At 71.2% G+C, this 56,356-nt stretch carries 53 protein-coding genes and 1 pseudogene (2 of these 54 running past the window's edge); 29 read left to right on the forward strand and 25 right to left on the reverse strand.

The features are described 5' to 3' along the window. Positions 1 to 67 carry the beginning of an RNA polymerase sigma factor gene (locus EJK16_RS05135; RefSeq protein WP_127127022.1) on the reverse strand. 1,232 nt of this gene lie to the left of the window's left edge, so only the first 67 of its 1,299 coding nucleotides appear in the window; the start codon lies at positions 65 to 67; its stop codon lies off the left edge, out of view. Positions 68 to 164: 97 nt separating this feature from the next. Here EJK16_RS05135 and lpdA point away from each other — a divergent pair, with 97 nt between their 5' ends. Then, a complete protein-coding gene (gene lpdA, locus EJK16_RS05140) occupies positions 165 to 1,565 on the forward strand; it encodes a dihydrolipoyl dehydrogenase (RefSeq protein ID WP_127127024.1) in 1,401 nt (466 codons plus the stop codon). Positions 1,566 to 1,838: 273 nt separating this feature from the next. Here the strand turns inward: lpdA and EJK16_RS05145 are convergent, their stop codons facing one another. The 3 genes from EJK16_RS05145 to EJK16_RS05155 form a co-directional block, all read right to left on the reverse strand. After that, entirely contained in the window at positions 1,839 to 2,420 is a 582-nt protein-coding gene (locus EJK16_RS05145; protein ID WP_127127026.1) for a dihydrofolate reductase family protein, read from the reverse strand. A 214-nt stretch (positions 2,421 to 2,634) separates the two neighbouring features. Further along, positions 2,635 to 2,862, reverse strand: a complete 228-nt coding sequence (locus EJK16_RS19800) for a hypothetical protein (protein ID WP_205739605.1) — start codon at positions 2,860 to 2,862, stop codon at positions 2,635 to 2,637. A 53-nt stretch (positions 2,863 to 2,915) separates the two neighbouring features. Next, the gene (locus tag EJK16_RS05155) at positions 2,916 to 3,272 is read right to left on the reverse strand and encodes an iron chaperone (RefSeq protein ID WP_127127028.1); all 357 of its coding nucleotides are present in this window, start codon (positions 3,270 to 3,272) and stop codon (positions 2,916 to 2,918) included. Between the two features lie 490 nt (positions 3,273 to 3,762). Here EJK16_RS05155 and EJK16_RS05160 point away from each other — a divergent pair, with 490 nt between their 5' ends. From EJK16_RS05160 to EJK16_RS05170, 3 genes are all read left to right on the forward strand, one after another. Continuing rightward, positions 3,763 to 4,299 carry a GrpB family protein gene (locus EJK16_RS05160; RefSeq protein ID WP_240645787.1) on the forward strand — a complete coding sequence of 179 codons (537 nt, stop codon included), beginning with the start codon at positions 3,763 to 3,765 and terminating at the stop codon, positions 4,297 to 4,299. Positions 4,300 to 4,752: 453 nt separating this feature from the next. After that, complete coding sequence (locus EJK16_RS05165; RefSeq protein WP_127127032.1) at positions 4,753 to 4,989, forward strand: hypothetical protein; 237 nt, start codon at positions 4,753 to 4,755, stop codon at positions 4,987 to 4,989. After that, positions 4,986 to 5,384 (forward strand): type II toxin-antitoxin system VapC family toxin, encoded by a 399-nt coding sequence (locus tag EJK16_RS05170; RefSeq protein ID WP_127127034.1) that lies wholly within the window; start codon positions 4,986 to 4,988, stop codon positions 5,382 to 5,384. Before EJK16_RS05165 ends, EJK16_RS05170 begins: the two co-directional genes overlap by 4 nt. Before the next feature lie 65 nt (positions 5,385 to 5,449). On the opposite strand, the gene EJK16_RS05175 is transcribed toward EJK16_RS05170, so the two are convergent. Beyond that, entirely contained in the window at positions 5,450 to 6,013 is a 564-nt protein-coding gene (locus EJK16_RS05175) for a dihydrofolate reductase family protein (protein ID WP_127127036.1), read from the reverse strand. Between the two features lie 419 nt (positions 6,014 to 6,432). Here EJK16_RS05175 and EJK16_RS05180 point away from each other — a divergent pair, with 419 nt between their 5' ends. After that, complete coding sequence (locus tag EJK16_RS05180) at positions 6,433 to 6,900, forward strand: hypothetical protein (RefSeq protein WP_127127038.1); 468 nt, start codon at positions 6,433 to 6,435, stop codon at positions 6,898 to 6,900. 445 nt (positions 6,901 to 7,345) lie between these two features. After that, a pseudogene (locus EJK16_RS05185) lies at positions 7,346 to 7,504 on the forward strand (IS481 family transposase); the annotation flags it as partial. 1 nt (position 7,505) lies between these two features. Here EJK16_RS05185 and EJK16_RS05190 read toward each other — a convergent pair. Then, complete coding sequence (locus EJK16_RS05190; RefSeq protein ID WP_127127040.1) at positions 7,506 to 8,315, reverse strand: IclR family transcriptional regulator; 810 nt, start codon at positions 8,313 to 8,315, stop codon at positions 7,506 to 7,508. 124 nt (positions 8,316 to 8,439) lie between these two features. On the opposite strand from EJK16_RS05190, the gene EJK16_RS05195 reads away from it, so the two are divergent. Both EJK16_RS05195 and EJK16_RS05200 read left to right on the forward strand, forming a co-directional pair. Further along, positions 8,440 to 9,888 carry an aldehyde dehydrogenase family protein gene (locus EJK16_RS05195; RefSeq protein WP_255411469.1) on the forward strand — a complete coding sequence of 483 codons (1,449 nt, stop codon included), beginning with the start codon at positions 8,440 to 8,442 and terminating at the stop codon, positions 9,886 to 9,888. A 66-nt stretch (positions 9,889 to 9,954) separates the two neighbouring features. Continuing rightward, positions 9,955 to 10,944, forward strand: coding sequence for an ABC transporter substrate-binding protein (locus EJK16_RS05200; protein WP_127127045.1), 990 nt, complete (start codon positions 9,955 to 9,957; stop codon positions 10,942 to 10,944). 115 nt (positions 10,945 to 11,059) lie between these two features. Here the strand turns inward: EJK16_RS05200 and EJK16_RS05205 are convergent, their stop codons facing one another. Genes EJK16_RS05205 through EJK16_RS05225 form a run of 5 tightly spaced genes read right to left on the reverse strand, consistent with a single transcriptional unit; the run spans position 11,060 to position 15,801 of the window. After that, complete coding sequence (locus EJK16_RS05205) at positions 11,060 to 12,010, reverse strand: VOC family protein (RefSeq protein ID WP_240645789.1); 951 nt, start codon at positions 12,008 to 12,010, stop codon at positions 11,060 to 11,062. Next, complete coding sequence (locus EJK16_RS05210) at positions 12,007 to 12,744, reverse strand: NADPH-dependent FMN reductase (RefSeq protein ID WP_205739606.1); 738 nt, start codon at positions 12,742 to 12,744, stop codon at positions 12,007 to 12,009. Before EJK16_RS05210 ends, EJK16_RS05205 begins: the two co-directional genes overlap by 4 nt. After that, positions 12,741 to 13,649 (reverse strand): fumarylacetoacetate hydrolase family protein, encoded by a 909-nt coding sequence (locus tag EJK16_RS05215; RefSeq protein ID WP_127127047.1) that lies wholly within the window; start codon positions 13,647 to 13,649, stop codon positions 12,741 to 12,743. Before EJK16_RS05215 ends, EJK16_RS05210 begins: the two co-directional genes overlap by 4 nt. Then, positions 13,646 to 14,653, reverse strand: a complete 1,008-nt coding sequence (locus EJK16_RS05220; RefSeq protein WP_127127049.1) for a dihydrodipicolinate synthase family protein — start codon at positions 14,651 to 14,653, stop codon at positions 13,646 to 13,648. Before EJK16_RS05220 ends, EJK16_RS05215 begins: the two co-directional genes overlap by 4 nt. Further along, positions 14,650 to 15,801 carry a cupin domain-containing protein gene (locus EJK16_RS05225; RefSeq protein WP_127127051.1) on the reverse strand — a complete coding sequence of 384 codons (1,152 nt, stop codon included), beginning with the start codon at positions 15,799 to 15,801 and terminating at the stop codon, positions 14,650 to 14,652. The genes EJK16_RS05220 and EJK16_RS05225 overlap by 4 nt, the downstream gene beginning before the upstream one ends. Before the next feature lie 549 nt (positions 15,802 to 16,350). On the opposite strand from EJK16_RS05225, the gene EJK16_RS05230 reads away from it, so the two are divergent. The 6 genes from EJK16_RS05230 (at position 16,351) to EJK16_RS05255 (ending at position 24,348) form a co-directional block, all read left to right on the forward strand. Then, complete coding sequence (locus EJK16_RS05230; protein ID WP_164737201.1) at positions 16,351 to 17,361, forward strand: ABC transporter substrate-binding protein; 1,011 nt, start codon at positions 16,351 to 16,353, stop codon at positions 17,359 to 17,361. 209 nt (positions 17,362 to 17,570) lie between these two features. Beyond that, positions 17,571 to 18,161 (forward strand): flavin reductase family protein, encoded by a 591-nt coding sequence (locus EJK16_RS05235; RefSeq protein WP_127127055.1) that lies wholly within the window; start codon positions 17,571 to 17,573, stop codon positions 18,159 to 18,161. A 179-nt stretch (positions 18,162 to 18,340) separates the two neighbouring features. Further along, a complete protein-coding gene (locus EJK16_RS05240) occupies positions 18,341 to 19,516 on the forward strand; it encodes an acyl-CoA dehydrogenase family protein (protein WP_127127057.1) in 1,176 nt (391 codons plus the stop codon). Positions 19,517 to 19,609: 93 nt separating this feature from the next. Then, the gene (locus EJK16_RS05245; RefSeq protein ID WP_127127059.1) at positions 19,610 to 20,782 is read left to right on the forward strand and encodes an acyl-CoA dehydrogenase family protein; all 1,173 of its coding nucleotides are present in this window, start codon (positions 19,610 to 19,612) and stop codon (positions 20,780 to 20,782) included. A 374-nt stretch (positions 20,783 to 21,156) separates the two neighbouring features. Further along, a complete protein-coding gene (locus tag EJK16_RS05250) occupies positions 21,157 to 22,389 on the forward strand; it encodes an MFS transporter (RefSeq protein ID WP_127127061.1) in 1,233 nt (410 codons plus the stop codon). Between the two features lie 639 nt (positions 22,390 to 23,028). Then, positions 23,029 to 24,348, forward strand: a complete 1,320-nt coding sequence (locus EJK16_RS05255; protein ID WP_127127063.1) for a transaldolase family protein — start codon at positions 23,029 to 23,031, stop codon at positions 24,346 to 24,348. A 157-nt stretch (positions 24,349 to 24,505) separates the two neighbouring features. On the opposite strand, the gene dhaK is transcribed toward EJK16_RS05255, so the two are convergent. The 5 genes from dhaK to EJK16_RS05280 form a co-directional block, all read right to left on the reverse strand. After that, positions 24,506 to 25,501, reverse strand: a complete 996-nt coding sequence (gene dhaK / locus EJK16_RS05260; protein ID WP_127127065.1) for a dihydroxyacetone kinase subunit DhaK — start codon at positions 25,499 to 25,501, stop codon at positions 24,506 to 24,508. An 87-nt stretch (positions 25,502 to 25,588) separates the two neighbouring features. Next, positions 25,589 to 26,236 (reverse strand): dihydroxyacetone kinase subunit DhaL, encoded by a 648-nt coding sequence (dhaL, locus tag EJK16_RS05265; protein ID WP_127127067.1) that lies wholly within the window; start codon positions 26,234 to 26,236, stop codon positions 25,589 to 25,591. Beyond that, entirely contained in the window at positions 26,233 to 27,021 is a 789-nt protein-coding gene (locus tag EJK16_RS05270; protein ID WP_127127069.1) for an HAD-IA family hydrolase, read from the reverse strand. Before EJK16_RS05270 ends, dhaL begins: the two co-directional genes overlap by 4 nt. Next, complete coding sequence (locus EJK16_RS05275; protein ID WP_127127071.1) at positions 27,021 to 27,893, reverse strand: class II fructose-bisphosphate aldolase; 873 nt, start codon at positions 27,891 to 27,893, stop codon at positions 27,021 to 27,023. The genes EJK16_RS05270 and EJK16_RS05275 overlap by 1 nt, the downstream gene beginning before the upstream one ends. A gap of 278 nt (positions 27,894 to 28,171) precedes the next feature. Then, complete coding sequence (locus tag EJK16_RS05280) at positions 28,172 to 28,963, reverse strand: alpha/beta fold hydrolase (protein WP_127127073.1); 792 nt, start codon at positions 28,961 to 28,963, stop codon at positions 28,172 to 28,174. A 303-nt stretch (positions 28,964 to 29,266) separates the two neighbouring features. Between EJK16_RS05280 and EJK16_RS05285 the strand changes: the two genes are divergently transcribed. From EJK16_RS05285 to EJK16_RS05300, 4 genes are all read left to right on the forward strand, one after another. Then, positions 29,267 to 29,740 carry an RNA polymerase sigma factor gene (locus EJK16_RS05285; RefSeq protein ID WP_240645847.1) on the forward strand — a complete coding sequence of 158 codons (474 nt, stop codon included), beginning with the start codon at positions 29,267 to 29,269 and terminating at the stop codon, positions 29,738 to 29,740. Next, positions 29,737 to 30,339 (forward strand): methylated-DNA--[protein]-cysteine S-methyltransferase, encoded by a 603-nt coding sequence (locus EJK16_RS05290; RefSeq protein ID WP_127127075.1) that lies wholly within the window; start codon positions 29,737 to 29,739, stop codon positions 30,337 to 30,339. The genes EJK16_RS05285 and EJK16_RS05290 overlap by 4 nt, the downstream gene beginning before the upstream one ends. 204 nt (positions 30,340 to 30,543) lie before the next feature. Beyond that, complete coding sequence (locus tag EJK16_RS05295; protein ID WP_127127077.1) at positions 30,544 to 31,197, forward strand: DNA-3-methyladenine glycosylase I; 654 nt, start codon at positions 30,544 to 30,546, stop codon at positions 31,195 to 31,197. 128 nt (positions 31,198 to 31,325) lie between these two features. Continuing rightward, positions 31,326 to 32,171 (forward strand): DNA-3-methyladenine glycosylase, encoded by an 846-nt coding sequence (locus EJK16_RS05300; protein WP_127127079.1) that lies wholly within the window; start codon positions 31,326 to 31,328, stop codon positions 32,169 to 32,171. Between the two features lie 17 nt (positions 32,172 to 32,188). On the opposite strand, the gene EJK16_RS05305 is transcribed toward EJK16_RS05300, so the two are convergent. The 5 genes from EJK16_RS05305 to EJK16_RS05325 all read right to left on the reverse strand — a co-directional run bounded on the left by EJK16_RS05305 (position 32,189) and on the right by EJK16_RS05325 (position 36,864). Then, complete coding sequence (locus EJK16_RS05305; RefSeq protein ID WP_164737202.1) at positions 32,189 to 32,854, reverse strand: TetR/AcrR family transcriptional regulator; 666 nt, start codon at positions 32,852 to 32,854, stop codon at positions 32,189 to 32,191. Positions 32,855 to 33,348: 494 nt separating this feature from the next. Further along, a complete protein-coding gene (locus tag EJK16_RS05310) occupies positions 33,349 to 34,032 on the reverse strand; it encodes a hypothetical protein (protein ID WP_240645790.1) in 684 nt (227 codons plus the stop codon). A 283-nt stretch (positions 34,033 to 34,315) separates the two neighbouring features. Continuing rightward, positions 34,316 to 35,023 (reverse strand): purine-nucleoside phosphorylase, encoded by a 708-nt coding sequence (gene deoD / locus EJK16_RS05315; protein ID WP_127127085.1) that lies wholly within the window; start codon positions 35,021 to 35,023, stop codon positions 34,316 to 34,318. A 228-nt stretch (positions 35,024 to 35,251) separates the two neighbouring features. Beyond that, the gene (locus tag EJK16_RS05320) at positions 35,252 to 35,863 is read right to left on the reverse strand and encodes a hypothetical protein (protein ID WP_240645791.1); all 612 of its coding nucleotides are present in this window, start codon (positions 35,861 to 35,863) and stop codon (positions 35,252 to 35,254) included. Positions 35,864 to 36,096: 233 nt separating this feature from the next. Continuing rightward, a complete protein-coding gene (locus tag EJK16_RS05325; RefSeq protein ID WP_127127089.1) occupies positions 36,097 to 36,864 on the reverse strand; it encodes an IclR family transcriptional regulator in 768 nt (255 codons plus the stop codon). Positions 36,865 to 37,115: 251 nt separating this feature from the next. Between EJK16_RS05325 and dapA the strand changes: the two genes are divergently transcribed. The 8 genes from dapA (at position 37,116) to EJK16_RS05365 (ending at position 48,140) form a co-directional block, all read left to right on the forward strand. Continuing rightward, entirely contained in the window at positions 37,116 to 38,048 is a 933-nt protein-coding gene (gene dapA / locus EJK16_RS05330; protein ID WP_127127091.1) for a 4-hydroxy-tetrahydrodipicolinate synthase, read from the forward strand. A 5-nt stretch (positions 38,049 to 38,053) separates the two neighbouring features. Next, positions 38,054 to 39,379, forward strand: a complete 1,326-nt coding sequence (locus EJK16_RS05335; RefSeq protein WP_127127093.1) for a gluconate:H+ symporter — start codon at positions 38,054 to 38,056, stop codon at positions 39,377 to 39,379. A gap of 83 nt (positions 39,380 to 39,462) precedes the next feature. Continuing rightward, positions 39,463 to 40,362 carry a 2-hydroxy-3-oxopropionate reductase gene (garR, locus tag EJK16_RS05340; protein WP_127127095.1) on the forward strand — a complete coding sequence of 300 codons (900 nt, stop codon included), beginning with the start codon at positions 39,463 to 39,465 and terminating at the stop codon, positions 40,360 to 40,362. A gap of 32 nt (positions 40,363 to 40,394) precedes the next feature. After that, positions 40,395 to 41,723: an enolase C-terminal domain-like protein gene (locus EJK16_RS05345; RefSeq protein WP_127127097.1), complete on the forward strand. Its 1,329-nt coding sequence runs from the start codon at positions 40,395 to 40,397 to the stop codon at positions 41,721 to 41,723. A 171-nt stretch (positions 41,724 to 41,894) separates the two neighbouring features. After that, the gene (locus EJK16_RS05350) at positions 41,895 to 43,028 is read left to right on the forward strand and encodes a glycerate kinase (protein WP_127127099.1); all 1,134 of its coding nucleotides are present in this window, start codon (positions 41,895 to 41,897) and stop codon (positions 43,026 to 43,028) included. Between the two features lie 273 nt (positions 43,029 to 43,301). Next, on the forward strand, positions 43,302 to 44,333 hold the full coding sequence (locus EJK16_RS05355; protein WP_127127101.1) for a 3-oxoacyl-ACP synthase III: 1,032 nt from the start codon (positions 43,302 to 43,304) through the stop codon (positions 44,331 to 44,333). Next, positions 44,330 to 47,122, forward strand: coding sequence for an alpha/beta fold hydrolase (locus tag EJK16_RS05360; RefSeq protein ID WP_370275984.1), 2,793 nt, complete (start codon positions 44,330 to 44,332; stop codon positions 47,120 to 47,122). The genes EJK16_RS05355 and EJK16_RS05360 overlap by 4 nt, the downstream gene beginning before the upstream one ends. A 46-nt stretch (positions 47,123 to 47,168) precedes the next feature. Further along, positions 47,169 to 48,140: an NAD(P)-dependent oxidoreductase gene (locus EJK16_RS05365; RefSeq protein WP_127127103.1), complete on the forward strand. Its 972-nt coding sequence runs from the start codon at positions 47,169 to 47,171 to the stop codon at positions 48,138 to 48,140. Between the two features lie 144 nt (positions 48,141 to 48,284). Here the strand turns inward: EJK16_RS05365 and EJK16_RS05370 are convergent, their stop codons facing one another. Further along, positions 48,285 to 49,109 (reverse strand): aldo/keto reductase, encoded by an 825-nt coding sequence (locus EJK16_RS05370; protein ID WP_205739607.1) that lies wholly within the window; start codon positions 49,107 to 49,109, stop codon positions 48,285 to 48,287. A 210-nt stretch (positions 49,110 to 49,319) separates the two neighbouring features. On the opposite strand from EJK16_RS05370, the gene EJK16_RS05375 reads away from it, so the two are divergent. Further along, entirely contained in the window at positions 49,320 to 50,090 is a 771-nt protein-coding gene (locus EJK16_RS05375; protein ID WP_205739608.1) for an HAD-IIB family hydrolase, read from the forward strand. Between the two features lie 38 nt (positions 50,091 to 50,128). Here EJK16_RS05375 and EJK16_RS20025 read toward each other — a convergent pair whose 3' ends face one another. Together EJK16_RS20025 and EJK16_RS05385 are read right to left on the reverse strand one after the other, a co-directional pair. Beyond that, complete coding sequence (locus tag EJK16_RS20025) at positions 50,129 to 50,377, reverse strand: thioredoxin family protein (RefSeq protein WP_240645793.1); 249 nt, start codon at positions 50,375 to 50,377, stop codon at positions 50,129 to 50,131. Positions 50,378 to 50,538: 161 nt separating this feature from the next. Then, positions 50,539 to 51,465: an LLM class flavin-dependent oxidoreductase gene (locus EJK16_RS05385; RefSeq protein WP_127127109.1), complete on the reverse strand. Its 927-nt coding sequence runs from the start codon at positions 51,463 to 51,465 to the stop codon at positions 50,539 to 50,541. Positions 51,466 to 51,650: 185 nt separating this feature from the next. Here EJK16_RS05385 and EJK16_RS05390 point away from each other — a divergent pair, with 185 nt between their 5' ends. Both EJK16_RS05390 and EJK16_RS05395 read left to right on the forward strand, forming a co-directional pair. After that, positions 51,651 to 53,324, forward strand: a complete 1,674-nt coding sequence (locus tag EJK16_RS05390; RefSeq protein WP_127127111.1) for an FUSC family protein — start codon at positions 51,651 to 51,653, stop codon at positions 53,322 to 53,324. Positions 53,325 to 53,421: 97 nt separating this feature from the next. Further along, positions 53,422 to 55,158: a hypothetical protein gene (locus EJK16_RS05395; protein WP_127127113.1), complete on the forward strand. Its 1,737-nt coding sequence runs from the start codon at positions 53,422 to 53,424 to the stop codon at positions 55,156 to 55,158. A 339-nt stretch (positions 55,159 to 55,497) separates the two neighbouring features. On the opposite strand, the gene EJK16_RS05400 is transcribed toward EJK16_RS05395, so the two are convergent. After that, positions 55,498 to 56,356 carry the 3' portion of a glutathione S-transferase family protein gene (locus EJK16_RS05400; RefSeq protein ID WP_240645794.1) on the reverse strand. The gene runs 269 nt beyond the window's last position, so 859 of the gene's 1,128 nt are visible here — the last part of the coding sequence; the start codon falls outside the window, past its right edge — the gene reads right to left on this strand; the stop codon is at positions 55,498 to 55,500.

The raw sequence follows: 56,356 nt of genomic DNA on the forward strand, positions 1-56,356 counted from the left end.
CGATGCGCCACACGGCCTCGACCGTGCGACGGGCCTCGGCGGCTGCGGCGGCGCCGGTCTCGGTCACACCCCGACCCAAGCACGTCCGCGCACCGCTGCCTAGCGTTCCGGCGTCGGGCCCCGGAAGGGGTGCGCCGTGCGGGCCCGGCCCCTAGGGTCGTCACGTGAGCGCACACCATGATGTCGTCGTCCTCGGAGCCGGGCCTGGTGGCTATGTCGCCGCCATCCGTGCCGCGCAGCTGGGCCTGAACGTGGCGGTCGTGGAGGAGAAGTACTGGGGCGGGGTCTGCCTCAACGTCGGGTGCATCCCCTCCAAGGCGCTGCTGCGCAACGCCGAGCTTGCCCACCTGTTCAACCACGACGCGAAGCTGTTCGGCATCTCGGGGGAGGTGCAGTTCGACTACGCCGCAGCCTTCGAGCGCAGCCGCACGGTGGCCGACGGCCGCGTCAAGGGCGTCCACTTCCTCATGAAGAAGAATGCCATCACGGAGTACGACGGGCGGGGCTCGTTCGTCGACGACCACACGCTGTCCGTGGCGCTGACCAGCGGCGAGACGGAGACGCTGACGTTCGACCACGCCATCATCGCCACCGGCGCGACGACGCGGATGCTGCCGGGCGTCGAGCTGAGCCAGAACATCGTGACCTACGAGGAGCAGATCCTCGACCGTGGACTGCCGAAGTCGATGGTCATCGTCGGCGCCGGGGCGATCGGCATGGAGTTCGCCTACGTCTTCAAGAACTATGGCGTGGACGTCACCATCGTGGAGTTCCTCGACCGTGCCCTGCCGAACGAGGACGTCGACGTCTCCAAGGAGATCACGAAGCAGTACAAGAAGCTCGGCGTCCCCATCCTGACCTCGACCAAGGTCGAGACCGTCACCGACAACGGCTCAAACGTCACCGTGACCTACACCGGCAAGGACGGCAGCCCGGGTGAGCTGACCGCTGACCGCGTCATGATCTCCATCGGGTGGTCCCCGCGCGTCGAGGGCTACGGCCTCGAGAACGCCCGCGTGAGCGTGACCGAGCGGGGCGCCATCGCCATCGACGACGTCATGCGCACCTCGGTGGAGCACATCTACGCGATCGGTGACGTCACGGCAAAGCTCCAGCTCGCGCACGTGGCCGAGGCCCAGGGGGTCGTCGCGGCCGAGACGATCGCCGGCGCGGAGACCATGGAGCTCGGCGACTACCGGATGATGCCCCGCGCGACCTTCTGCCAGCCCCAGGTGGCGAGCTTCGGCCTCACCGAGCAGCAGGCCCGCGACGAGGGGTACGACGTCAAGGTCGCGAAGTTCCCGTTCACGGCCAACGGCAAGGCGCAGGGTTACGGCGACCCCACGGGCTTCGTCAAGCTCGTCGCGGACGCCCGCCACGGCGAGCTGCTGGGCGGGCACCTCATCGGGCCGGACGTCTCCGAGCTCCTGCCCGAGCTCACCCTCGCGCAGAAGTGGGACCTGACCGCCGCGGAGCTGGCCCGCAACGTCCACACCCACCCGACGCTGAGCGAGGCTTTGCAGGAGGCCTTCCACGGGCTGATGGGGCACATGATCAACTTTTAGTCGGTCGCCCGGCCGTAATCGGCCGTTAAGCCTGGTCAGAGGCCCGGATTCGCGGAATCTAGCGGATCCGGGCCTCTTCATGTCTCGGGGAGTTGTGGACACCTAGCGATGGCGGCGGCACGTACCCCTTCCTGTCCCCCCTGGCCGCGTCCTCCCAGCGTCCCCCGAGGGGAGACACGGCAACAGCACAGGTCACGGCGCGTCCCCCTTCACGACCGTCAGAAATTGGTCGATCTATGTATGGGATCTGCTTTGTGCCTCGGCGACTGTCGGTCAACGGCGCACCCGATAGCGCAGGTGAAGCACCCGGCTGCCCTTAATCACCACGTCAGGATCCTCCAACAGGTGCTGCGCGTGGACCGCCCCGAAGTAGCGCTTGCCGGACCCGAACACGACGGGTACGACGTCCATGCGCACCTCGTCGACCAGGCCCGCGGCAAGCACCTGGCCACCGACGTCGCCAGCGGCGACCTCGACGATGCGGTCACCCGCAAGCTCTTGCGCCTTGGCCATGGCTGCCTCGACGCCGTCGACGAAGTGAAACGGCGCCTCGGGGTCCCAGCCCTCGGGCTGCGGCCGGTGCGTCACGACGACCACCTGGTCGATCCCGCTCGGAGGCTTCCCGTCCCAGCCGTCCGTCAGGTCGAAGACGTGGCGGCCAACGAGTGTCGCCCCGATCTGGGCCCAGTACGGCCGGGTGTAGTCGTAGGACGTCTGCGACACCTTAACCTCGCCGCTCTCGTCCAACGGGACGTCACCGCTGGACAGCCAGTCGAACAGCGGCCCGGGCTGGTCGTTCTCGTCCGCGACGAAGCCGTCCACCGACACCGAGCCGTACATGACCACCTTGCCCACGGGGCTCTCTCCTCTGCTTTGAGGTGCCCTCAGTTTAGGGTGTCGTGAGCTGTCGATCTCGTAAGAAATCAATCGGCCGGCAGCGGCCAGCCGTCCAGCGCGTGGCCGGGATGTTCGCGCAGGAACCGCCGCCGGACTTCGACGTATCAGGTCGGCGTGCGCCCGGTGTCTCGCACCTCAGCAATGGCGGGCCGGCCCCAAACCTGCTCTACCGTCACCGGCCCGTCACACAGCTCGGCCGCGGGCATCGGCAGGAACGGCGCCAGCCCCACGGCTTGAAGTGCACGCCGACGGACAGGGGCCGGAGTGGGTGGCTGAACTCCAACGCGCGGGTGGGCATGGTGACCACGCAGCCGTCGGCGTACTTGGCCGTCTCGATGTCGGTGCCGGCGCGGATGCGGAACGGCGCCCCGAGGTTGACGATGAGCAGCGCCGACGGCATCGGCGGCAGCGTCAGCCGGCATTGTGAAGAGCCTGATAAGACAGGCTGAGCCGTCAGGCCCCGGCGTCCTTTCGCGACGCCCGCGCTAGCCGTTCGACGAGGTCGTCCGGGATCGGTTTGCGCGGCGAGAAGGTGATGCCGGTCTTGGTCGCCTTTAGGCCGGCGGCCGCGATTTCTTCGGCGTGCTCGGAGATGGCGCCTGGAAGGAGATACAGCCCGCACTGTTTGCTGAACGCCGCATAGCCCGCGACGACCGAGCCGCCGATCCTGAACCCCGGCATGTTGTAAGCAACGATCTCCTCCGCTTCCGGCAGGGCGCGGGCCAGTATGGCGCGCAACCGTTTCAGCGAGGGCTGGAAGGGCTCGGGCGCCGCGGCAATGTAGGTGTCGTGGTCAGCTATCGCCGTCATGGCCGCGTCTCCCTTCTGATTGTTTTCAAGGTTTTCGTTCCATCCTGCCGAATATCGGCTTACATTGTCCGGGCGGTGCCCGCATCGCGGAGCCAGTGTCTCCCACCGTGTGCATGTCCGAGACCTAGTCTAGGGCGCGGCGCGTACCTCGCTGAGATCCACCAAGAGCAGCAGATGATGGCCAGCCAGAGCGAGTTTCGCTCGTAAAGGGGCTAGTGCACCTCATAGGTCGTGGCGAAGTGGGCAACAAAGCATTCCGCGCATTTCTCGCTAGGGGCAATGGATGACTTCTCGGAAGAACCATGACAACCAATCTGCAGCTGCGCAAGGAGATGCGGGCCGCTTGTGCGGTCAAGTGACTTGCGCGTCCAACGCGAGCCTGCCTTCGTCGGTAAGTTGGCAATGACGGGAGTTCGTGAGCAGGAGTTGGCTGAGTAGCCTCATGCCGGTGGGCGAACCTCGTAGGATCCGCGTTCGACGTCGGGACGACGTGACCGCAACTGAACTCGTTGGCGGCGTGGAGAAGCGCGAGCTGTTCCTTGCCGCATACGACCCAGCGTGGGCGAGCCAGTACGCCGTGCATGAGGCTCATGTGCGAGCTGCGGTGGGGAGCATCGCGGTCGCGGTCGAGCACATCGGATCCACGTCGGTCCCTGGTCTCGCCGCCAAGCCGATCATCGACATCTTGGTCACGGTGGCCGACATCACCGCGGAAGAGGATTACCTCGAACCGTTGGTCGCATCGGGCTATGTGATGCGCGTTCGCGAGCCGGGTCATCGAATGGTTCGTACCGAGCAGCGCGATGTGCACATTCACATCCTCGAGCTCGGCGACCCCGCAGCTGGTGACTATCTCCTTCTGCGGGACCACCTGCGGATCGACCAGGCGGACCGCCAGCTCTACGAGGCCACCAAGCGCGATCTGACGAAACGTGATTGGCCCGACATGAACGCATACGCCGATGCGAAGTCTGCGGTCATCGAGGAGATAAAGGGACGCGCCCGTTCTCGACTCGCCACGAGCTAGTTCGCTCGGGCTTCAGGACGCTCATCGGCTTGGCCGCTGACGGCGAACCGCAGCGGATCCTTGTCGACGTGTTCGAGGACCGCTGAACGAATCGCTGAGCGACGTCAGCGGACGCCGCGTTGTGATCCACTCGCCGAGTTCGTCAAGGATGCTGCCGGCTTCGGCAGTGAAGTTGATCCGGCCGGTCATAAACGGGCGGCCCGCTTCTCTTCGAAGCGAGCCCGGACATCCCGGCCGGAACTGCTCGGGACGGATTGGCCTGGAGTGCGTCGTACGCGGCAGCAGCGACGGTGCGTAGCCACGACTAGGACCCCAGGTCGAAGGGCTCATCCGGGTGACGATTCGGGCACCCTAGAGCCACGTGCTTGCGCACGTCGGGAGGCAGGGACACGCCGATTATCGGCCGGAGACTGCGTGCCTGCATAGCACTGACGATGCTGTTAAAGTGACTGCATGGGTGTCGCTATCACGGTGCGGGACGTGCCGGACAAGGTGAGAGACGAGCTGGCCGCGCGTGCTGCCCGCGCCGGGATGTCCCTGCAGGCGTACCTGCGTAGCATGCTCATCCAGAGCGCCAGTCGGCCCGCCGTCGACGACCTCATCGCTCGTGCTCGCTCCCGCGTCGAGGCCACCGGCGTCCGGGTCGACGCCGAATCGATCATCGCCGCTCGCGACGCCGACCGGCGATGAGGCAACGCGTCGTTTGCGACGCCTCCGCGGTGGTCGCGGTCCTGCTGGACGCAGGTCAAGATGGACGGTGGGCCACCGACGCCCTTACTGGCGCGGACCTTGCCGCTCCCACTGTGCTCCCGTTCGAAGCGGCCAACATCATCCGCCGTCACGAGCTCGCCGGGCTCATCACCGCTGACCAGGCTGCTCAGGCGCATTCCGATCTTCTGGACCTGGCCATCGAGCAGTGGCCGTACGAACTCCTGGCGCCCAGAGCTTGGCAGCTTCGTCAGAACCTGACCGCCTACGACGCCAGCTACGTCGCCCTTGCCGAACTTCTTAGCACCGCGATCGTCACCCTTGACAGCCGCATCAGCCGCGTACCCGGCCTGCGCTGCACAGTCGCTACACCGTAAGACGATCCCCTAACGGCCACGAGATCCTTGGGTGCCCCGAGCCCGCGCCGTCCAAGGTCGGGTATTCAGCGCCTGGTCTCGTACCTGGTCAGGAGTACGCCGTCGGGGAACGTCCGGGTCTCCACCAGGTTCAGGTTCACCCAGTTGTCCAGGGCGGTGAAGAACGGCGTGCCGCCGCCCACCAGGACCGGGTGGGTGACGATCGCGTACTCGTCGATCAGGCCGGCCCGCATGGCCGCCGCGGCGAGGGTGGCGCCGCCGACGTCCATGGGACCGCCGTCCTCAGTCTTGAGCCGGGTGATCTCGGTGACAGCGTCGCCGGTGACCAGGCGGGCGTTCCAGTCGACCGCGCTGGTCGTCGAGGAGAACACCACCTTCGGCATGTCCCGCCAGCGGCGGGCGAACTCGATCTGCGCCGGTGTGGCGCCAGGCTGCTGGTCGGCGGTCGGCCAGTGGGAGCTCATCGTCTCCCACAGCTTGCGCCCGTACAGCGCCAGGCCCGTCGCCCCCACCCGGTCGGACCACCACTGGAACAGCTCGTCGCTCGGCACGCTCCAGCCGAGGTCGTCGCCGGGCGCGGCGATGTAGCCGTCCAGGCTCACGTTCATGCCAAACGCCAGTTTCCGCATGGCGTCAGCCTCCCGTGAGTCGGTATTCGCCGTACAGACCAACGCGGCGCGGAAAATTCATCGAGCGCGGTCCCTCAACTCCTCGCTGTACTTCCGCAGTGCCGCCATGACTCTGATCCTTCCGTGGAACGAGAGCCTCCACCCCCCGGATCATCGACGACTGGGGGCAAAGAGCCATACCGGAACCGACAGGCCAGCACCTCCCGATCCACACGACCCCGAGGGCTGCGAAGAAGGTAACGTGCCCATCCGGACACTTCCGCCGCAAAGAGGCGCGGGGCGGACGTTTGACAGGACAGGCCTGTCAGCTGCCGGTACGGGTGGCACCTGCCAGATGCGGTTGTTCGAGGGGCGGGACCGCGAAGGCGGTCGGTGCGTGAGCGACAGCGATCCAGGAATGAGGACCGAGGAACGTGTGGATGAGTGACGGACGCAAGCTGACCGGCTGCTATGGCACCTGGCGCGGCCGCGACGTGGAACTGAAGAGTCGGACGCCGCTGAACGGCGAGCACCGCTTGATAAAGGACGGAGGTGAGAGGCCCGGACCGAATTGGCGGGAAGTGTTCTACCCCAACCGGTTCGCCCGCACTCCCTACCACTACTGGCTCGACGTGCCCGAGGCGGAGGTCTCCGAGGCACACTGCATCGTCGCGACCGGCTACGTGCCGATGACCAACGACCGCGATTATGACTTCCAGGTCCATGTGCGGATCATCGCCCAAGACGGAGCGGGCCGGCTGGCCGTCGAAACCGAGACTAATGAGCCCCGGATCTATTGGGGTCCGCTGGCGCGTGAGTTTGGTTTTGAGGAATACGAACGCTCCTTCATGTTCGGCTGGGTCCCTGGCGACAGGGTCACCGACATCCGGATGGAACGCCAGCACTAGATGTACTGCCCCGGCTGGTGGTGCTCGTTAGACGATGCGTGCCCACCCGCGTGGGGAGAGAGAGGGCGACGGCCCAACGGCAGAGCCTGCGGTGAGACGTCTCGTGGACTGCCGGCGAGCCGTTGCCGCGCAACGAAGTCGTGCCGTTCGTTGTGCGCTCCCTCTGGTTTCTTGCCCGAAGCCCACGACACGCCAGCCGAGGACTCCGCCGGGCGCCGTCCGACCACCAGGAGTGCACTGGTCTCATGACTGACATCGTCGACAACTTGTTCGTGATCACGCCCGAGGGTGCAGCAGGGACTGAAGCGCGTGCGCGCATTCAGCTCAGGGGAGCTCGTTCGTGTGCTCCCGGGCACAGCTGCTGGTGTGGGAGGCCCCGTACGTTCCCGAATACTTCTTCCCCGAGGCGGACCTGGAAGTGGACCTGCGGCCGGCCGGCGAGGGACCGCGGTACGACTACCTCCACCACGCCCAGGGCGACCACTCGCGCATGGTCTACTCCGAGATCCTCACCGACGAGACCAAGGAGACCGCGGCGGCGTTCACGACCCGCGCCCTGGACCACTTCGCCGCCCGCGGCATCAGGGTCGAGCGGGTCAGTACAGCTAGTCGACGCCTTCGGTCGTCGTCGGCGTGATGTCCGCGAGGTTCGCCTGGATGTCGTCCCGTGCGGCCCGGAGCTCGGTAAGGACGTCGTCCTGGACGAGTTCCGCGTACCGCACGGACGGGGCGGCGATCGCGAGGGCTGCGATCACCCGGCCTGCCGGGTTGTGGATCGCCACCGCGACCGCGGCTACGCCGGACTCTGTCTCGCCGTTCGACACCGCATACCCTTGCTGGCGGTAGACGCGGAGCTGAGAGATCAGCCGGTCCAGCTGACGATCGCTCAGTCCGTCACCCTGGGCCTGGACCATGGGGCTCTGGTACATGGTCCTTACCCTGTCCTCCGGGATATGAGCGAGAAGTACCCGTCCGCCGGCCGCCGTTGCTGCCGGCACGACGGCCCCTGGGCGGGCGACGATCCGAAGCATCTTGTCGCCCTCGAAGCTGTCGAGGAACCGCAGCTTGGTGCCGACGCGGATCTGAAGGTTGACCGTCTCGCCGGTGAGTTGTGATAGCTCCTCGAGGGGAGTGGCTGCCGCGGTGCGCAGCAACTCTGTCCCCGGCATCCTGACCGGCACTGCTCCCACAGTGGGACCGGGCACGTAAACCCGCCTGTCGTCCTGCACCGCGAGGCCGTGGAAGACGAGCATCGACATCAGCCGGTGCACTGTCGACTCAGCAACCCCGAGCTCGATCGCCGCAGTCTTCAGTCGAACCTCGCCGCGGTCCCTCAGCATGTGCACCAGTCGTATGGCGTTGTCGACCGAGGCGATTGCGTACGCGGGGCGCTTGGGCGCCGGCAACTTCTGCATGGCACAAGAGTATTGCCCGCCGACGTACCGCCCTCGAATATGAGAGCGCTACCGACGGAAGACTGAGCCCCGCAGGCGGAGGAACGATCCAGTGAACGAGCGCGTACGACGCGAAGACGAGCTAGTGGCGGTACGAGAGCGGGACTGGACGTTCCTCATCGGCGGCGCCTTGCGCAGTGCAGAAGATGGCCGGACGTTCCCTGTGATCGATCCGTATACCGTCGGCCTGCTCGCCGACGTCCCTGACGCCTCGCCCTCCGACGCCGATGCAGCGGTCGATGCGGCGCGTGCGGCACTGCCTGCCTGGCGGAAGGTGCCGGTGCTCGAGCGTGCCAAGCACCTCTATCGGCTCGCCGACATCGTCGAGGCCAACGCTGAGGAGCTCGCCTTCCTCGAGATGGTCGACACGGGGTCACCGATCTCGAACGCTCGGGCGGACGTGACGCTCGCGGTCCAGCAGATCCGCATGTACGCCAACCTCGCGCTGGAACTTAAGGGCCAGACGATCCCAGCGAGCAGCGGTCTGCATTACTCCATCCGGCAGCCAGAGGGCGTGGTCGTCAAGATCAGCGCGTTCAACCACCCGCTGATGTTCGGCTGCCGCTTCGCTGCCCCCGTCCTCGCGGGCAACACGGTCGTCGTCAAGCCGTCAGAGCTGGCACCGCTGTCGATGCTGCGCCTCGGTGAGCTCATCGTGGACGAGTTCCCGCCCGGCGTCGTCAACATCGTCGTGGGGGCAGGCGCATCGGTCCCCGATCGCCTCGTACGCCATCCGGCGGTCCGGCGCATCTCGTTCATCGGCTCCGAGTCGACCGGACGAGCGATTCAGCGGGCTGCCGCCGAGTCGGGCGTCAAGCACGTCACCCTCGAGCTCGGCGGGAAGAATGCGATGGTCGTCTTCGAGGACGTCGACGTCGATGAGGCCGCGCTGGGGGCCGTTAAGGGAATGAACTTCACCTGGTCCGGCCAGTCGTGCGGGTCGAACTCGAGGGTCCTCGCGCACAGCAGCATCGTCGAGGAGCTGACCGACAAGATCGTCGACCTGGTTCGGGCACGGAAGATCGGTGACCCGATGGACGAGGCCACCGAGCAGGGCACGATGATCGACCGCGGCCAGTACGAGAAGTCTCTGGAGTACATCGAGATCGCCAAGCAGGAGGGCGCACGGGTCGTCGTCGGGGGAGGACGCCCGGAGGGTCCGGGGTTCGACGACAGGTTTTTCGTCGAGGCGACTGTGCTGACCGACGTGCGGCCCGAGTTCCGCATCGCGCAGGAAGAGGTGTTCGGACCGATCATGAGCGTCATCCCCTTCGACACCGAGGACGAAGCCATCCGCATCGCGAACGGCGTGGACTACGGGCTGACCGCGAGTGTGTGGACCAAGGACCTCAACCGGGCGCTGCGGGTGGTCGAGGAGTTCGAGGCCGGATACATCTGGGTTAACCACTCGTCCACCCACTTCCCCGGCACCCCGTACGGAGGGGTCAAGCGCTCCGGCGTCGGGGCCAAGGAAGAGTGCCTCGAGGAGCTCTTGTCCTACACCGAGGAAAAAGTCGTCAACGTCGTCTACTAGCCCCGGTCACCGGCCGGGGCTGATCCCGGTCGCGCCGCCGATCGATCCGCAACAGGAGCCAACAGCATGAGCCTTCTTCCCCTGACCATGGCCGCCGTCGACTACGACCGCTTCCACGCCCTGAGTGGCGGGACGGTCCGCCCCGAGGGGATCGACCTCGAACTGGTCCCGCTCGAGGTCGAGGAGGTGTTCTACCGACAGGTGAAGTACGCCGAGTTCGACGTGAGTGAGATGAGCCTGTCGACCTATGTGCTCAACCTCGGCCGCGACGACTTCCCCTACGTCGCCCTTCCTGTCTTCCCGTCCCGGTACTTCCGGCACCAGTCCATCTTCGTCAACGAACGGAGCGGCATCACCTCCCCGCAGGACCTGCGTGGGAAGAAGGTTGGCGTGCCCGAGTACCAGATCACCGCCAGCGTCTGGCAGCGCGGCATCCTCCGTGACGACTTCGGGGTCAGGCCCGAAGACATCGAGTGGTACACGGGCGGCGTCGACGAGCCCGGCCGCGAGGAGAAGTCCAGGATCTCGCTTCCTGACGACGTCCGGGTCCAGGCCATCGGACCGCGGGACACGCTCTCCCAGATGCTGGCCGGCGGCGAGCTTGACGCACTCTTCACCGCGCACGAACCGTCCGCCTTCCGGGCGCACGAGCACGTCGTCCGCCTGTTTCCTGACTACAAGGCGATCGAGAAGGACTACTTCGCCCGCACCGGGATCTTCCCGATCATGCACTGTGTCGTCGTCCGCCGGAGCGTTCTCGACGCACACCCCTGGGTCGCCCGCTCACTCGTCAAGGCGTTCGACGCCTCGCTGCAAGTCGCGATGCGCGGCCTGCTGTACCGCAGCTCGCTCAAGGTGGCCCTGCCGTGGCTCGCCGACCACGTCGAGGAGACGGTGGAGGCCCTCGGCCCGGACTACTGGACGTACGGCATCGAGGCGAACCGCACGGTTCTCGAGACCTTCCTGCGCTACTCCCACGAGCAGGGCCTCGCGGCCCGGCGCTATGCGCCGGAGGAGATCTTCGCGCCGAGCACGGCGAGCGCGTTCACCATCTGATCGTCCCAGATTCGAGCTCACGACAAACCAGCGCCCCCTCCTGGTGACCAGGAGGGGGCGCGGTGTCGTGCCACCAGGACCGCTGCGCTGGCACCTGCGAGCGCGACGTCCTGTGTCAGCGGGGAAACTCGCCGAGCGACGGTCCCCACTTGTTGAGCATGCCGAGGTCGACCTCCCAGGTCTGGGGATACATCGGGTGCTGCTCGTGCCAGGGCCGCTCGTCGAAGTACCCGAGCTCCTCGTTCGTCATGACGTCCATCTGTGTGTACAGCTCGATGGTGTGGCCGTCGGGGTCGGTGTGGTAGGTGAAGACGTTGTGACCGGCGGTGTGGCGACCAGGCCCCCAGAACAGTGAGTAGTCGTCGCGAGCCAGCGTGTCGAGCATCGTCTGGAGGTGGTTCATGTCCCGGGCCTCGTAGGCGATGTGGTGCATCCCCGAGAAGTTGTCGCTCTGGATGAAGTTGGCCGAGTGGTGCATGGAGTTGCAGCGGAGGAAGACGAAGAAGTCGCCCACGGTGTCGGACCACCGGAAGCCCAGGGCCTCCTGGTAGAAGGCACGCATGTTGTCGGTCGAGGTCGTGTACGCCGCCACGTGACCCAGCTTGGTCGGACGCTGGTCGAACGTCGCGCCCACTCCGCTCGGAGTCTGCGACTCGTACAGGTGAACCGGCGTCCCGGTCTCGGCTTCGTCGAGGACGAGCACCTGGGGCGTGCCCGGACCGATGTCGCTGCGCAGCTCCGACTCCAGGCCGATCGCGGACAGACGACGCCGTGCGTCGCTCAGTGAGCCGGCGATCTCGTAACCGATGGATTGGCGGCCGGACGCGACGTCCGCCTTCTCGATCACCACGCAGTGGTGGTCGGACCCAGTCGTGAGGAACACCAGGTCGGGCGACTCCTCCACCAGGGCGAACCCGAGCGTCTTCGTGTAGTACTCCTTGAGCCGGTCGACGTCCGGCGTCGTGAAGGAGACGTAGCCCAGCCGACCGACCTGGACGGCCGGGTCCTCAGCCTTCCCAGGCATCTGTGTGGTGGACGTGGCTGCTGTGTTCGTGGCGTCACTCATCGATCGGTTCCTCCTGTTGACGATGTGGGGCCGGCGTGCGCCGGCACCGGTTCCTGGCGCGGCCTGCTGCCGCCGTAGCGTGTGGCGCGCAGAGCGTGGGACGCGATCTGCACTCGGGACAGCTCGTCGAGCATCGCGACCGCGGCCGCGTCGAAGGCGTCGGTGCTCCGGAACGCGCCCGCGTCCAGGTGACGGTGCACGAACGGGATGTTCACCGACTCGTGCAGCACGAGCGCCTTGACGGCCACGAGGACTGCCCCGAAGGACTCGGCGGCGCGCGCCCCGGCGCCGACGTTGCTGCCGTAGCTGACCATCCCGGCCGGCTTGTCGGACCACTCGTGGAACAGGTAGTCGACGGCGTTCTTCAGGGCGGCGCTGTATCCGTGGTTGTACTCCGGCATGACGAACACGAAGGCGTCAGCCCGCTGCACGCGCTCGCTCCATCGCCTGGAGTGTGCGTGCTCGTACCGGCCCATCTTTGCGCCGACCGGTTCGTCGAGCAGCGGGAGGTCGATCTCGGCGAGGTCGACCAGGTCGACGTCGAACCCGCCGTGCCCGGCTGCGATCCTGTGCACCCAGTGCGCGACCTCGGCGCCGACCCGACCGGGCCTGGTGGCTCCGATGATGATCTGGAGGGTCGGCCGGGCCGCGCCCTCGCCGTCGACGTGGGTCGGGACGAATGGCGCCGCGGGGTCGTCGTTCCGGGTGTGGACGCCGGTGCCGCTCATGCTCATGCGCCCCTCGGTGGGGCGATGGTGGTGGTGAGCCGGCCGAGGAGCTCGATGTCGACCGTGACCGTGTCGCCCGGGCGCAGGAACTCACCACGCGGCATGCCGACGCCGGCGGGGGTGCCGGTGAGGATGACGTCGCCCGGCTCGAGGGTCACGTCGCGGCTCGCCGCCGCGACGAGCTCCGCCACGCCCGCGATGAGACGGGAGGTGTTCGATCGCTGCTTCGTCACGCCGTTGACACGGCTCTCGATGGAGAGCGCCTCGGGGTCCGGGACGAGCCACGCGGGCACCACCCCGGGACCGAGCGGGCAGAGGCCGTCGAGCGCCTTGTGGGCGTACCAGTCCGAGGCGAACGGGGGTGCGATGGCGTCGTCCCGGAAGAAGAGCCCGCGCGCCGACAGGTCGTTCGCCGCGACGTAACCCGCGACGTGGTCGAGTGCTGAGTCGACGGAGACGTTGACGCACCGGTCGGCGATCACGACTCCCATCTCGGCCTCCCAGTCGAGGTTCGGGTCGGGCGCGCCCGGGAGCGGGACGTGGGCGTCGGGGCCGACGATCGTCGTTGTCGGAGGCTTGAGGAAGAACCAGGGCGCGGGACGGCCGACCACCTTGCCGTCGCTCATCTCCGCCAGGTGGTCGGAGTAGTTCGCGCCGGCGCAGATGAGCTTGCGCGGATACGTGATCGGGGCTGCCAGCGTGGCACCGGGGACGACCACCAGGTCGGAGGGGTCGAGGTCGACGAGGGCGCCGCGCCACTCACCCCATCGGTCGAACAGCTCCGCCGATGTCGCGGGCCAGCCGGATGGCACCGCGTGCATCACGTCCCCGGCGAGGATTCCCAGGTGAGTTCCGTCGTCGTCGACGTACTGCGCGATCGACCACGGTGCGGGCGAGGGAGAGGTCTTCATACGAGGGTCGCCCCCTCCGTCGCAGCACCGGCCACGTAGCGCGCCCGAATCGTGGCCCAGCGTCGGCCCGCCTCGGTGCCACCGGCGATGTACTCCTCGGGTGCGGTCGTGTACGGGTGACGGGTCGGCCCGGGGTTGCTGTATCCCGACCCGATGAACTTGGCGCGGTCGATCTGGATGCTGTAGGCCATGAACTTGGCGAGGTCGCCGTCCGGGAAGAGGGGCTCGAGGGCCCACTCCAGCTCTTCGTCGATCCGCTCGGCGACGTCCCAGTTCCTGGTGCGCAGCGCCTCGGAGAGCGCGACGAGCGGCTCGGGTCCGCAGGCCGCGTCGCCGGTCCAGGCTGCGTGGACCTGCCCCGGGAACGCCTTCACCATGCTCACCCAGTTCTCCACCAGGGGCAGGAGGGCGAACCGGCCGTCCAGGGCGGCGAGGTCGGCCCCGAATGTCTCGGTCGACTTTCCGCCCGTGTACTTCGCCGCCACGATCTGGGGGATCGTCGCCAGGCCCGCGTACGCCGTCGTGGAGATTTTTCCCTTGAAGACGCCAGGGTTGTCGTAGGCCACCAACGCGGCGTCGGGCAGAGCGTCGGCCACCGCACGGTAGTAGTCGACGATCTGGTGGTCGTCCAGGGGCAGCCAGCTCGGTCGTCCCACGAACAGGCCGTCGGCGCCGAGAGCCATCAGTGCCGCGCCGCGGCGGATGGTGTCGCGTGTGTTGGGTGCCGTGGGGCCCACCATCACCGGGATGCGCCCGTCGACGACCTTGACGACGGTGTCGGCGAACGCGAGGAGCTCGTCCTCGGTAAGAGTGGCCACCTCGCCGAAGGTGCCCGTCGTCATGAGGACATTGACCCCCGCGGTGACGACGTTCTCCACGAGCCGGGCGGTCTCCTCCAGATCGACCGTCGACACTGCGGTGGGCGAGTCGGCACCGGGCAGCGCCGGCGTCGGGATGATGCCGACGACGCCCCGGATGTCGTCGGCGGTGACCCGCCGGCTCACCGCTCGTCCTTGCCGTAGAACGCGCCCTGCGCGTACAGGGGCTTCAGCGGCGGCGTGGGGTTCGCCGGAGCCGGCGTCGCACCGATGATGGCCTCCGGCTCCTCGTAGAGCAGGCCGAGCCTCTGGTAGGCGGGGATGTCGTGCACCGAGAACAGCAGGACCTCGTCGCTGGCCGAGGCGTTGGTCCACCGGAAGTTCGTCCAGTTCGGCAGCGAGATGACGTCGCCGGCCTGGAAGGTGATCGTGCCGTTGTCGGTCTCGAGCGTGCCGTTGCCGGCTATCACGTAGACGACGGCGCTGGAGGTCCGGCGGTGGGTCTTGCCGGAGAAGCCGGGGACAAGCCGCTGGACCCAGCAGTCGATCGTGTCCATCGTCGGCCCGCCGGTGACCGGGTTCGCATACCGCAGCGCCAGCCCGTCGTAGGGCGATCCGACCTCGTTCCCGTACAGGGCGAGGCGCTCGCGGACGTCGCTCCATGCGTAGCGCAGGGGGAGTCGCGTGGTCCGCTCCTCCTCCCACGTCGGCCGCAGCCAGTGGCTGCGCGTGCCCACCCACTCGGACGTGCTTGGGCGGAGCTTCTGGCTGTCCTCGCCGTACGGCTCGTAGAACAGCGCCCCGAGCTTCTGGAGCAGGCCGACGTCGAGCGCGTCCAGCCAGTAGACGTCCTTGTCGGAGGGGTTGTGGTGGTCGTGCCAGGAGAAACGGGGAGTGAGGAGGAGGTCGAAGTCCTCCATCACGAGCTTCTCGCCGTCGACAGCGGTGTACGCCTCGGGGTGTCCCTGGGTCACGAAGCGGAGCGCGCCGGGCGAGTGGCGGTGGGACCAGCAGATCTCACCCGACTTCACGAGCTGGAACCCGGCTGCGAGGTTGTGGGTCGTGATGGCGCCGCGGTCCTTCAGACCCGGGTTCACGCAGGTCAGGTGCCGACGGGCGGTGTCGACCGTGCCCAGGACGTCCGTTGCCTCGTCGAGCGCCTCCTTGGTCTCCGCCCAGCCCCAGCGGTGCGGGACGCCGGCGGGCTGAGGGCCGCCGATGGAGGCCATCAGGTACTTCTCCGCTTCCCACTGGCCGCTCCAGTTCTTCCCGGCGAGCTTCTCGTTGAACGCCTCGAGCCTCGCGTTGCTGGTGTGGTTCTCCGTGGTGGTCATGAAGACTCCTTCCTCACTTTTCGAGCGCCCGGCACTCTCTGTAAGCGCCCGGCATCCGGGCGAGCTGCCCTGGGTTGCTGGTGATGCTTGACGTGGTCTCGGGGGCTCAACGCCGAACCCTCGGTGGGACCGTGGCGCGGTCGGCGCCGGTCGTCACCTCGAAGGTCTCGATCGTCCTTCCGGGCGCTTGTCGCGACGGCACCAGGAGACAGGTGCTGTCAGTGGTGCTGATCACGTTTGCATCGTGACACAGGCCGATGGTGAATCCCTTTGGGATTCTGACTGTCAGAAGTGAGCGCGCGGGCGTGTGGAGGTGGGTGCTGCATCGCCCTCCCGACGACCCGAAACAGTCGGTGTGAGCCCCGCCGCGAGTGCCGGTCGACCTCCACCGAGGCAGTGACTTCTGGGACGCAGAATCTCGTGGAGGTGCCATGGGCGCGCGCATAGCGTCGCCAGGGAGGAAGCGTTCCTCACCGTCGGTGACGAACGCACGAGCCGGCCGGCTCGAGGACGATGCCCGGTCCGTCGTCACCAAGAACAAGGAGTCCCATGTCGAACATCCGCCGTGCACGGCCTCTTACGGGGCTGCTGCTCGCCGTACCCCTGGCGCTCGCCGCGTGCTCGTCGAGCGCGGGCGGCGACTCCGCCGGCGCGGCCGAGGCGCAGACCGCCGCCGCAGCCGGGGGCTCCGAAGAGCTGATTCCCGTCACCGTCGGCGCGCTCCCGATCGTGCCGACGGCAGCACTTCTGTACGGGGTCGACAACGGGATCTTCGAGGAGCACGGACTGGACGTCACCCTCGAGACCGGCGCCGGCGCGGAGAACTTCGTCGCCGCCCTCGTCGCCGGTGAGTTCGACTTCGCCTCGGTCAACACCGTCTCGGTGATGGTGGCGCTCGACAAGGACGTCCCGATCACCGTGACCTCGGGCTACTCGCAGGCGTGGAGCGATGCCGACGGTGAGGACATCTCCGCCGTCCTCGCCAAGCCCGCCTCGGGCATCACGAGGCCCGCTGACCTCGAGGGGCGCACGGTCGCGCTCAACCAGGTGAACTCCGCAGGGATGTTGAGCATCCGGGAAGCCGTGCGTCTGGACGGCGGTGACCCGGACGCCGTCAAGTTTGTCGAAATCAAGTTCCCGAACGCGATCGCGGCACTCGAGAGCGGGGACGTCGACGCGATCTGGGAGGTCGAGCCGTTCATCACCATCGCGCAGCGCGGTGGCGCGGAGGTGGTCTCGTGGAACTTCCTCGAGGCGTCGCCCGGCGTGAGCACCCAGATCATGGTGGCGGAAGCCGGCGTCGACCCTGCGCTCGTCGAGCAGTTCACCACGGCGCTCACCGACGTTCTCGAGCAGGCCGAGGGGGACGCCGAAGGCACGCGGCAGTCGCTGGTCAACCTGCTCGAGATGGATACCGCGCTGGCGAAGAGCGCACGGATGGAGCACTTCACCACGGCCATCAACGTCGACGCGGTCGCGCGCTTCGCGGAGCTCGCGCTCGAGGAGAAGTTCATCGACGAAGCGGTCGACATGTCCGCGTTTCCTGCCGCCCCCGAGTGATATCGAAACGCTCGAGAACGCTGTGCTCATTGAAACCGCGCCGACCGCGCGAGCGCGCGGGGCTCGCATTTCTCGACGTTTCTTCAGATCAGAAGTTTATGGATCGCTCGGCGCGGATCGGGCAGGGTGAATCAATACCCGGCCAATGGCGAGATCGATCGCCGAACCGAAATCGGCCGAAAGCATACGAAACAGAGAGGTTTCGGGTAATGACACCCAGAACGTTTGCCTCGCCGTCGGGCGCCGGCGTCAGCCAGAACCTGACGCCTCGCAACGGCGACGGGCTGTCGCCCGACGAGTTCAAGGCCGCTTTCCGCAATCACCCCGCAGGCGTCGCGCTGATCACCGCCGACGACGGCGAGAGGCCGGTCGCCCTCACCGCGACGTCCGTGATCTCTGTGAGCGCGGTCCCGCCGATGCTGGTCTTCTCGGTGACGGAGTTCTCGTCGAGCGCGCCGGTCCTGCGCGCAGCCGACACGGTCGTCGTGCACCTGCTCGGGGCCGAGCAGCTCGACCTGGCGAAGCTGGGTGCCACCAGCGGGATCGACAGGTTCGCCGACACCACCCTCTGGTCGCGACTGCCGACCGGTGAGCCGTTCTTCCCGTCGGCGTCCGTCTGGATCCGCGGTCGCGTCGTCGAGAAGGTCATCGTCGGCAACTCCATCGTCTTCGTCGTCCAGGGCCTCGAGGCGAAGATCGGCGACTCGGATGTCGACGCGGCGGAGCGCGAGTCCTCGGTTCCGCTCGTGTACCACAACCGGACGTGGCACCACCTGGGCCAGGGCTCGAGGGTCGAGTAGGGCGGGTGCACCGGCAGGCGCTGAGCCGTCCCGCCGGCACATCACGGCCGTGATCGGCTGGTCACTTCTAGGCACCGGAAGAAATCGAAAGAACGGAACGGCCCTCTCACTCTGGTTCCGTCGAGAAGGCAAACACCCATCGCCGTGCCGGCATTGGTGCCGAAAACAAGGAGGTTCTCATGAACGTTGACACTGCGACGATCCCGTCCACCGCCGGTCAGATCAAGCAGCGGGTCGCCGAGCTGGTCCCGGTTTTCCGCGCGCGGATCGAGGCGAGCAACCGCGATCGCAGCATCCCGCGAGAGTCGATCGACGACCTGGTCGACGCCGGGCTCGCACGGATGCTCGTCCCTGCCCGGTTCGGGGGCTCCGCCCTCACGACGCGGGACGCCGTCGAGGTGACCACCGCCGTCGCCCACGGGTGCCCGTCCACCGCGTGGCTGTCGTGGCTGATGATCCACGACCCGCAGCTCGTCTCGATGTTCCCGCTCGAGGCGCAGGAGGCGGTGTGGGCCGACGGTCCCGACGTCGTGGTCGCGGGCTCTCACATGGGCATGACCATCACTCCCGTCGAGGGCGGCTACCGCCTCTCCGGCCGCGGGGCGTTCACCAGCGGCTCCAACAACGCGGGGTGGGTCTACGTCGGCGGCATGCTCCCGCAGCCGGCCGGCCCGCCCCAGATCCGGTACTTCCTCCTGCGCGCAGGGCAGTACACGGTCGAGGACACGTGGGACACCGTCGGCATGCGTGGAACGGGGAGCAACACGGTCGTCGTCGACGACGTGTTCGTCCCGGAGAGCTTCAGCATGCTCCACGACGACGCCCGGGACGGCACCAGTCCCGGATCGAAGATCCACGACACCCCCGCTCTGCGGCAGCCATGGGTGGCCATCGGGAGCCTCGGCTTCATCTCGACGATCGTCGGGGCGAGCCAGGCTGCCTACCAGGAGGTCGCAGCTGCGCTCGCCCAGAAGAGGACTCCCGCAGGGGCTCGCGTCGCCGAGAGCGAAGGCCTGCAGGTCGACGTCGGCCTGATCGCGGCCAAGCTCGACGCAGCCCTCGAGCTCCTCAACGGGCAGGCCGACCGAGCGGACGCCGGGGGTGACCTCACACTGGAGGAGCGCGCTGCACGCAGCCGGACCCAGACGTTCGCGGCGCAGCTGGCGCTGGAGGCCATCGACAAGCTGATGGAGATCGGCGGGACATCGATGTTCGCCTCGGGGGCGTTCGCGCAGCAGGTCTGGCGCGACGTCCACTTCGCCGCAGCCCACATCTCGATCAGCAAGCGCGCCACCTATGCGCGCCATGCCCGGGCCGTCCTGGGCGTCGAGCCGCCCTTCGAGCTCTTCTACTGACCACAGCCGCCTGTCTCAACGGAGTGACGGGCCATCAAGGGAGTACCGGTGTGGCAGTGTGCTTCCCGGAGATCAAGAAAGGACGGCACCACGGTGACCGCAACGAACATCACCACCGGTCTCACCAAACAGGAGGCCATCAGGCGCGCCGAGGCGCTCGTCACGGTGCTCGCCGAGCGGGCGGCCGCGACGGAGCAGCTGCGACGGGTCCCGGACGAGTCGATATCCGACCTCAAGCAGGCCGGGCTCGTCTCGATCGCACGCCCTGAGCGGTTCGGCGGTCCGGGTCTGGACTACGACGCCGCATTCGAGGTCGGCTACACCCTCGCGCAAGGCTGCGCCTCGACCGCGTGGATCACCGGGCTCACCCATATTCACGACTACGCCGCCGGTCGCGCGTCGGTGCAGGCGCAGGAGGCGTACTTCAGCGCGCCGGACACCATGAGCGCGTCGGCTTTCGCCCCCATGGGGAAGGTGACGCCCGTCGACGGAGGGTGGATGTTCGAGGGGGCGTGGGCCACCTCGAGCGGTTGCGACCACGCCACATGGGTCCTGCTGGGTGGTGCGGTGGTCGAGGGTGACATGGTCCTCGCGATGGTGCCGCGCGACGCGGTGGAGATCGTCGATGACTGGCACGTCGCCGGGCTGCGCGGCACGGGGTCGAAGACGGTGAGGATCAGCGAGCCGGTCTTCGTGCCCGAGTGGCGGTGGATCCCGCGCTTCGGTGGCGATGCCAACCTCGAGATGCGTGACGAGTACGAGCGGCCTTCATACGGGGCGCCCGTCGCGGGCATGCTGCCCTTCCCCCAGATCTCGGTGCTGCTCGGCACGGCCCGCGCCGCGGTGGACACGTTCGCGAAGCAGGCGATGGAGCGCCGGATCCCCGGCGGCGCGCGGATCGCCGACCAGGTACCGATCCAGGTGCGTCTGGCCGAGTCCGAGGCCGAGGTTGATGCGGCACTGCTCCTCGCACGGTCGACCATCGCGGAGCTCATGAAGCGCGGTGCGGCGGGCGACACCTTCTCGGTCGAAGACCGTGTGACCTGGCGCCGGAACCACGCCTACGTCGCGAAACTCTGCGTCCAGGCAGTCAACAGGGTCTATGACGCAGCCGGCGGCGGCGCGATCTACGACCGCAACCCCATGCAGCGCTTCCACCGCGATGTCCACGCAGGCTCGCACCACATCGGCCTCAACTGGGACGACAACTCGGTTCTCTACGGGCGGGTCCGCTTGGGCCTGGAGCCCCAGGGGCTCTTCTGGTAGTCACCAGAAGAGAGAGGGGGCCGGGCACTGGTAGCCAAGCGGCTCGTCGACAACCGAGTGCTCACGCGATCAGCCAGGCGGGCTCGATAAGACGGCTGGAGCTGGCGCGGGAGCACTCGCGTGTCGGGATGGGAGCCCGGTGAATCCGTGGATGCCCAACCGATTCCGCCTCTGACGTGTGTGGTGCTCGACTCGGCGCGCGACATCGAATCCCGGAGTCCAGGACTCCTGACATGTTCGCTGGCGCCGTGCTGCACCCCAGGCAACTCGGGAATGGGGATGCTTCTTCTGGCTGACGGAAGCTGATAACCGGATTCTGCGGTCGCCCCTACCTTGAAAATCGATGAAGCCGTGACCCGAGGCAAAGGAGCCCCATGACCGACCTGACGCTTTCACCAGCTGCCCTACCCAGCAATCCCGCAGGCGTGGAGGAATCCGTGGCGCGTCCGCGTGTCGGCGTGCTTCCTGTGGTGATCCTGATCGCCGCAGCCTGCATGCCTATACTCGGTTCCACGTCGATCGCGCCGCTGCAACCGTCGATGATCGCAGCGTTCCCTGATCAGCCAGGAGCCGAAGTGCTTGTGGCCATGTCGCTGACCGTGCCAGCGCTGGTCATGGGGCTCACTGCGTTCACGATCGGCCGTTTCATGGACGCGATCGGACGGAAGCGCGTGCTTGTGGCTGCGCTATTCCTGTACGCGTTCTTCGGGACGATGCCCCTGTATCTGCACGACTTACCCCTGATTCTCGGCAGCCGAGTCGTCGTGGGCATCACCGAAGCGGCGATCTTCGCAGGAGTCACCACGATCCTCGCCGACTACTTCACTGGCGGCCGACGAGCGCGGTACTTCGGCATTCAAAACATCGCCACCTGCCTGTCTGCAGTGGTGTTCATCGCCCTGGCCGGCGTGCTCGGCAGCGGTAACTGGCGCATCCCCTTCTGGATGTACACCATCGCCGTCGTGCTCGGAGTGCTCGCGTGGGCTTTCCTCCCCGTGACCGGCGGCGAGCGCGTGAAGCGCGTGAAGCTTTCCCCGGTGGATTGGAAGCTCTTGCGCAACCCGGTGCTGTTCACGATCGCAGCAGGCATCGCGTTCTACATCCCGGTCGGGCTGCTGTCCTTCAAGCTGGACACGATCGGTGTCGTCTCGACAGCCGTTATCGGCGGCTTGAGCGCGATCGCTGCGTTCGCAACCGCGATCGGCGCTGGCTCGTACGCGTCCATCCTGAAGCGGCGACCTAACGTGCTGCTGCTCGCGGGCTTCGGGCTCTTGGGCATCGGGCTCCCGTTGCTCGGGCTCGGAGAGAGCATTCCGGTGGTGGCAACCGGCGCAGTCATCGCCAACATCGGTGGGGGCCTGCTCATTCCCACCCTGCAGAACTGGTCGGTTCAGAGCGTCCCGTTCGAGCAGCGCGGTCGCGCCGCAGGCTGGTTCACATCGAGCTTCTTCGCCGGGCACTTCATCGGCCCGGTGCTGATCGTGGGCCTGTCGACCACGATTCCGATCGGTGTACCGATTGCGATCTTTGGCGCTGCGGCACTCGTCATCGCCGTCATCGGTCGCCTGACTGTGCGACTCCGCCCGAACGAAGAGGTTGCCGCGTAGCATCCGCGTTCACTGTGAGGCGAGGGCGCGAGCAACATCCCTCACCTCACCGGCGGCACCGCCTTCGCGGTCGGTGCCGCCCACCAGCAACAGCTTCTCGAAGACAGAAGAACGTGGCAAACAGGTACCGGTCAGCGATGGTCGAGGGCAGCTTCAGTCGCCGCCGGTCCGTCTCCGGCCAGGGGACGAGTCTCGCGTCGTGCCAGGTTGGTCGCTACCTACGGTTGAGCTTTGACTCTCTCGGGTTTCGCGACTGCTTTTTCTGGACCGGCGTCGCGCATGTTGACGCCCATGATGCCGACCCGCAGGGTGCGGTGCCCTGAATCGATGACCCCGTCGTGCACGGTGGCTTCGAGTTGGAGGAAAGCCTGTACGTCGCGCAGCCGAGTCTCACAATGGGCGGACACACAGCCGGTGTGCGGCCGTCGCGCTGCGGTCGGCGGAATCGGGATTCGCCGTACCGACTCCCGGCCGGAGGCAGCTTGAGCTGCGCCAGCGGCGGCGTCCCCCGAGGCGTCGGCGTCATCCCGTAGTGCCATGCCACCGACCACGGCTCCTTGTACAGTTGTGCCCAGCGGGCCCTCTGCCGCCGCTCGCCGCGGATGCCGCCGTCGGCCCTGCACCCGTCAGGGAGCCACCATGGCCGAGACACCGCTCATGCCCCTCACCTACCGGCTGCGCTCGCTGGCCCTGCCGATCGTGCCCGGCCAGGAGGAGCACGTCCACCGGGTGCTGGACCAGCCCCTGGGCGCCGAGACCTTCCGCGAGCTGCAGGGCCTCGCCCGGCACATCGGCGTGACCGCGGAGTTCAGAGAGGTCGTCGGCTACTTCGGCACGCCGCCGGGGCACACGCCCCCGGGATTCCGGCTCGCCATGAACCTCGAGGCGGACGGGCTCCTCGCGGTCGACCTCGTCCGCGACATCTCCTACGACACCGACGGCGTGCTGCGCCCCACCAACGTCCTGTTCTCGGCCGACAGCGCCAACCCCTACGAGATCGAGCCGATCGCCGGGCTGATCGCGAACCTCACGTGCAACCCCGGCATCATCTACGACCTCTTCCTCAACAACCCCGCGGCCAACGTCGGCGGCACTTTCCGGACGCGCGAGGAGGTGATGGGGGAGATCGGCCGCATCCTGGGCCCGGGCAGCGACGTGTGCGTGGAGCTGAACAACCCGTTCGAGCCGGACTTCGGCAGGATCCTGGAGGAGGCCGAGCGGTTCCGGCAGATCCTCTCGCGCTGGCGGGTGGTGATCAAGGTGCCGCACACGGGACCGGTCAACGAAGCCAACGTCGGCCAGCTCCTCAGCGGCGACAAGCACCTGGACCGGCGGTGGTGGGAGCCGGCGACGGCGGACGCTCTCCGCGGGCACAACCTCGCCCTGAAGCTGCACGAGCACGGCTTCCGGGTGAACTTCACCCTGATGTTCGAGCCATACCAGGCCCAGCTGGCGCTGCAGGCGCGGCCCTACTTCATCAACAGCTTCATCCGGCACCGCCTCATGCAGTCCACGAGGATGATCGAGCTGCTCGACGACTTCGCTCAGAGCCAGGACGACGGCGTGCTCGTGACGCTGCGCGACTACCTCATCCAAACCGACTACCTGGCCCGGACGGACACCGACTTCCCCCTGCAGGAGTGCCGGCGCCTGGCGGAGCAGGTGGTCACCTACCGCCGGACCCGCACGCCCGAGGGCTGCGACGGCCTGGACTCCGTGCGGCACAACCTGCGGGTGCTGCGCGAGACGAACATGCCCGACACTCGCCTGATCGTGTGCTCCATGGAGGGTGAGCGGAACTACCCCGAGGTCGACAGGCTGCTGGCCAGCGACGAGTTCTGCGACATGAGCCGTCGCGTGGTCGTGACGGCGGAACCCGGGTATCTCGCGCGGTTCACGTCCACGAACCAGGTCATCAGCTACCAGCGGCGGTTCATGACCGCCGCCCAGGGGCACTGACCACGGGCGACGCCGGACCGGGCCCTGGGCGAGGCCGCTGAGCACGGGCGACGCCGGACCGCGCCCGGGGCGAGGCCGCTGAGCACGGGCGACGCCGGACCGCGCCCGGGGCGGGCGGGGTCCGGCGTCGTCATGGTCAGGGCCGGCGGCCGGCGCCTCAGAACACGCGGATGGCGATCTCCGCGGGCGCCTCGAGGAGCTTCGTGATCTCGTCGTCGAGCCGGACGAGGGTGAGGGAGGCGCCGGCCATGTCGAGGGAGGTGCAGTACTCCCCGACGTAGCTGCGCCGGACGTTGATGCCCTGCGCGGCGAGCTTCTCGTGGGCGATGCCGTAAAGCAGGTACAGCTCGCTGATCGGGGTGCCGCCGAGCCCGTTGACCATCAGGGCGACGTCGTCGCCGGAGGCGAAGGGCAGGTCGGGCACCACGGCGCCGAGGAACTCGTCGACGATCGCGTCCGCCGTCATGATCTTCGCCCGGCGCCGCCCCGGCTCGCCGTGGATCCCGACGCCGATCTCGATCTCGTCGTCGCCGAGCTCGAACAGCGGCGCCCCCTTGGCCGGCGGCGTGCAGGCGGTCAGGGCGATGCCGAGGGTGCGGGTGACGGAGTTGACCTTCTCCCCGATGCGGACGACCTCGTCCAGGTCCGCCCCGGCCTCGGCGGCGGCGCCGACGGCCTTCATGACGAAGAAGTTGCCCGCGACCCCACGGCGACCGACGGTGTAGGTGGAGTCCTGCACGGCGACGTCGTCGTCGATGAAGAGGGTGCGCACGGTGAGCCCGTCGGCCTCGGCCAGCTCCTGGGCCATCTCGAAAGCCATCTTGTCGCCCGTGTAGTTGTTGACCAGCAGCAGCACGCCCTTGTCGGAGGCGAGCAGCTTGGCGCTCTCGTAGACGTAGTCCGACGGGGGCGCGGCGAAGACGTCCCCGGGGCAGGCGCCGTCGAGCATGCCCCTGCCCACGCTCATCACGTGGGCGGGCTCGTGGCCCGACCCCGAGCCCTGGACGATGGAGACCTTGTCGTTGCGGGGGGCGTCGGCCCTCATGATGAGGTTGTAGTCGGGCACGTAGCGCAGGGTGTCCGGGTTGGCCAGCGCGATGCCCTTGAGCATCTGCGGGACGTAGTCCTTGGGGTCGTTGACGAACTTTTTCACGGCGTCCTCCACATCGTTGTGAGTGATCGGTGATGTTCGGTCCGGTCCCCCCGGCTCGGGGCTGGCGTCGGTGCCGGCGTGGCAGGCTCAGGAGGCGGCGGAACCGTCCTGCCACCGGTGCGCGACCTCCTCCGCGAGCACGGCGATCGCGAGGGCCCCGGGGTCCGGCGAGCCGATGCTCCGCTCGCCGGTGTAGGAGGCCCTGCCGCGCCTGGCCTGCAGCGCGCTGGTGGCCTCGGCGCTCTCGCGCGCCCGGGCCGCGGCGGCCTCGAGGGCCACCTGGGTCTGGGCGCCCTGCTCGAGGAGGTCGGCCAGGGTGTCGGTCATCGGCACGAGCGCGTCAAGGAGGGTCTTCTCGCCGAGGTCGGCGCCGCCGCGGGCCTTGATGCCGGTGATCGCTGCCCGCAGCATCTCGACGACGTCGGACCCGCCCAGCACCTCCTTCCCCTTGGCGGCCGCGCCCGCGCGCAGGAACGCCGTGCCCCAGATCGGCCCCGACGTCCCGCCCATGCGGCTGGAGATGACCATCGCGACCTTCTGAAGGAACCCCCCGGCGTCGGTGCGGTCCAGGTCGTCCCACTGCTCGAGCACCTTCTCGAAGCCGCGGGCGAGGGAGTACCCGAAGTCGCCGTCGCCGACGACGGAGTCGAGCTCGCCGAAGTACTTCTCGTTCGCGACGGTCGTCTCGGCGACGGTCCGCACGACGAGCTCTGTGCGGTCGAGCGCTGCGGTCATCGGGGCGCCTCCCTTGTCCGGTCCAGGATCGTGCTGAGGTCCGTGAGGTGGACTCGGTCGCCCACCCCCAGGCCGAGGGGGTCGGCGAGCACCCGGGCGGGCTCGGCGTCGTCACCGAGACAGGTGAGGACCAGCGCGGCGCCGTCGAAGTTCTCCTCGGCGGTGTAGCTGCTCACCGTCACGACGGTGGCCAGCCCCGCGGCGAGCGAGGCGCGGAGGCCGTTCTCGCTGTCCTCGACGACGACGGCGTCGGCGGGGTCGAGCCCGAGCTCGCGCAGGGCGTGCAGGTAGATGTCGGGGGCCGGCTTCTTGTGGGGCACGACGTCGCCGGCGAACACCGCGAAGTCCGCGGCCCGCGCGGCCCCGACGGCGTGCTCCAGCACGGCGCGCACGGACACCTCGGCGGAGGTGGAGGCGACCGCCAGGCCCCAGCCGGCGGCGGCCGCCTCCTCGACGATCCGGGCGATCCCGGGCCGTGGCGGCATGACGCCGGCGCCGATCCTGGCGGTGTAGTGGGCCGTCTTGCGCTTGTGCCAGTCGGCGATCATCGTCTGCTGCTCCGCGGCGTCGGTGGGCAGGTGCGCCGCCGTGACGAGCTCGGGGGTGAGCAGGCTCGCCATGCGCTCCTTGCCGCCGCCGATCTTGACGCGCTCGGCGTACTCCTGCTCGGACCACTGCACCGGCAGGCCCACCTCGGCGAAGGTCTCGTTGAAGGCCGGCAGGTGGCCGAAGCGCTCCGTGTCGGCCAGGACGCCGTCGCAGTCGAAGACCAGGGTCGGGGCCACTACTTCGCCCCCGCGCCGTCGGCGTGCCCGGCCGAGCCGAACACGTCGAAGTACCGGGCGACCTCGGTCGTCACGGCCGCGGAGATGTCCTTGAACATCGACGGCGGGTCCCACTTGTCGCGCTCCTCCGCCCGGCGCAGGTGCTCGAGTGCGGCGCGCATGTAGGCCCGCTTCAGCCCGGTGGAGATGTTGATCTTGGAGACCCCGGCGTCGATGAACGTCCGGAAGTCCCCGTCGCTCAGGCCCGTGCCACCGTGCAGAACGATCGGCCGGTCGGTGAGCCGGGCGAGCTCGCGCACCCGGTCCGGGAGGAGCACGGGGGCCTTCGTGTACTGCCCGTGGGCCGTGCCGAGCTGGGGGGCGAGCAGGTCCGCGCCCGTGCGCTCGGCGACTTCGGCCAGCTGGTCCACGGAGTACGCGTGCACGGCGACGTCGGAGCCGACCCCGTCCTCGACCCCGACGATGTTCTCGATCTCCGACTCCACGTCGACGCCGGCCGCGTGCGCGAGGGCGACGACCTCGCCGGTCTCCTGCTCGGCCTGGGCGAGGTCGCGGTCCGAGGCGTCGAAGAGCACCGAGGACCACCCCGCCGCCACGACGTCGTCGATGACCGACCGGTCGGGGCAGTGGTCCAGGTGCAGCGCGACCGGGACGGGGGCCGGCGACGCGGCGGCGGCGAAGGTCCTGGTCATCAGGTCGACGCCGATCGACCGCACGGTCTTGACCGAGACCTGCACGATCACCGGCGAGGCCTTCTCGACCGCGGCGTCGATCACCGCTCGCAGACTCAGGTCGTCGAGGATGTTCACCGCGGGGACGGCGTAGCCGCCGTCCTGCCCCTTGCGGGTGAGCTCCAGCGTGGACGTGATCATGGGGAACCCTTCGTGGTGCCAGGCGCGCCGGGCAGGCGGGTGCGGCTCCGGGCTCCTGAGGCGGACAGGTCCACCACGACGACTGTCCTCTCCGTCGACGGACATCGCGCGCGCCTGCACGGAGACGCGGTATGGCGACTCTAGGCAGGTAGGGCAGGCCCGTCCAGCGCTCGTCCGCACCGATGTCGAGGCGGCCCACCGGCGTGGACGGCGCGCGGACGATTCGCCAGAGGAGCGGCGCGACGGCTCGCCGCCGGCCCGCCGGGAGGTGACGAGCGTCAGTTGGTGAAGAACTCCACCAGCACGGGCGCGAGCACCTCCGGGTCCGCGCGGTGGTGCTGCCCCTCGAGCGTGCGGCGCTGGCCGAGCGGCAGCGCGTTCGCCACCGCCTGGACCGCGTGCCGCGCCCACGCCGGGCTGGCCCCGCCGTCGAGCACGAGGGCTGGGACGTGGACGCTGGCGAACGTCCGCGGCGGGAAGCTCCCGCCGTGCATGTTCTCGCCCATGATGGCCGCGTCGTAGATCAAGGTGTGCGCCACCTCCTCCGTGGCGGCCCACAGCGGCGCGTCGCGCATCTGCGCGACCTGCTCCGGCGTCATGCCCAGCGCCTCGACGAAGAACAGCGTCACGGCGTCGCCCTTGCGGCCGGCGCGGAGCAGGGCGGTGAGCCGGTCGAGGTAGTCGGCGGACACCGGGGCGCGCAGGTCGCCCACCACGAAGGGCGGCTCGTACAGCGCGAGCCGGCCGATCGCCAGGCCCTCGGCCGCCGCCTCCAGGGCCAGCGCCCCGCCCGAGGCGTGCCCGAGCACGAACGCCGAGCCGCCCACCGTCGCGATGAGGGCGGCGAGGTCCTCGATCTCGCGGGCGACGGCGTAGGGCGGCGTGTCACCGCTGGCGCCGCGGCCGCGGCGGTCGTAGGCGACCACGCTCACGTGCGGCGCGAGGGCGGCGGCCAACGGGGCCGCGGACTCGCGCGTGCTGAGCGCCCCGCCGACGAGGATGACCACCGGCCCCTCCCCGGAGCGGTCGAACGCGATGACGGTGCCGTCCTCGGAGACCACCGTGTCCATCTGAGTGCTCCTTCGGTGTGGGGAAGGTGGCGGCGCGGTGCTGCGCGGCCGGGGTGTGACGTGACCCCTCGGGCGTGCCTCGCGCAGCGGGAGTGCCCTCGCGGCTCGGGGCGCCCTCGCGGCTCGGGGGCCTTCGCGCCCCGAGGTGGTGCCGCGGGTGGCGCCGCACCTCAAGCGTGGCTTCGCCCCGCGGCGAGGTCAACAGGGCGAGGTCAACAGGTGGAGCGGGCCTCCGCGGCCGCGATGTCCGCCCCCGGAGCTACGGTCGAGACCTCACATCCACTCCCGTCAGGACGTCTTCCCATCGTGAAGCCCTTCGAGCAGGTCGTCGGCGAGCACGGCGCCACGGTCCTGCGCGTGTGCCGCGCGGTGCTCGGTGTGGCCGACGCGGACGACGCCTGGTCGGAGACCTTCCTCGCCGCGCTGCGCGCCTACCCGGCGCTGGGGCCTGAGGCCAACGTGGAGGCGTGGCTCGTCACGATCGCCAGGCGCAAGGCGATCGACATCCACCGGGCGCGGCGGCGCCGCGCTGTCCCGGTCGACGACCTGCCCGAACACCCCTCGTCGCTCGGGAACCCGGCCGCCCCGCGCGAGGACCTGTGGCGCGCGCTCCGCGCCCTGACCGCACGCCAGCGCGAGGCGATCGCCTACCACCACCTCGTCGGCATGCCGTATGCGGAGGTCGCGGGCCTCCTCGGCGGCACCGAGGCCGCGGCCCGTCGCGCCGCGGCCGACGGGATGAAGGCCCTGCGCGCCACCCTGGAGGAAGACCCGTGAGCCCCACCGACCCCCTGAGCCCCCTGGCCGTCGTCGACGACGGCGACCTCGCGCGCCTGCACGCGCGCCTCGTCGCCGACGCCGCCGCCCACGGTGTCCTGGACATCGGCTACCGCACCCTCGAGACCCCGCTGGGAACGCTGCTGCTCGCCGCGACGGAGAAAGGCCTGCTCCGGGTCGCGTTCGCGCGTGAGGGCCACGACGCCGTCCTCGCGGCGCTCGCCGCGCGCGTCAGCCCCCGCATCCTGCACGCACCCGCCCGCCTCGACGCCGCCGCCCGCGAGATCGACGACTACCTCGCCGGCCGCATACGGGCGTTCGACCTGCCCGTGGACCTGCGCCTGGCGACGGGGTTTCGCCGCGAGGTGCTCGACCACCTGCCCGAGATCCCATACGGGCGCACGGCCAGCTACACCCAGGTGGCCGCGGCCGCCGGTCGGCCGCGGGCGGTGCGGGCGGTCGGCACGGCGTGCGCCACGAACCCGCTGCCGCTGGTCCTGCCGTGCCACCGGGTGCTGCGCTCGGACGGCTCGCTCGGCGGGTACCTCGGCGGTCCGGAGGCCAAGAAGCTGCTCCTCGACCTGGAGCGTGCCGCGTAGCCCCGGCGCGTGGAGCGTCGGCCCGCGCCCCGTGAGTGCCGCGAGGTGCGTCGCCCCCCGCGTGCGCGCCTCGGGCGCCGTCCACCGCGCGGGGCTGCCGGGCTGTCCACCGGGCGGCGCCTCGTGCGCCGTCCACCGGGCGGCGCTCGCGGAGCTGTCCACCGCGCGGCGCTGCCCGTCCGCGGGCTCTGGAAGCATGGGCGCATGAGCGCACCAGACACGACGCCCGCGGGCCGGGACGCCGCCGCCGGGCTCGCCGTGGGGCCCGACGGCCTCGCCCGCCCGGCCTGGGCCTCCGGGGACGATCTGCTGAGGGAGTACTACGACACCGAGTGGGGCGTGCCCGTCCACGGCGAGCAGGGACTGTACGAGCGGATCAGCCTGGAGGGTTTCCAGGCCGGGCTGTCCTGGGTGACGGTCCTGCGCAAGCGTCCCGCCTTCCGGGAGGTCTTCCACGACTTCGAGCCCGACGTCGTCGCGGCCTTCACCGAGGACGACGTCGAGCGCCTGATGGCTGACGCGCGCATCATCCGCAACCGCGCGAAGATCCGCGCCGCGATCACGAACGCGCGCGCCACGGTCGCGCTCCGCGAGGACGGTGGCCTCGACGCCCTGGTCTGGTCCTTCCAGCCCGAGGTGACCCCGGCGCCCCGCACCGTGGCGGACCTGGTGACGACGAGCCCGGAGTCGATGGCGCTGTCGAAGGAGCTGCGCCGCCGGGGGTTCGCGTTCGTGGGGCCGACCACGATGCATGCGCTCATGGAGGCGATCGGCATGATCGACGTCCACCTCGTCGGCTCGCACCGACGCGGCGTCTCGGGGCTGTGGGCGCCCGACGGCTCCCGGCGCCCGTCGTGACCGGTGCGGGGCCCGTCGGCGCGGCCGCTCCGGCTCGCACCTCGGCGCCGGGCAGGCCGTCGTTGCCGGCGGCGACGTCGGCACCGGGCGCTGAATCGGGCGCCGGACCGGGCGTGGTCCGGCGGCGCGTGCGCCTTGCGCTGACGCCACCGTTCGACGTCGCCGCGGCCCTGGGCGGCCTGGCCGCGCACGCGGTCCCCGGCGCCGAGCGCACGGACCTCGCGGCCGCGAGCCACACCCGCACGGTCCCCGCGCCACACGGCACGGCCCTGGTCATCGTGCACCTCGCCGAGACGCACGCCGAGGCGACGCTCGACCTCGCGCACCCGGACGACGAGGCGGCCGTCCTCGCCGCGGTGCGGTTCTGGCTGGACCTGGACGCGGACCCCGCCGCCGTCGCCGAGCACCTGCGCACCGACCTGGCGCTGGCTCCCCTCGTGGGCGCACGCCCGGGACTGCGCGTCCTCGGGCACGTGGACGGGTTCGAGGCGGCGGCGTCGACCGTGCTGGGCCAGCAGGTCTCGCTGGCGGCGGGCCGCACCTTCGTCGGGCGGCTCGTGGCCGCCTACGGCACCGCCGCCCCCGGGGGGTTCGCCGCGTTCCCGCGCCCCGAGCGCCTCGCCGCCGCCACGCCCGAGGAGCTGCAGCGAGCGGTCCGCATCACCGGGGCGCGCTCGCGGACCCTGCAGGCCCTGGCCGCCGCCTGCGCCGACGGGCTGACCATCGGGCCCGGGGGAGACCTGGACCGGACCCGGCAGAAGCTCCGCGCGCTGCCCGGCATCGGCCCGTGGACCGTGGACTACCTCTCGCTGCGCGCCCTCGGGGACCGTGACGCCTTCCCGTCCGGAGACCTCGTCCTACGCCGGGCGCTCGGCGGTGTGGACGCAGCGGCCGCCGTCGCCCTGGCGGAGCGATGGCGGCCCTGGCGCGCCTACGCCGTCACCCACCTGTGGACGCGGGCGTCCTATCTCTGAGCGGTGCCGGCGTCCTCTCAGGTGGTGGCACCGATGCCACGAAGCTGGATGTCCACGAGCTTCGTCACGTAACCGTCGATGCCCGCGCGGAGCTGCTCCTTGCTGGCGGGAGAGCCGAACAGGACGTGCACGAGCACCGCACCCTCGATGGCATCGAGGAGATGCATGACGGGGGTGTCCTTGGGGAGCTCGCCCTCCTCGATGGCCTTCTCGAGGCGATCCGTCAGGACGAGCAGGCCGCGGCTGATGCGCTCCTGACGGATCTCCTCGAACTCGAGCGGGTTGGCCTGCGCCGCGGAGTACAGATGGGACAGTGCCGGCCCATGCTCGCCGAGGTAGAGCTCGGCCCGGGCGCGCGCGTGCGCGACGAGGTGGTCACGCAGCGTCACGCCGGCGATGTCGGTCGGCACCGCGAGGTGGCTCTCCAGGTCGCGCAGCGCGTCGAGGAGGAGGTCGCGCTTGTCCTTCCACCTCAGGTAGATGGACGACTTCCCGATGCCGGCGTGGGTCGCCACGCCGTCGAGGCTGAGCCCGGCCCAGCCCCTCCGGCCGAACAGCTCGAGCACGGCGTGATACGCCCGTGCCTCGGTGTCGGCGTGCCTGGGTCGACCTGGACCACGGCGGACGGGGGGCTGCTCGGGCGCCGGCGCCACCTGGCCGACGGGGTCCTGCGGCTTCGACATGGGTACCTCTTGCTCGGACGCGGGGGATCGCTGTTCGGTCATGTCTCCAGCCCTCTCCTCAACACTTGCGCCCGAGATTACCGGCGTGCGAAGGGCCCGCGGGGTGATTTCGTCGGCATTTGATGACGAGTTTCCGGGGCCTGTCGGGGGCGCGGGGCGGGGTCGTCGCTGGCGGGGAACGGCGGTGTCGCCGCACGCGCGGCGGCTCCTTCCGTTCTTGCAGGTGGGCACGTCGGCGGCCCTTGCGGACACCGTCTGACGGGCGGCCGGAAGCGCTTTGGAGACGAGGCCGGACGGATCCGGGCGGTGCTCGAGCGGGTCACGGACAAGGGCTAGAGCGGGGGGCCGGGCACCGCAGAGGACGCGCCCGCCGCCCCACGGTCGGGTGCGGGCAGCCGCAGGGTGCACCTGCGTGCGACCGCGCGCCCGGTCCCTGCGCGGTCACATGCGTGCGCCCGCGGGCCGTCGTGGCCCGCGGGCGCCTTCCCCGGTCCCTACCGCGCCAGGACGGGGGCGCAGACGTCGAGCCACCGGTCCGGCTCGAGCGACGGCGCGCTCACCCGCCGGTCCGGTGCGTCGTGCGCGGCAGCGAGGTCCTGGCACATCTGGATCGCCGAGCTCAGCAACGAGCGAAGGCGGTCGTCTGTGTCGGTCACGCAGGCCATCGCGATCCCCGGGACCGCGAAGTCCAGTATCACCGGCCCCGGGTGGTACCGCACCGGGCCCAGCACGCCGTGCGCGACGAAGTCCCGGGCCCACGCGGCCGCGAGGGGCACCTCGTCCAGGGCCGCCGCCGTGGTGGCCCGCGGCGTCCCCGGGTCACGCCCGTCGGTCTCGCCGAGCATCCGGTCCACGCTCAGCACGCCGACCGCGAGCGCACGCTGCGTCTCCTCGGCGACGACGGGCAGGGCGGAGAGGGCCGCGAGGAGGGCAATCTCGTGGTTCCACCGCGGGTCGTTGCTGGTCAGGCCGATGACCGAGGGGATGAGCGGCGCGAGGCGCGGGCGCGCGGCGTCGGACGTGCAGTCGTTCACGAGACGGGCGAGATGGGCGAGCAGCGGGTGGGTGCACGCGGGCCGGTCGCTCCATCGCTCGCCCGCCAGGTAGGACGCGAGCTCCATGAAGCACGCGCCCCGCCGCGGATTGCGGTGCTTGCCGCGCGCGAGCATGGGGAGCATGTCTGGCTGATCGGTACCAAGCATCACGATCTCACCGGCCTCGGCACTGGGTGACGTGGTTGACGTCACACCAGTCTGCGACATACCGGCACCCTGTGCAACGGGTGGCGCCCCCGCGCGCGCCCGGCATGGCAGCGCCGGGCCGGGCGCGTCCCCCGGTGAGGGGGCCGGCACGGCACCGGCCGCGTCGGCGCGGCCCGTTCCTGGGGCCCCCCGGGATCAGGCGCGGCCCGTCCCGGTGGGGCCCCGCGATCGGGCGCGAGCTGTCCCCGGGAGCCCCGGATCAGCAGTGCGCGGCGGCGACGGCGAGCGCGAGGGCGCGGTCAAACGTGCGCTCGCGGTCGTCCGCGCTCATGTCCTGGGTGTGGTCGAGCAGGTGGTCGGAGATCGTGAGCACGGCGAGCGCCTGCCGGTCGTACTGCGCCGCGATGGCGTACAGGCCGGCGGCCTCCATCTCGACGGCGAGGGTGCCGTAGTCCGCGAGCGCCTGGATCTGCTCGGCGGGGTTGCCGTAGAAGTGGTCGCGGGAGACCACCGGGGCGACGTGGATGTCGGTGGCCTCGCCGGCGGCGGCCACGGCGGCCGCGACCAGTGGGTAGGAGGCGACGGCGGAGAAGTGGATCCCCGGGATGCGCGAGGCGTTCATCGCCGAGTCGGTGTGGGCGCCGAGCGCCACCACGACGTCGCCGACCCTGACCTTCGGCGAGAGCCCGCCGGCCGTCCCCACGCGGATGATGCGCTGGACGTCGTAGTGGTCGAAGAGCTCGTTGGCGTAGATGCCCAGCGACGGCATCCCCATGCCCGAGGCCATGACGCTGAGCGGCTTGCCGTCCACCGTGCCGGTGTACGCGCCGATGCCGCGCACGTCGGAGACCTTCCGGGCGTCGGGCATGAGCGCCGCGGCGATCCGCTCGGCACGCCGGGGGTCTCCCGGCATGAGCACTGCGGGGGCGAAGTCGCCCTTCTCGGCGGCGATGTGCGGGGTGGCCATGAGGCTCCTTCTGGTCGGCGCCCGCCCGGCGCGCGGCGGACGGGCTGTGCGGGGCCGGTCACGCGGGCCGGCACCGCCCATGCTCCCATCTCCGGGAACGAGGCCGCGCCCGTCCGCACGCATGACGACGCCGGGGCCCGGCAGGTCTGGCCTGCCGGGCCCCGGCGTCGTCATGCACGCGGGGACCGCGTCCCCCCGCGGGTCAGCCGAGCGCCGCCGCGGTGTGGCTCACCGGCGTGCCGCGGGCGCGAACTGCTCGAGCCGGCGGTCGACGGCGAGGTCCGCCTCGGGCTTGACCTCGCGGCCGGCGAGGTCCTGGCACAGCGCGACGGCCGCGACGAGGAGGTCGAACAGGTACTGGTCCGCGTCGGACCCGCGGGCGTCGGCGATGGCGGGCACCGCGCACTCGAGGATCGCGGGCCCGGGGTGGTTCCTGGCGTGGCTGGAACCGATCCTGTCGGCGAACTCCCGCGCCCACCGCGCGGCCTCCGGCGCCTGCTCGAGCGCCTGCTGGCTCCCGGGTCGGAGGCTCCCGAGGGTGCGGCCCTCCTCCGCGGCGAGCAGCCGCTCGCAGGAGAGGATCCCGACCGCGAGGGTCGGCCGCCGGGGCTCGCGCGCGAGCGGCAGCGCCGTGGTGGCGGCGAGCAGGGCGATCTCGTGGCCCCACCGCGGGTCCGCGCTCCGCAGCCCGATGACCGAGGGGATCAGCGGGGCCAGCCGCGGCCGGGCGGCGTCCGAGGTGAAGTCGTTGACCAGCCGCGCGAGGTGGGCCAACAGCGGATGGGTGCAGGACGGGTGGTCGCTCCACCGCTCTCCCGCAAGGAACGAGGCGAGCTCCATGAAGCATGCGCCCCGTCTCGGGCTCCGGTGCCTGCCACGGCCCAGGACCGGGAGAATGTCTGTCTGGTCGTTACGCATTCGACCTCACCTCGCCTGCTGGTGTGTGCTCCGTACCCGCAGTGTGCTCTACATCACACCGGCGCACAACGGGGAACGGGCCCCCGCCGTGCGGTCCCGCACGCCGCGCGGGCAGGCCCGCGGCGCGGGCCGCGCGGGCTGCCCCGGCTCCGCCGTCAGAACATCGCCTCGGGGGGCGCCACCTGCTCGGCCCGACGGCGCGCGTCCTCCATCGCGGCCAGGATCTCGGCCTCCCGGCCGGCGTCGAGGCGCGCCAGCGGCACGGAACAGCTGAAGGCGTCGCGCACCGGCGTGGTGTAGCGCAGCGCGACCCCGAAGCACCGCAGCCCGGGCGTGTTCTCCTCGTCGTCGACGGCGTACCCGCGCTCGCGGACGGCCGCGAGGTCGGCGAGGAGCGCCCCACGCTCCGTGATCGTGCGGGCGGTGACCCCGGGAAGGTCCGCGGGCACGTCGCCCGGCCGTTCGGCGAGGATCGCCTTGCCCAGCCCCGTGGCGTGGGCCGGCAGGCGCCGCCCCACCCGAGACACCGTTCGGAGGTACCGGTGCGACTCCTGGGTCGCGAGGTACACGACGTCGTCGCCGTCGAGGCGCGCGAGGTGGACCGTCTCGTTGAGCAGCTCGCTGAGCCCCACCATGACCGGGCGGACCGCGCGCACGTACGGGTCGGCGTCGAGGAACGAGGTGCCCACCAGCAGGGCGCGGATGCCGAGGGCGTAGCAGGTGCCGGTGCGGTCGGTGCGGACCCACCCGCGGCTCACGAGCGTGCGGAGCAGCGCATGGGTGCTCGAGCGCGGCGTGCCGAGCGCCTCCGTGATGTCGCGCAGCCGCACGGGCTGCCCGACCTGGGCGGCAAGGTGCTCGAGCAGCTCCATGGTGCGCGCCGCCGACTTCACCTCGGGCGCGCCGGTGCTCGTCTGGGTCATCGCTCGTGCCTCCCGGCTCTCGACGGGCGGAGCCTCGGGGCGCCCTGCCGCTGGGGATCCACGATCGCGGAAGTTCCGGACGGCTCGGGGGACCAACGTCCTCGGAAGGCCCCACACGCCGCCAGCAGACTCCTACTTGTTCACACACACGGATGCCGTCCACATATGAGGACAACGGCTCTCGAGCACCGCCCGGCGGTGGGACAGCGGCCACCACCCCAGGGCGAGCCGTACAAACGGAAGGAACGACGATGTTCACACCAGAGGGGATCATTCCCGCACTGGTCACCCCGCTCGACCAGCAGGGCGAGCTGCTGGAGGACGGCCTCCGCGACGTCCTCGACTACGTGATCGCCGGTGGCGTGCACGGGGTCTTCGTGCTGGGCAGCTCGGGCGAGATCTACGGCCTGAGCGACGCGCAGAAGCGCCGCGTCATCGAGATCACCGTCGAGCACGTCGCCGGGCGCGTCCCGGTCTACGCCGGGGCAAGCGAGATCACCACGCGCGACTGCATCAAGACCGCCCAGATGGTCCAGGAGATCGGCGGGGTCTCGGCGTTGTCCGTCCTCACCCCCTACTTCATGACGCCCACACAGTCCGAGCTCGTGGAGCACTACACGGCCATCGCCGGGGAGACGGACCTGCCGATCCTGCTCTACGGCAACCCGGGGCGCACCAAGGTCAGCCTGCCCCTGACGACCGTGCTCACCCTCGCCGAGGTGACGAACATCGTCGGCGTCAAGGACTCCAGCGGCGACCTGACCCTGACCACGGACTACCTGCGTGAGGTGCCCGAGGGCTTCTCCGTCCTGGTCGGCAAGGACACCCTCATCCACGCGGGCCTCTCCCACGGTGCCGCCGGGGCCATCGCCTCGACCGCCAACGTCGTGCCCCGCCTGGTCTCGGAGATCTACAACTCCTACCGCCGCGGCGACCTCGCCCGTTCCCTGGAGCTGCAGTACCGGCTCTCCCCGCTGCGGGGCCTCGTCGACAAGGCCACCTTCCCGGTGGCGCTCAAGGAGGGCCTGCGCTTCGCCGGCGTCGAGGCCGGCTACTGCTTCGCCCCCGCCCGTGACATGGCGGAGCCGTACCGCGCGCAGCTCGCCGCCGTCGTGCGGGACATCGTCGACGCGGACGACCTGTCCGTCGCGGCACCCACATTCGCCCTGGCCGGAACGGAGTAGTCGCCATGCCTCTCGTCGTCGTCGGCCTCGGGGTCGTCCTCCTGCTCTTCCTCATGACCAAGATGAAGCTCAACGGCTTCATCGCCCTCATCCTCGTCGCGATCCTCGTCGGCGCCGCCCAGGGGATGCCCCTGCCGGACATCATGGACTCGATGGCCGACGGCGTCGGCGGACAGCTCGACGACCTCATCCTCGTCATCGGCTTCGGCGCCATGATCGGCAAGATCATGGCCGACTGCGGCGCCGCCCAGCGCATCGCGATGAGCATGATCAACAAGTTCGGCGTCAAGAACGTCCAGGTCGCCATGCTCGTGACGGCCTTCGCGCTCGGCGTCACCATGTTCTTCGAGGTCGCGTTCGTCATCCTCGTCCCGCTCGTCTTCACGATCGTGCGCGAGACCGGCGTCAAGCTGCTCTGGGTCGGCCTGCCCATGGCTGTGGGCCTGTCCACGATGCACAGCTTCCTGCCGCCGCACCCCGGCCCCACAGCCGTCGCCGGCATGTTCGAGGCCTCCACCGGCCTGACCCTGCTCTACGGCCTGTTCATCGCGATCCCCGCTGGCGGCCTCATCGCCCTGCTGTGGCCGCGCCTGCCCTTCATCCGCCGGATGGACCCGCAGATCCCCGCCGGCCTCGTCTCCGAGAAGACCTTCACGGACCGGGAGATGCCCAGCTTCGCCGTCTCCATCTTCTCGGCGCTGTTCCCCGTCGTCCTCATCGCCGGCGCGTCCATCACCGAGCTCGCCGTGGGCCCGGACCACCCCGTCATGACCTACGTCGGCTTCTTCGGCGACGCCCCGATCGCCCTGCTCCTCTCGCTCCTGCTGTCCCTGTGGCTGCTCGGCACCCGGGTCGGCCGCTCGCTGGACGACGTCATGAAGTCGGCCGGCAACTCCGTCAAGCCCATGGCGATGATCGTGCTCGTCATCGGCGCCGGCGGCGCCTTCAAGCAGGTGCTCGTCGACGGCGGCATCTCCGACTACATCACGAACCTCACCAGCGGCTGGTCCGTCTCCCCGATCGTCCTGGCCTGGGCCATCGCCGTGATCATGCGCGTGGCCCTCGGCTCGGCGTCCGTCGCCGTCGTCACCGCGGCGGGCATCGCCCTGCCGCTGGTCCAGGCGGCCGGCATCAGCCCCGAGGTCATGGTCCTCGCCGTCTCCTGCGGCTCGGTGGCCTTCTCCCATGTGAACGACCCCGGCTTCTGGATGTACAAGGAGTACTTCGGCCTCTCGGTCATGGACGCCATCAAGTCCCGGACCACCTACACCACCGCCCTGGCGATCCTCGGCCTCATCGGCTGCCTCGCCGTCAACGCGGTCATCTCCTGATCCCTCCGCCGGCGGTGGCGGGCCACCCCCCACCGCCGGCGGACCAACTCCTCCCAACCGGACAAGAAAGAACGGGAAGAACAATGAAGATCGGATTCATCGGACTCGGCATCATGGGCAAGCCCATGGCGAAGAACCTCCTCGCAGCCGGCCACGAGCTCGTCGTGCGGGACAACAACGCCGACGCCGTCGCCGAGCTGGTCGCCGCTGGCGCCACGACCGGCGAGAACCCTCGGGCGGTCGCCGCCCAGGTCGAGCTCGTCCTGACCATGCTGCCCAACTCGCCCCACGTGAAGGAGGTCGTCCTCGGTGAGGGCGGCGTCATCGAGGGCGCCCACGAGGGCCTGGCCTACATCGACATGAGCTCCATCGCCCCGCTCGTCTCCCGCGAGGTGTCGGGCGCGCTGGCCGCCACGGGCGTGCCCATGCTGGACGCCCCCGTCTCGGGCGGGGAGCCCGGCGCGATCGCCGGGACGCTGTCCTTCATGGTCGGCGGCCCCCAGGAGCTCTTCGACCGCTACCGGGACGTCCTCGACATCATGGGCGGGTCCGTCGTGCGGGTCGGCGAGATCGGCGCGGGCAACATCGCCAAGCTGGCCAACCAGGCCATCGTCGCGATCAACATCGCCGCCGTCTCGGAGGCGCTGGTGCTCTCCCACAAGGCCGGCGTCGACCCGGAGGCCGTCTTCCAGGCCATCCGGGGCGGGCTGGCCGGCTCGAACGTCATGGAGGCCAAGGCCCCGATGATGCTCGAGCACAACTTCAAGCCCGGCTTCCGCATCAACCTGCACATCAAGGACCTCACCAACGTCCTGTCCACCTCGTCCGAGGTGGGCGTGCCGCTGCCGCTGACCGCCGCCGTCTTCCAGCAGATGACGGCCCTGAAAGCGGCAGGCCACGAGCTCGAGGACCACAGCGCCCTGCTGCGGAACTACGAGCGCGCCGCAAACACCCAGATCTCTCGAGGAGGAGAGCAGAAGTGACGACCACGCCCCTTACCAGCCAGAGTGTCGGCATGAACACCCCGACCATCGTCAAGGCGAACGTCTACCCCGTCGCCGGGCGCGACTGCATGGAGCTGAACCTCTCCGGCGCCCACGGCCCCTACTTCACCCGCAACATCGTGGTGCTGGAGGACTCGGCCGGGAACACCGGCGTCGGCGAGGTGCCCGGCGGCCAGAAGATCACCAGCACCATCGAGGACTCGATCGGCCTGATCGTCGGCTCCTCCATCGGCGACTACAAGCGGATCCTCCGCGAGATCGGCGCCCGCTTCGCCGACCGGGACTCGGGCGGCCGCGGCCTGCAGACGTTCGACCTGCGCACCACCGTCCACGCCGTCACCGCCGTGGAGTCCGCGTACCTGGACCTGCTCGGCAAGCACCTCGGGGTGCCGGTCGCCGCCCTGCTCGGCGACGGGCAGCAGCGCGACTCCGTGCGCGCCCTGGGCTACCTGTTCTACGTCGGTGACCCCGACAAGACCACCCTCGACTACGTCCGCGAGCCCGGCTCGGACACCGACTGGTACCGCATCCGCCACGAGGAGGCCGTCACCCCCGAGGCGATCGTCCGCCAGGCGGAGGCGACGTACGAGAAGTACGGGTTCAAGGACTTCAAGCTCAAGGGTGGCGTGTTCGCCGGCGCGGAGGAGGTCAAGGCCATCAAGGCCCTCAAGGCCCGGTTCCCCGACGCGCGGGTCACCCTCGACCCGAACGGCGCCTGGTCGCTGCAGGAGGCCATCGAGCTGTGCACGCCGCTCGTGGGCACCCTCGCCTACGCCGAGGACCCGTGCGGGGCCGAGGACGGCTTCTCCGGCCGGGAGGTCCTCGCCGAGTTCCGGCGGGCCACCGGGCTGCCGACGGCGACGAACATGATCGCCACCGACTGGCGTCAGATGACGCACGCCCTGGCGCTGCAGTCCGTGTCGATCCCGCTGGCGGACCCGCACTTCTGGACGATGCAGGGGTCGGTGCGGGTGGCCCAGCTCTGCAACGACATGGGCCTGACGTGGGGCTGCCACTCCAACAACCACTTCGACATCTCCCTGGCGATGATCGCCCACTGCGGCGCCGCGGCCCCCGGGGAGTACAACGCCCTGGACACGCACTGGATCTGGCAGGAGGGCATCGAGCGCCTCACGGTCGAGCCGCCCCAGATCGTGGGCGGGGAGATCGCCATCTCGGACAAGCCGGGGCTGGGCGTCGACGTGGACATGGACCAGGTCCTGGCCGCGCACGAGCTCTACCTCGAGCACGCGCTGGGCGCGCGCGACGACGCCGAGGGCATGCAGTTCCTGATCCCCGGCTGGACCTTCGACAACAAGCGCCCGTCGATGGTCCGGTAAGGATCTGCTGATCCGGCCCGGGGCCCGGTCGTCGTGTCCGGCGACGGCGGGGCCCCGGGCCACCGCGCCGCCCTCGGGCCGGCGCGGGCCCGCCCGGTGGCCGACCGACACCGCCGGGCGGGCCCATCATCATGAGCCGCTCGAACAGCCCCACCAGCGAAAGGCGTACGGATGAAGATCGTCCTGGCCCCCGACTCCTTCAAGGAGTCCATGTCCGCCCACGAGGCGGCCCTGGCGATGGAGCGCGGGGTGCGGGCCGTCTTCCCCGACGCGCAGTGCGTGCGCGTGCCGATGGCCGACGGCGGGGAGGGCACCACCGAGGCGCTCGTCGCCGCCACGGGCGGCGAGCTCGTGGAGGCCGACGTGCACGACGCCCTGGGCCGGCCGATCCGGGCCCGGTACGGGTACGTGGCCGCCGAACGGCTCGCGATCGTCGAGGTCGCCGCGGCGGCCGGCATCGACCTGGTCGCCCCGCACGAGCGCGACCCGCTGCGTGCCAGCTCCGCAGGGGTGGGGGAGCTCCTCCTCGACGCCCTCGACCGCGGCGCCACCCGCCTCGTGGTGGGGCTGGGCGGCTCCGTCACCAACGACGGCGGCGCCGGGATGATGCAGGCGCTGGGCGTGCGGCTCCGGGACGGCGACGGCGCCGACCTGCCCGGCGGGGGAGGGGCCCTGGCCCGGCTCGCCTCGCTGGACCTATCCGGCCTGGACCGGCGCGTCGCGGGCCTCACGGTCGAGATCGCCTCGGACGTCACCAACCCGCTGCTGGGCCCGGAGGGGGCGAGCGCCGTCTTCGGCCCGCAGAAGGGCGCCACCCCGCGGGTGGTCGACGAGCTCGACGCCGCCCTGCACACCTGGGCGCGGGCCATCGCGGACGCCACGGGGCGGGCCGTGGCGGACGAGCCCGGGGCGGGCGCCGCCGGCGGGCTGGGCGCGGCGTTCCTGGCCTTCTTCCCGGCCACGATGTCCAGCGGCGTGGACGTGGTCGTCCGCGCCGCGCACCTGGAGGAGAAGCTGGACGGCGCCGACCTCGTCCTCACGGGCGAGGGGGCCGTGGACTCCCAGACCCTCCGCGGCAAGACGCCCTTCGGCGTCGCCCGCGCCGCCCGCCGCCACGACGTGCCCGTGATCGCCTTCGCCGGCTACGTCGGGGACGGCGCCGAGGTCCTCTACGACCACGGCTTCGCCGCCCTGGTCCCGATCGTCCGGTCGGTCACCGACCTGCCGGCCGCGCTCGCCGACGGGCCCGCCAACCTCCGGCTCGCCGTCGAGACGGTGTGCCGGGTGCTCGCGCTGCGGAGCTGACCGCGTGCGCACCCCGCCTCGCCGCCTGGGGCGACAGTGCCCGTCGGCCCCGGCGACGGCTCCCCGGGCCACCGGCTGGCCAGGTCGTCTTTCTCACACCCGATTGCTGGAACTACGGGCCCCGCGTGCGGTATGGCGGCCGCGTCCGTGGCGGCTTCTCGCCGTTCGCGGTCCCGCCCGCCGCGGTGGTGCCCGGTCCGTTCCCGGCAGGTGCCGCGCGCCCGGCCGCGGCCCCGCATGCGCGCTCTTGCGCGGGTTCCGTAGCCTAAGGTCGTGAATCTCAAGGGAAACGCGACGTTCCGGTACCGCGACAGCGCCATCGTCGGCCTGTCCCACATCGAGGCCCCGATCGTGGTGACGTCCGCGAACTTCGAGGAGCGCCTCGCGCCGACGCGTGAGCGGCTGCGTCTTCCCGCGAACCTCCTCGAGCGCGTGTCCGGGGTGCGGGAGCGTCGCTGGTGGGCGCCGGGCACCGAGTTCGAGGACATGGCGGCCGACGCTGGCAGCAAGGCCCTCGCGGAGGCGGGCGTCGACCCCTCGCAGGTGGGTCTGCTCATCAACACCTCCGTCTCGCGCAGCAGCCTCGAGCCGTCCGTGGCGGTCCGCGTCCACGACCGCATGGGCCTGCCCTCCTCGGCGATGAACTTCGACATCACCAACGCCTGCCTCGGCTTCATCAACGGCATCCAGCTGGCGGCCACGATGGTCGACGCCGGCCAGATCGACTACGCCGTCATCGTCAACAGCGAGGACGTCCGCACCACGCAGGAGGGCACGCTCGCCCGCCTCCTGGCCGACGGCGTGACCCGCGAGGAGTACTCCGACCAGTTCGCCTCCCTCACCCTGGGCGACGGCGCGGCGGCCGCCGTCATCGGCCGCGCCTCGGAGCGGCCCGACGGTCACCGCGTCCTCGGCGGCGTCTCACGCGCCGGGTCGGAGCACCACGCCCTGTGCGTCGGCTCCTTCGGCAAGATGACGACCGACACCAAGAACCTGCTCCGCCACGGCCTCAAGCTCGTCACCGACGCGTGGCACGAGGCCGAGCGGGACGGCTGGGACTGGGCCGGGCTGGACCGCTACGTCACCCACCAGATCTCCACGCCCTACACCAAGGCCATCGTCGACGCGGTCAACCTCGACCCCGACGTCGTCCCGATCACCTTCGACCGGTGGGGCAACGTGGGCCCCGCCGCCATCGCCATGACCCTGTCCGAGCAGTCGGACACCCTCACCGCGGGAGACCGGGTGATGTGCCTGGGTGTGGGCTCCGGGCTGAACACGACCATGCTCGAGCTGGCGTGGTGACCGCGCCCGTCCCCGCTGCGCCGTCCGACGACGCCGCGGGAGGGGTCCGCGGGTCCGCCGGGCCCGTCCCCGACCCGACGACGTGGCCCGGGGTGGACCCGGAGTGGTCCCGCGACGCCGTCGTGGGCGGGCGCCGGTGGCACTACCTCGACAACGCCGCGTCCCTGCCGGCCGGGACGACGCCCCGCGGGACGCTGCTGTGCGTGCACGGCAACCCGACGTGGTCCTACCTGTGGCGTTCCGTGCTCGCCGCCGGCGCCGACGCCGGCTGGCGGGTGGTCGCCGTGGACCAGCTCGAGATGGGCTACTCCGAGCGCACCGGCGCCCACCACCGGCTGGCGGACCGGGTGCGCCAGCTGGGCGGGCTCACCGACGCCCTCGGCCTGTCCGGGCCGAGCTGGGACGGCCTGCCGGTCGTGACGGTCGGGCACGACTGGGGCGGCGTCGTCTCCATGGGTTGGGCCGTGGACCACCCGCGCGAGCTCGCCGGGCTGGTGCTGACCAACACCGCCGTCTTCCAGGCCGCGGGAACGAAGGTGCCCTACCTGCTGCGCCTGGCCCGGCACCGCGCCGTCCACGGCCCGGCGACGGAGCTGAGCCCGGCGTTCCTCGACGTGACGCTCTCGCTGGCCCGACCGCCGCTGCCGGCGGACGTGCGAGCCGCGTACAAGGCGCCCTACCGCAGCGTCCGCGACCGGCGCGGCATCGGCGCGTTCGTCGAGGACATCCCGGTCGACGCCGCGCACCCCAGCCACGCCGAGCTCGCGCGCCTCGCCGCCGGGGTTGGCGCGCTCGGCGTGCCCGCCCTCATCATGTGGGGCCCGAAGGACCCCGTCTTCTACGAGCGCTACCTGCGCGACCTCCTCACGCGCCTGCCGCACGCCGACGTGCACCGGTTCGAGGGCGCCGGGCACCTGGTCGTCGAGGACGCCGACGTGGCCGGGACGGTCGTCACGTGGCTCGACCGCCGCCGGCTCGGCCGCGACGCCTCGGGGGCGCCCGCCGCGGCGCGGGCTCCCGGGGGTGACCGGAGCGGCCCGCGCCCCGCGCCGGGGCCGCTGCCGACGGCCGCCACCGCCCCCTACCGCCCGCTGTACGCCGCGCTGCTCGAGCAGGCCGGCTCGGCCGCGGCCGCCGTCGTCGCCATGGGCGCGGCGGGACCCTCCAGCCTGACCTGGGCCGAGCTCGCCACGCGCGTGCACCACCTGGCCCTCGGGCTGGCGGACTCGGGCGTTCGGCCGGGGGACCGTGTCAGCCTGCTCATCCCGCCGGGGGTCGACCTGACCACCGCCCTGTTCGCCTGCCTGCGCGTCGGGGCGACCGTCGTGCTGGCCGACGCCGGCCTGGGGATCAAGGGCCTGACGCGGGCTGTGCGCGGCGCCGCGCCGGACCACATCATCGGCATCGAGCGCGCGCTGGTCGCGGCCCGCGTGTTCGGCTGGCCGGGCCGGAAGTTCATCGCCCGCCCCGCCGTCGCCGGCATCGAGATGCTCCCCCCCCGGACGGTGCACTCGCGCCGACGGGTGTTCGGCATCCACGGCAGCGTGCCCGAGCTCCTGGTCCGGGGCGCCTCGCTCGCAGCGGCCGGAACCCAGCTGCCGCCCGAGCCGGGCCCGGACTCCGACGCGGCGATCCTGTTCACCTCCGGCTCGACCGGCCCGGCCAAGGGCGTGGTGTACACCCACCGCCGCCTGGCGGGGATGCGCGACGTCGTGGCGGCGACCTACGGGCTCTCGCCCGAGCGCAGCTTCGTCGCCGGGTTCGCGCCCTTCGCGCTGCTGGGCACCGCCCTCGGCGCAACCAGCGCCACCCCGGACATGGACGTCACCGCCCCGGCGACCCTCACCGCCGGCGCCCTGGCGGACGCGGTCGCGGCCATCGACGCCTACGCCGTCTTCGCCTCGCCCTCGGCGCTGGACAACGTGGTGCGCACCTCCGGAGACCTCACCGAGGCGCAGCGCCACGCGCTGGGCGAGGTGCGGCTGTTCCTCTCCGCCGGGGCGCCCATCTCCTCGGCGCGCCTCGCCCGGGTCACGGACGTGATGCCGGCCGCCGACGCGCACACGCCCTACGGGATGACCGAGGCGCTGCCGCTGACGGACATCTCGCTCGGCCAGATCCGCGCCGCGGAGGCCGACGCCGCGGCGGGCGCCGTCCCCGGCGCGGGCAACGGCACGTGCGTCGGCGCCCCCGTGCCCGGCGCGCACGTGCGGATCGTCCCGCTCGATGACGAGGGCCGCGCCACCGGCGAGCCGACCGACGAGGCCGGCGTGACCGGCGAGGTCCTGGCGACGGCCCCCAACCTGAAGGACCGCTACGACCGGCTCTGGGCCACCCAGGACCACTCGGCGACCTGGCCGGGCTGGCACCGCACCGGCGACGTCGGGCACCTCGACGCCGCGGGCCGCCTGTGGATCGAGGGCAGGGTCACGCACGTCATCGTCACGGCCGCCGGTGTGGTGACCCCGGTGCAGGTCGAGAACGACTCCCTCGCGGTCCGCGGCGTGGTCCGCGCGGCCGCGGTCGGCGTCGGGCCCATCGGCGCCCAGCAGGTCGTCGTCGTCGTCGAGACGGACCCGGACGTGCACGCCGGCGCCCGCCACCCCGCCACGCTCGCGCCGGAGGGGCTGGCCCGGGCCGTGCGCGCGGCCGCCCGGGTCCCGGTGGCAGCCGTGCTGCGCGTGCCCGAGGTGCCCACCGACGTGCGGCACAACTCGAAGGTCGAGCGCGGGCGGCTGGCCGCCTGGGCGACCCGCATGCTCGCGGGGGAGCGGGCGGGCAACCCGTGACGGCCGCCCGGACCCGCGCCGGACGCGAGCCCGCCGGGGGGCGCGCGTGAAGGTCCTGGTCACCGGTGCCAGCGGAATGCTCGGGCGTGAGGTGGCCGTCGCGCTGCTCGCGCGCGGGGACGAGGTCACCACGCTGCAGCGGCGCCCCTCCGCGCTCGCCGGCGCACGGGACGTGCGTGGCGCCGTGGACGACCCCGGGGTGGTCGCGGAGGCCACGCGGGGCCAGGACGCCGTCGTCCACCTGGCCGCGAAGGTGTCCTTCGCGGGCGCGCTCGCCGAGTTCGAGCGCACCAACGTCGACGGCACCCGGCTGCTGGTGGACGCGGCGCGCGAGGCCGGGGCGCGCCGGTTCGTCTTCGTGTCCTCGCCGTCGGTGGCGCACACCGGCACCTCGATCGTGGGCGAGGCCGCCGGGGTGGCCCAGCCCGCGCGCGCCCGGGGGAACTACGCCCGGACCAAGGCCGCCGCCGAGCTGCTGGCGCTGGGGGCGGACGCGCTCGGCTTCGCCGTCCTGGCAGTGCGCCCGCACATCGTGTGGGGGCCGGGGGACACCCAGCTGGTCCAGCGCGTCGTGGAGCGCTCCGCCGCCGGGCGCCTGCCGAACCTCGACGCCGGGGCCGCGCTCATCGACACCACGTACATCGACAACGCGGTCAGCGCGATCGTCGCCGGCCTGGACCGGGCGGAGCAGGCGCACGGCGAGGCGTTCGTGGTCACCAACGGCGAGCCGCGGCCGGTGGCGGAGCTCCTCGCCGCGATGTGCCACGCGGGCGGCGTGCCCGCCCCGCGCTGGGCCGTCCCGGGCGCGGTGGCGCGGGCGGCCGGGGCCGTCGTCGAGAAGGTGTGGGCCGTCCGCCCGGGCCGGGACGAGCCGCCGATGACCCGGTTCCTCGCCGAGCAGCTCTCCACGGCGCACTGGTTCGACCTGCGCCGCACCCGCGAGGCGCTCGGCTGGGAACCGACCGTCAGCCTCGACGAGGGGTTCACCCGCCTGGCCGACTACTACCGCAACCACTAGGGCCGAGCGGTCAAGTACTAGCGGGACTACCGGCGGGTCCTCTCGCAGGCGCCTCGGAGCTGGGCACGGCGCTCGCCCGCCCGCGGTGCCGGCGCCTCGGAGCTGCGCGGGGCCGGAGCGCGGACCGCTCGCGCGCGGCGCCGCTCAGAACTCCTCGTGAGACTCCGGGTCCCCGCCGTACCGGCTCCCCTCGAGCGCCGTGATGCGGTCCATCTCCCACGCGCGCAGCGCGAACCGGAAGATGTCGAAGTTCTCGCGCTGGCGCTCCGGGTCCGCGGACTTCGGCACGGGGATGACGCCGAGCTGGTGGTGCCAGCGCAGCACCACCTGCGCGGGGGTGACGCCGTGGAACCCGGCCGCCTCGACCACCGCGGGCGCGTCGAGCAGCCGCCCGCGCCCCAGCGGCGTGTAGGAGGAGGTGAGGACCCCGCGCTCGGCGTCCGCCGCCCGCATCTGACTCTGCGGGAACGCGGGATGCATCTCGATCTGGTTCACCGCGGGCGTCACGCCCGTCTCGCCGATCACCCGGTCCAGGTGCTCCGCGGTGAAGTTCGAGACCCCGATGGAGCGGACCCGGCCGTCCTCCCGGAGGGCGACGAGCGCCTTCCAGGTCTCCACGTACTTCTCCAGGCGCGGCAGCGGCCAGTGGATGAGATAGAGGTCGAGGTACTCCAGGCCGAGTGCCCGGCGAGTGTCCTCGAAGGCCCGCATGGTCTCCTCGTAACCCTGGTCGTTGCCCCGGACCTTGCTCGTGACGAGGACCTCCTCGCGGGGCACCCCCGACTCGGCGATGCCCCGGCCCACGCCCCTCTCGTTGCCGTACTTCGCGGCGGTGTCTATGAGGCGGTAGCCGATCCGGATGGCCTCGGCGACGGCGGTGCGGGCCTCGTCGTCGTCCATCGGCCAGGTCCCCAGGCCGATCGCGGGGAGGGAGTGGCCGTCGTTGAGCGTGAGCCGTGGCACAGTCATGGCGGACATTGTGCCCGAGCGCCGGGTCCCCTGCCCTGGTCGTGGGCCAACGCAACGCCTCGTCGCCCGCCCGGGTGGTGCTCCCCACATCGGCGGGCCTATCCGCACCCGCGCGGACCACGCCCGGGCATAATCGCCAGACGAGCACGCCGGACCCGGCGTGCACCCGCCAGTGTGTGCGGGCCATGCGAGGAGGAGACCCTGGACACCGTGACGGACCGCGTGCGACTGATCGCCTTCGACCTCGACGACACCCTGGCGCCCTCGAAGTCCCCGATGCCGGCGCCCATGGGGGCCGCCCTGACCGCGCTGCTGGACTCGCTGCCGGTGTGCATCATCTCCGGCGGTCATTTCGGCCAGTTCCGCGACCAGGTCCTCGCCCACCTGCCCGCCAGCGACGAGCAGCTCTCGCGCCTGCACCTCATGCCCACGTGCGGCACCCGCTACCTCCGCCACGAGAACGCGTCCTGGCGGCAGGTCTACGCCCACGACCTCAGCGACGCCGAGCGGCGGCAGGCACGCGCGGCCGTCGAGTCCGAGGCCAGGCGCCTCGGGTTCTGGGAGGAGCGGACCTGGGGGGAGATCCTCGAGGACCGCGGCTCCCAGATCACGTTCTCCGCCCTCGGCCAGGAGGCGCCGCTCGAGGCGAAGAAGGCCTGGGACCCCACGGGGGAGAAGAAGGGCGCGCTCCGCGACGCCGTCGCGAGGCTGGTCCCCGACCTCGAGGTCCGCTCCGGCGGGTCCACGTCGGTCGACATCACCCGCGCCGGCGTCGACAAGGCCTACGGGATGACGCGGCTCAGCGAGCAGACCGGCATCGACGTCGCGGACATGCTCTTCGTCGGGGACCGCCTCGACGAGGGCGGCAACGACTATCCCGTCGTCCGCCTGGGCATGCCGACCTATGCCGTCGAGGGCTGGGAGCAGACCGTCGCGCTGGTCGAGGGGATCGTCGCCAAGCTGGTCGTCGCGCAGGCCTGAGCGACGCGGGCACAGCGACCACCCCGCTGAGCGGCGCGTCAGAGCGACGCGACGACCTGCCTGAGCCACGCCAGCCGGGGGACGCCCTCGAGCCGCTCCTGGACGTGCCCCGCCGCGTCCAGGACCAGGACCGTCGGCGTGCTCGTGATCTCGAGCGCTGCCGCCAGCTGCTCGTGCCCGGCCACGTCGACCTCGACGTGCGCGACGCCGTCGGACGTCTCCGCGACGCGGGCGGCGACCGTGCGCGCGGCGCGGCAGGGGGCGCAGAAGGCGCTGGAGACCTGCACTACGGTCGCCCTCCGGCCGAGCGTGGTGCCCGCCGGCAGGCCGAGCTCGCGCGGGCCGAGCCGCGACGCCGCCCCCGGGCCGAGCCGCGAAGCCGCCCCCGCCGTCCTTGGTTCCTCAGCTTGCTGAACGGGCACAGCATCTCCCGGCCGGACGGCGGCGCTCATGCCCGGTCCCGGGGCGCCGGCGAGGTCTGGGCGGGGGCCGCCCGCTCGTCCGCCACGAGCTCGCGCACGGCGGGGGCGACCTCCGCGGCGAACCGCTCGATCGTCCCCGGGTCGTCCGTCATGAGGACGAACGTGCTCGTCCCCTCGGTGAGGGCGAGGTCGGTGAGCTGCTCGGCCCAGACGTGCGGCGGCCCCTGAAGGAAGCCCGCCCCGGAACCGTCGAAGGACCCGGCGAGGTTGTACAGGCGGCGCACGTCGGCGGGGGATCGGCCCGCCGCGCGGGCGGCGTCGTCGACGATGGCGTTGGCGGCGGCCAGCTGCTCCGGCGGCATCCCCGTGGAGCTGGGGAGCCAGCCGTCGGCGAGGCGCCCGGTCAGGCGCAGCATCCGGGGTCGGTAGGCGCCCAGCCAGATGCTCACGTCGTGCGCGGGCGCCGGCCCGGGCTTGGCGCCGTCGAGCCGGTAGAAGCTGCCACCGGCGCGCACGTGGCGGCGGGTGGGGTCCCACAGCTCCCGCATGACGGTGATGGCGTCCTCGAGGGCCCCGACGGCCTCGCCAGGGGTGCGGCGGGGGCCGCCCATCGCCACGATGGCGTCCCAGAACCCGCCCGCGCCGAGCCCGAGCTCGACGCGGCCGCCGGTGAGCAGGTCCAGGCTCGCGACGGCGCGCGCCAGGACGGCCGGCGGGCGCAGCGGCAGGTTGGCGACATCTGGTGTGAGGCGGATGCGCTCGGTCGCCGCACCGAGGTAGGACAGCAGCGTCCACGTGTCCAGGAACGCGGGCTGGTACGGGTGGTCCTGCAGGGCGAGGATGTCGAGGCCCGCGCGCTCGGCGAGTCGCGCCAGGTCGACGACCTGCCGGGGCGAGCGGGAGCCGGGCGTGAGGAAGACCCCCATCTGCATCTCATGGCCGTAGTCGGGCATGGTCCTCCTGTTCCGTGGCACGCCGCCCGGCGGCGTGCCGGTCGCGCGCTCTTCCTGTGCAACCCGCCTGCGGCCGGGTTCGTTCCCCGGCCGACGTGGGCGGCACCACGTCGGCGCCCCTGCGCCGTCGTGGGTGGGCGTGGCTACCGTTGGCCCTACCCATCCCCGAGCCCCAGGAGCCATCAGTGACCGAGCGGACAGTCGGCGGGCTGCAGGACCTCCGCGAATCTGTCCGCACCCTGGCGTGGCCGACAGCCGCGCGGGCCAGCATGGCCATCGGCGTGCCGCTCGTCGCCCTGACGCTCGCCGGGCGCCATGACGTCGGCCTCATGGCGAGCACCGGGGCGTTCACGGTGCTCTTCGGCCGCGGGCAGCCCCTGCGTTACCGGGTGCGCCTGCTCCTCGCCGTCGCCGTGGGGCTCGTGCTGTCCTCGGCGCTCGGGGCGCTGACCGCCGGTGTCGGGTGGGCCGCGATCGTCCTGCTCACGCTCATCGGTGCAGTCTCCACCTTCCTGACCCTCGCCCTGCGGACCGGGCCGCCCGGCGGGTTCTTCTTCGTCATGGTCGCCGGCGTCGCCGGGTTCATCCCCGCCCAGGGCACGGTGTCCCCGGCGACGATGATCGCCGCGACGGCGATCGGCGCGGGCTGCGCGGTCCCGATCGCCCTCGCCGACCTCCTGCTCAACCCCGTCGGCCCGCAGCAGAGGGCAGTCGCGGCGGCGCGGTCCGCCGTCGAGCGCTACCTGCGTGCCGACCGCTACTCCGCCGAGGCGCCGGGCCTGTCTCGCGCGGCCGCGGCGGCCCTGCACCACGCGTGGGGTGTGCTCTGGGCCGCCGGCGACTCCACCTCGCGGCGCCCGGGCGCCCGGGCCAGGGTGGCGGAGCTCCAGGTCGCCCACCAGGAGTACGCCTCGCGCATGCTCCCCGGGACCTCCCCGGACCCGGACCTGGCCGCCGACCAGGCGGAGAGCCCGCTCGGGCTGCCCACCACAGGCCGGCTCGTCGACCGCGGCCTCCGCTACCCGACCGTGCCGCTCGACGCCGCCGCGCGGGTTTCGCTCGGCATCGTGGTGGCCGGCCTGATCGCCCTCGCCATCGGGACCGACCACATGTACTGGGCGATGATGATCGCCGCCCTGGTGCTGTACCAGGGCCTGGACCGCCGCCGTTCCCTGGCCCGCGCGCGCAACCGCCTCGTCGGCACGGTCATCGGCCTCGGGATCTTCGCCGTGATCAACCTCGCCGAGCCGAGCCAGTGGGTCACGGTCGCGATCCTCATCGTGCTGCAGGGTGGCATCGAGCTCGCGGTCCCGCGCAACTATGCCGTCGCCGTCTGCATGATCACCCCCCTCGCGCTGACCATCGGCACCGCCGGCGGCGGGGCGGACGTGCGGATGATCATCTCCGAGCGTCTCCTGGACACGCTCGTCGGCCTGGCGGTCGCGGTCCTCGTGCTCTTCACGGTCGGGCGGAACAGCTCCGTGCCCATCCTCGGCACCTACGTCAAGCGCGTGCTGCGCTCCTGCGGTGACGCGCTGGACCACATCGGTGCCGGCACGGTGGGGACGGCCGCCGGTCGCCGCGCGCAGCTGGAGCTCGCCCTGGACATGCAGGACCTCGCGCACGTGGCGGCCCGCGCGATCAGCGACGACCCGCTGTGGGGGGCGCCCTGGGTGGAGTCGCGGCAGGCCACGGCGTGGCTGGGGCTCACGGTGCTGGCGCGGTGCGCCGCGGCCCGCGGCCCGGCCGACGGCGTGGGCGGGGCGTCGTGGGCCTGCTGGGCCCTCGCCAGCCAGGCAAGTCACGGGACCCCGCCCGATCCCGTGTCGCTGCACACCGTGCGCGCCGTCATCCACTGACACCTCGCGGGGCCGCCACCTGCACGGGTGTCCCGCGGCGCGGGTCGGCACGTACCGTGTCAGGCTGGCCCGCCCCGCCCGCCGGAAGGAAGACCACGTGCGACGTCGTTCCCTGCTCGCCCCGTTGGCCGCCGCGCTGCTCCTCGTCGGCTGCACCGCCGACGACGGCTCCGCGCCGACGCTGACGCCGACGCCAGAGCCCCTGTCGAGCGAGCCGACGACGCCCGCGGCTCCCGCCGTGCTGGCCACGGACGACCCCGCCGCCCTCGCCGTCGCGGCGAGCCAGACCCTCTTCGCCAGCGCGCCCGTCGTCGTCCTCGCGTCGCCGGATGCCGCCCTGCGTGCCGCGTCGGCGGCGACCGCACTGGGGGTCCCCGTGCTGCTGGACGGTGACGACGCCGCGGTGGCGGCCGAGATCACCCGCCTCGCCGCCCGGGCGGTGCTCACCGTGGGTGACGCCGCCCCGCCGGAGGGCGTCGCGGACGTGGTCAGCGTGGCCGCGCCGGCGGACGACGACGCGCTCCGGTCCCTCCTCTCGGACCAGCTCGGCGAGACGACGCCGGTCGGCGCCGGGGGAGAGGTGGCGGCCGTCGCCGGGCTCGACGCCCAGCAGCCGGCGCTGCTGGCCCCGGAGTCCCCGGCGCCGGCTCCCGCGGCCGGGGAGCCGTCGGTGGCTCCGGAGGGCGCCGGCGCGTCCCCCGCTCCTTCCGACGCAGCCGCAGAGGTCCCGTCTCCCGAGGACGCCACGTCCGACGGCGGCGCCGGGGCCGACGGCACGTTGCCGTCGACCGCCCGGCCCGAGCCGGTCGCCGCCGGGACCGTCGTGATGAGCACCGGGGACCCCGCCCAGACCGCCGCCGTGGCCACCGCCCGCAGCGCCGGGGCGGCCGTCGAGGTTGTCCCCACGGGGGACCCGCGCGCGACCAGCGAGACCGTCCAGGCGACCGCCGCCAGCTCCCCGGACGTCGTCGTAGGGCTCGGCACGGCCTTCGGCGACGCCGAGACGCTGGCCTGGCGCACCGCTACGGCGGCCACGGGCACCGAGCTGCCCGGTGGCGGACAGCTCGTGCTGCCCGGCAAGACCTACGTGGCCCTGTACGGCAGCCCCGGGACCGCGGCGCTGGGGGTGCTCGGCGAGCAGGACGGGCCCGCGACCGTCCAGCGCGCCCGCGACCACGCCGACCAGTACCGGGCGCTGACCGATAACCAGGTGGTGCCCGCGCTGGAGATCATCGCCACGGTGGCCTCGGCGGGCCCCGGCGACGACGGCAACTACACGGCCGAGCGTCCCGTCGAGGAGCTGCGCCCGCTCGTCGACCTCGCGCACGAGCACGGCCAGTACGTGGTCCTGGACCTCCAGCCCGGCCGTACGGACTTCCTCACCCAGGCGAAGGCGTACGAGGAGCTGCTGCGCATGCCCAACGTCGGGCTCGCCCTCGACCCGGAGTGGCGCCTCGGCGCGGACCAGGTGCACCTGCGCCAGATCGGCCAGGTCGACGTCGCCGAGGTCAACCAGGTGGTCACCTGGCTCGCCGACCTCACCCGGGCCAACAACCTGCCCCAGAAAGTGCTCGTCCTCCACCAGTTCCAGGTCCGGATGATCCCCGGGGTCGACGGCGTCGACCAGTCACGCTCGGAGCTGGCGGTCCTCGTCCACGTCGACGGGCAGGGCTCCCAGCCCGCCAAGCAGGGGACGTGGGGCACCCTGCGCGCCAGCGCGCCCAGCATCGGATGGTGGGGCTGGAAGAACTTCTACGACGAGGACCGGCCGATGCTCACCCCGGAGCAGACCATGCAGGTCCAGCCCACCCCGAACTTCATCAGCTACCAGTAGCGGCGCGCGCCTGAGGGAGGCGCACCTCGCGAGCGGGGGAGCGCATCCCGTCCGTGGGTGGGCTTAGGCGTATCGGGCGGCCTGCCCGGTGGGGCGGCCTGCCCAGCGAGGTGGCCCGCCCGGTGGAGTGCGTCGCCCACCGCGGATCAGCGCCCGGTCCGGCGGTTGCGGTGAGGATTTGCTGGTGTATGACCAGCAAATCCTCACCACAGTGAGGTGCCGGAAGCGACACCACCGCAAGGTGCCGCGTGGTGCCGCGAGTTCCCCGGAGCCGGTGGCGCTTCCGGCCCGGAACAGGCCTGAACCGCACCGGCTCAGCCGCGCAGATACCCGCCGGCCTCAGCCGCGCATCTGTGCGGCGGTGTGCGCCGGGTCGACCTCCTCGCCGGGGCGCACCGGCCCCGGGGCGGTGCCGTCACCGAAGGGCCGACCCCCGAGCGCCTCGCGGCCGTGCGGCGTCAGCCAGCCGGACAGGTCCGGCCCCTTGGGCACGATCTGCGTCGGGTTGATGTCCGTGTGGACGATGTAGTAGTGCTCCTTGATCTGCTGGAAGTCGACCGTGTCGCCGAAGCCCGGCGTCTGGAACAGGTCGCGGGCGTAGGCCCACAGCGCCGGCATCTCGGTGAGCTTGCTGCGGTTGCACTTGAAGTGACCGTGGTACACGGCGTCGAAGCGCACGAGGGTGGTGAAGAGCCGCACGTCCGCCTCGGTGATGGTCTCGCCCACGAGGTAGCGCTGGTGGGTCAGCCGCTCCTCCAGCCAGTCGAGCGCGACGAACAGCCGGTCGTAGGCCTTCTCGTAGGCCTCCTGCGAACCGGCGAACCCGCACCGGTAGACGCCGTTGTTGACCTCGGTGAAGACCCGCCTGTTCACGCTGTCGATCTCCGCGCGCAGCGCCTCCGGGTAGAGGTCCGGCGCCCCGGCGCGCTGGAACGCCGTCCACTCGGTGGAGAGGTCGAGCGTGATCTGCGCGAAGTCGTTGGTGACGACGGCGCCGGTGGGCACGTCCACGATGGCCGGGACGGTGATGCCACGCGGGTACTCAGGGTCGCGCTTGAAGTATGCCTCCTGCAGTCGTTCGATGCCGAGCACCGGGTCCTTGCCACCCTCGTCCAGGTCGAAGGTCCACGACCGGGCGTCGTGGGTGGGCCCCGGCGTGCCGAGGGAGAGCGCGTCCTCCAGGCCGAGCAGGCGCCGA

Source organism: Georgenia sp. SYP-B2076 (assembly GCF_003991205.1).
Classification (GTDB): Bacteria; Actinomycetota; Actinomycetes; order Actinomycetales; family Actinomycetaceae; genus Georgenia.

What these genes read in the sequence shown, in the direction of transcription:
- EJK16_RS19800 (WP_205739605.1), bottom strand. Translation starts at nt 2,862, where the DNA reads ATGCCGTCGGCGCTGCTCATCGTCAACCTCGGGGCGCCGTTCCGCATC.
- EJK16_RS05155 (WP_127127028.1), bottom strand. Translation starts at nt 3,272, where the DNA reads ATGACGGCGATAGCTGACCACGACACCTACATTGCCGCGGCGCCCGAG.
- EJK16_RS05165 (WP_127127032.1), top strand. Translation starts at nt 4,753, where the DNA reads ATGGGTGTCGCTATCACGGTGCGGGACGTGCCGGACAAGGTGAGAGAC.
- EJK16_RS05170 (WP_127127034.1), top strand. Translation starts at nt 4,986, where the DNA reads ATGAGGCAACGCGTCGTTTGCGACGCCTCCGCGGTGGTCGCGGTCCTG.
- EJK16_RS05175 (WP_127127036.1), bottom strand. Translation starts at nt 6,013, where the DNA reads ATGCGGAAACTGGCGTTTGGCATGAACGTGAGCCTGGACGGCTACATC.
- EJK16_RS05180 (WP_127127038.1), top strand. Translation starts at nt 6,433, where the DNA reads ATGAGTGACGGACGCAAGCTGACCGGCTGCTATGGCACCTGGCGCGGC.
- EJK16_RS05190 (WP_127127040.1), bottom strand. Translation starts at nt 8,315, where the DNA reads ATGCAGAAGTTGCCGGCGCCCAAGCGCCCCGCGTACGCAATCGCCTCG.
- EJK16_RS05200 (WP_127127045.1), top strand. Translation starts at nt 9,955, where the DNA reads ATGAGCCTTCTTCCCCTGACCATGGCCGCCGTCGACTACGACCGCTTC.
- EJK16_RS05205 (WP_240645789.1), bottom strand. Translation starts at nt 12,010, where the DNA reads ATGAGTGACGCCACGAACACAGCAGCCACGTCCACCACACAGATGCCT.
- EJK16_RS05210 (WP_205739606.1), bottom strand. Translation starts at nt 12,744, where the DNA reads ATGAGCATGAGCGGCACCGGCGTCCACACCCGGAACGACGACCCCGCG.
- EJK16_RS05215 (WP_127127047.1), bottom strand. Translation starts at nt 13,649, where the DNA reads ATGAAGACCTCTCCCTCGCCCGCACCGTGGTCGATCGCGCAGTACGTC.
- EJK16_RS05225 (WP_127127051.1), bottom strand. Translation starts at nt 15,801, where the DNA reads ATGACCACCACGGAGAACCACACCAGCAACGCGAGGCTCGAGGCGTTC.
- EJK16_RS05230 (WP_164737201.1), top strand. Translation starts at nt 16,351, where the DNA reads ATGTCGAACATCCGCCGTGCACGGCCTCTTACGGGGCTGCTGCTCGCC.
- EJK16_RS05235 (WP_127127055.1), top strand. Translation starts at nt 17,571, where the DNA reads ATGACACCCAGAACGTTTGCCTCGCCGTCGGGCGCCGGCGTCAGCCAG.
- EJK16_RS05240 (WP_127127057.1), top strand. Translation starts at nt 18,341, where the DNA reads ATGAACGTTGACACTGCGACGATCCCGTCCACCGCCGGTCAGATCAAG.
- EJK16_RS05250 (WP_127127061.1), top strand. Translation starts at nt 21,157, where the DNA reads ATGACCGACCTGACGCTTTCACCAGCTGCCCTACCCAGCAATCCCGCA.
- EJK16_RS05255 (WP_127127063.1), top strand. Translation starts at nt 23,029, where the DNA reads ATGGCCGAGACACCGCTCATGCCCCTCACCTACCGGCTGCGCTCGCTG.
- dhaL (WP_127127067.1), bottom strand. Translation starts at nt 26,236, where the DNA reads ATGACCGCAGCGCTCGACCGCACAGAGCTCGTCGTGCGGACCGTCGCC.
- EJK16_RS05275 (WP_127127071.1), bottom strand. Translation starts at nt 27,893, where the DNA reads ATGATCACGTCCACGCTGGAGCTCACCCGCAAGGGGCAGGACGGCGGC.
- EJK16_RS05280 (WP_127127073.1), bottom strand. Translation starts at nt 28,963, where the DNA reads ATGGACACGGTGGTCTCCGAGGACGGCACCGTCATCGCGTTCGACCGC.
- EJK16_RS05295 (WP_127127077.1), top strand. Translation starts at nt 30,544, where the DNA reads ATGAGCGCACCAGACACGACGCCCGCGGGCCGGGACGCCGCCGCCGGG.
- EJK16_RS05305 (WP_164737202.1), bottom strand. Translation starts at nt 32,854, where the DNA reads ATGTCGAAGCCGCAGGACCCCGTCGGCCAGGTGGCGCCGGCGCCCGAG.
- EJK16_RS05310 (WP_240645790.1), bottom strand. Translation starts at nt 34,032, where the DNA reads ATGCTCCCCATGCTCGCGCGCGGCAAGCACCGCAATCCGCGGCGGGGC.
- deoD (WP_127127085.1), bottom strand. Translation starts at nt 35,023, where the DNA reads ATGGCCACCCCGCACATCGCCGCCGAGAAGGGCGACTTCGCCCCCGCA.
- EJK16_RS05320 (WP_240645791.1), bottom strand. Translation starts at nt 35,863, where the DNA reads ATGGAGCTCGCCTCGTTCCTTGCGGGAGAGCGGTGGAGCGACCACCCG.
- EJK16_RS05325 (WP_127127089.1), bottom strand. Translation starts at nt 36,864, where the DNA reads ATGACCCAGACGAGCACCGGCGCGCCCGAGGTGAAGTCGGCGGCGCGC.
- dapA (WP_127127091.1), top strand. Translation starts at nt 37,116, where the DNA reads ATGTTCACACCAGAGGGGATCATTCCCGCACTGGTCACCCCGCTCGAC.
- EJK16_RS05335 (WP_127127093.1), top strand. Translation starts at nt 38,054, where the DNA reads ATGCCTCTCGTCGTCGTCGGCCTCGGGGTCGTCCTCCTGCTCTTCCTC.
- garR (WP_127127095.1), top strand. Translation starts at nt 39,463, where the DNA reads ATGAAGATCGGATTCATCGGACTCGGCATCATGGGCAAGCCCATGGCG.
- EJK16_RS05345 (WP_127127097.1), top strand. Translation starts at nt 40,395, where the DNA reads ATGAACACCCCGACCATCGTCAAGGCGAACGTCTACCCCGTCGCCGGG.
- EJK16_RS05350 (WP_127127099.1), top strand. Translation starts at nt 41,895, where the DNA reads ATGAAGATCGTCCTGGCCCCCGACTCCTTCAAGGAGTCCATGTCCGCC.
- EJK16_RS05370 (WP_205739607.1), bottom strand. Translation starts at nt 49,109, where the DNA reads ATGACTGTGCCACGGCTCACGCTCAACGACGGCCACTCCCTCCCCGCG.
- EJK16_RS05385 (WP_127127109.1), bottom strand. Translation starts at nt 51,465, where the DNA reads ATGCCCGACTACGGCCATGAGATGCAGATGGGGGTCTTCCTCACGCCC.